We start from the raw sequence: 56,214 nt of genomic DNA, 5'->3' as shown, positions 1-56,214 counted from the left end.
TCAACCGGAACGATGAGTTTCCAGCTGTCCTTCATGTCCTGCAGGGAGAACTCCGGCGGCACATCCGGGGTGTTCTGGATGTAGCGCGCCATCATGTTGATCTCTTCCTTGGTGAGGATGTCGTCGTAGTTGACCATCCCGCCCTCGGTGCCATAGGCAATGATGTTCTCCAGGCGCTTGGTGCCCAGATTGAGGGTGCCGCCCTCGGTCTTCTTGCCGTCCGCATCGGTCTTGGTCCAGTGCGGTTCGAGGTTCTTGCCCGTTGCGCCCTTGCGCAGAACGCCATGGCAACCGGCGCAGCGTTCGAAATAGATCTGCTTGGCCGCCTCTTTCTCTTCGGCGGTCATCTCTGGGGCGGCAGCCTGGGCGACTGCCAGACCTAGCAGCGAAAGGCCGGCGATCACGCCAGCCAGAATAGGTTTACCGACATTGCTCATCCTTCTCTCCTATGGGAGCGCTCAGGCGCGACTCCTGCTAGTTACGGCGGTGTGGCAGTTCCCGGGGACTTCTTCTTTTTGCGATTCGGATGCTATGAGAGCGCGGAAGCGAAGGCGCTTGACGGTAATCAAGAGCCCCCCCGAGATGCCCCAGACGTGACGCCTTGTCGCGGAGATCGCCGCTACAGCTGCGACAAAGCGCCTCGTTTCGCCGCCTGTTCGTCGCAGATCTCGACGCAGACTTGACCGCAATCAAGCTTTGCCGGCGCACGGCTTGAGGGGGTCGCACGGGGCCGGTAGCGTGGCGATGGAAATAACCAACCGCTGTCGTGAGGTACTGCCTGTGAACGCGCCTGAAATCCGAATCGCCGCTGGCACGCCGGACGCGCCTTTCTATCAACCGCTGGGCAACGAGGAGCAGTTGTTCGAGCAGGCCTGGCAGCACGGCATGCCGGTGCTGATCAAGGGCCCGACCGGCTGTGGCAAGACGCGCTTCGTGCAGCACATGGCGCACCGGCTGAATCTGCCGCTGTACACCGTGGCCTGCCATGACGACCTCTCCGCCGCCGACCTGGTCGGCCGCCACCTGATCGGTGCCCAGGGCACCTGGTGGCAGGACGGCCCGCTGACCCGCGCGGTGCGCGAAGGCGGCATCTGCTACCTGGACGAGGTGGTGGAAGCGCGCCAGGACACCGCCGTGGTGCTGCATCCGTTGGCCGACGATCGCCGCGAGCTGTTCATCGAGCGCACCGGCGAGGCGCTGAAGGCGCCGCCGGGCTTCATGCTGGTGGTGTCCTACAACCCCGGTTACCAGAACCTGCTCAAGGGCATGAAGCCGAGCACCCGCCAGCGCTTCGTGGCGATGCGCTTCGACTATCCGCCGGCCGCCGAGGAAGAGCGCATCGTCGCCAACGAGGCGCAGGTCGATGCCGCGCTCGCCGCCCAGGTGGTCAAGCTTGGCCAGGCACTGCGTCGGCTGGAACAGCACGATCTGGAGGAAGTCGCCTCGACCCGCCTGCTGATCTTCACCGCACGCATGATCCGCTCCGGCATGACGCCGCGGCAGGCCTGCCTGGCCTGTCTCGCCGAACCGCTGTCAGATGATCCGCAGACCGTTGCCGCGCTGATGGATGTGGTCGATGTCCACTTCGCCTGAAGCCACCAGCCAACTGTCCGGGCGCCTGCCGGGCGATCTGGCGATGTGGTTTTTCATCCTCGCCGAGCTGACGGTGTTCGCCATTCTGATCCTGGCGTTCGCGGTCACGCAGATGTTCAACCCGCAGCTGTTCGGCGAAAGCCGCGCGGCGCTGGACAGCTCCATCGGCCTGGCACTGACCCTGAGCCTGCTGACCTCGGGCCTGTTCGCCGCACTGGCCGTCGAGCAGGTTCGTCAGGCTCGGCAGGAACGCGCCGCCTTGCTTCTGCTCGCCGCACTGGGCACCTCATGCGTCTACGTGGTGCTCAAGCTCAACGAGTATGGTCATCTGGCAGGGCTCGGCCTGGGGATGGAGCACAACACCTTCTTCACCCTGTACTGGATTCTCACCGGCTTTCATTTCCTCCACGTGCTGCTGGGCATGGTCATCCTCGCCTGGCTGGCCGAACGCTGCCGGCGTCGTGCCTACCGGCCGGACGACCACGGTGGCCTGGAATCCGGGGTGCTCTACTGGCACATGGTGGATCTGGTCTGGGTGCTGCTGTTTCCGCTGGTCTACGTGCTGAACTGACGAGGCAAACATGTCCGCTTCCAAGGTCCTGGTCGCCTGCTGGCTCGGTCTGGCGGTGCTGTCGATATCCACCGTCGTGCTGGGCAATGCCGGTGCCACCCTCGCGCTGGCAGGCGGCGTGCTGCTCGCTGCGTTCGGCAAGGCCTGGCTGATCACCGATGGCTTCATGGAGCTGCGCCACGCACCCTGGCCGTGGCGCCTGCTGCTGCTCGGCTGGCCGCTGGTCATCGCAGTCGGCGTGCTGCTGACTCTGCTCTGACCGGCGGCCCGGGCCGGCCGTGCTGGGCACCAAGGCCGCGCGACTTTTATTGTTTCCGATCAAGGCCAGGCCTATCCCACTCGGTGATCCTGCTGCTCAACCAAGGGGCGGCCAGCACGGCGCGCCCGCTGTGACACGCTGCCGAAGCGGAGCCGCCCATGTTGAGAATCAGCCATTACCTGCGCGCCCTGGCCCAGCCGACCACGCCGGTGCTCGGCGCCCGCAGTGTCAGCGGCAAGCGCCCACCCGTGGTGATATGGAACCTGCTCAGGCGCTGCAACCTGACCTGCAGGCACTGCTATGCAACCTCCGCCGACAGCGAATTCCGCGACGAGCTGGACACCGCCGAGGCGCTCCGAGTGATCGACGATCTGCACGAAGCCGGCGTGCGCGTGCTGATCCTCTCCGGTGGCGAACCGCTGCTGCGCGGCGACATCTTCCAGCTGGCCGATTACGCTCGCGACAAGGGCTTCTTCGTCGCCCTGTCGACCAACGGCACGCTGATCGACGAAGGCAACATCGCGCGCATCGCCGCGGCCCGGTTCGATTACGTCGGCATCAGCATCGATGGCCTGGAAGCGGTGCATGACGACTGGCGCCAGCTCAAGGGCAGCTTCGCCGCCTCCATGCATGCCATCGACCTGTGTCGCCAGCACGACATCCGCGTCGGCCTGCGCACCACCCTGACACAGAACAACTACCCGCAGCTGCCCGCCCTGCTGGCACTGATGCGTGAGCACGACGTACAGAAGTTCTACCTCTCGCACCTCAACTACAGCGGCCGTGGCAAGCGCAGCCGCAAGGCCGACGCCCATCACCAGATGACCCGCGATGCCATGCGCCAGCTCTTCGAGCAGGCCTGGGACGACGTGCAGCACGGCCGCGAGACCGACTTCGTCAGCGGCAACAACGACGCCGACGCCATCCTCCTGCTGCAGTGGGTCGAGCAGCACCTGCCCGAGCATCGCGAGCGCCTGGAAGGCATGTTGCGGGCCTGGGGCGGCAACGCCTCGGGCAGCGGCATCGCCAACATCGACAACATCGGCGACGTGCACCCGGACACCTACTGGTGGCAGCACACCGTGGGCAACGTGCGCCGCCAGCGTTTCAGCGACATCTGGCTGCACGAGCCGGCCCCACTGCTGCAGGAGCTGCGCCAGCATCCGCGAGCGGTGAATGGCCGCTGTGCCGAATGCCGCTGGCTGTCGATCTGCAACGGCAACACCCGTACCCGCGCCTGGGCGCAGGGCGACCTCTGGGCCGAGGACCCGGGTTGCTACCTCTCCGACGAGGAGATCGGTCTGCCGACACCCGAGCGCATTCCCAGCATCGCCATTTGATCGAAGCGGCCGCCAAGCGCCGCCCGCACACCGTAGTCCGATGAGCATTCAGGAGCACCGCATGGACCAGCCACTCACACTTCCCGCTTCGCTGAGCGCCGCGTTCGCCCCCGGCGAAGTCGCTCTGGTCGGCGCCGGCCCGGGTGATCCCGGCCTGCTCACCCTGCGTGCCTGGAGCCTGCTGCAACAGGCCGATGCGGTGGTCTACGACCGACTGGTCAGCGATGCCCTGATGGACCTGCTGCCCGCCGCCTGCAGCCGCCACTATGTCGGCAAGACCAGCGGTTATCACAGCCTGCCGCAACCGGAAATCAATCAGTTGCTCGCCGACCTGGCAAAGCAGAACAAGCGCGTGGTGCGGCTCAAGGGCGGCGACCCGTTCATCTTCGGTCGCGGCGCCGAAGAGCTGGAGTTCCTTCTGCAGCGCGGCATCGACTGCCAGGTGGTGCCGGGCATCACCGCCGCAGCCGGTTGCAGCGCCTATGCCGGCATCCCGCTGACCCATCGCGACCTGGCGCATTCCTGTCAGTTCATCACCGGCCACCTGCAGACCAACGGCGAACTGCACCTGCCGTGGGACTCACTGGCCCAGGGCGGCCAGACCCTGGTGTTCTACATGGGGCTGGCCAGCCTCGGCGAGATCTCGCGCAACCTGATCGCCGCCGGCCTGCCGGTGGATACCCCGGCCGCACTGATCGGCAACGGCACCCGGCCGGACCAGCAGGTGGTGCGCTGCACGCTACGGCAACTGCCGAACATGGCCGACGAGCAGCACCTCACCCCACCGACTCTCACCGTAATCGGCAAGGTGGTGGGCCTGTTCGCCGAGCGCCAGGTCCGCCACCCGGCGCGCCTGCACGGCGACCCCACCCCGCAAACGGAGGCCTTATGCAACTGATACCCGCCCTGCTGCTGGCCGCCGCGCTGCCGGCCGCCACCTTCGTCGCCCTCGACATGGCCAGTGCCGCCACGCCGGACGACAGCCAGGCCCTCTATGAACAGCACTGCCAGGCCTGCCACGGCGTCAACCGCCTCGGTGGCGCCGGGCCGGCGCTGCTGCCGGAAAGCCTCAGCCGCATCAAACCGGCCGAGGCCCAGGCGGTGATCCGCGACGGCCGCCCGGCGAGCCAGATGGCCGCCTATTCCCACGTGCTGAATGACGCGCAGATCACCGGCCTGGTCGATTACCTGTATCAGCCCTCGGCCGTGCCGCCGACCTGGAGCGATGCCGATATCCGGGCCAGCCACCGCATCCTCACCGACGTCGCCACCCTGCCGACGACTCCGCAGCACGGCGCCGATCCACGCAACCTGTTCGTCGTGGTCGAGGCTGGCAATCATCACGTGCGGGTGCTGGATGGTGATCGTTTCGAGGAACTGGCCAACTTCCAGTCGCACTTCGCCCTGCACGGCGGGCCGAAGTTCTCGCCCGATGGCCGCTTCGTCTATTTCGCCTCCCGCGATGGCTGGGTCAGCGTTTACGACCTGCACAACCTGACCATGCTCGCCGAGGTCCGCGCCGGGCTGAACACCCGCAACCTGGCGGTCAGCAACGACGGCCGCTGGGTGCTGGTGGGCAACTACCTGCCGGGCAACCTGGTGCTGCTCGATGCCCGCGACCTGTCGCTGGTCAAGCACATCCCCGCCGTCGGCCAGGACGGCACGCCGTCACGGGTCAGCGCCGTGTACACCGCGCCGCCGCGCGACAGCTTCGTGGTCGCGCTGAAGGACGTGAAAGAGGCCTGGGAGCTCTCCTATGCCGGCGAGCCGACCTTCGAACCGCGGCGCATCGAGGCCGCCGACTTCCTCGATGACTTCTCCTTCACGCCGGACTACCGCTACCTGCTGGCTACCTCGCGCAAGGCCCACGGTGGCCAGGTGATCGATCTCGACAACGGCCAGGCAGTCACCGACATTCCGCTGCCGGGCATGCCGCACCTGGGCTCGGGCATCTACTGGAAGCGCGACGGCAAATGGGTGTTCGCCACCCCCAACGTCAGCAAGGGACTAATCTCGGTGCTGGATCTGGACACCTGGAAGCTGATCAAGGAGATCCCCACCGAAGGCCCGGGCTTCTTCATGCGCAGCCAGGCCAACTCGTCCTACGCCTGGACCGACGTGTTCTTCGGCCCGAACAACGACGCCGTGCACCTGATCGACAAGCAGACCCTGGAAGTCGCCCACACGCTGCGGCCGATGCCGGGCAAGAACGCCGCCCACGTCGAATTCACCAACGACGGCCGCTACGCCCTGCTCAGCGTCTGGGACACCGACGGTGCACTGATCGTCTACGACGCCAAGACGCTGGAGGAGGTCAAACGCATCCCGATGAACAAGCCATCGGGCAAGTACAACGTCGGCAACAAGATCGAGTTCGCCGAAGGCACCTCGCATTAGCACCTTGCGGGTCGCCCGCAGAGAACAGCGGGCGACCTATCATCCGCAAGCCAATACAATCCGTGGTTCCAGCACTTTCATTGCACTGAAGGCCGACCATGGACATCGATCTCGCCCGCACCTTTCTCGAGATCATTCGCAGCGGCAGTTTCATCGCCACCGCCGAACGCCTGCACATCACCCAGACGGCGGTGACCGCACGGGTGCACAACCTCGAGGAGCAGCTGGGTTGCCGGCTGTTCGTACGCAATCGGGCCGGGGCGCGGCTGACCGATGACGGTCAGCGCTTCGTCGCCTATGCCACTCAGCTGGTGCAGACCTGGGAAGCCGCGCGGCGCGACCTGCCGTTGTCGCAGAGCGGTGACAAGCTGCTGACCCTCGGCTCCGAGGTGAGCCTGTGCAACCCGCTGATGCTGGCCTGGGCCCAGCGCCTGCGACAGGGGTTGGCCAGCCATGCGATACGGCTGGAAGTGGCCAGTGGCGAGGAGCTGCAGAAGAAGCTCGACCTGGGCGTGCTGGACGCCGCGCTGGTGCACCAGCCGGAGTATTGGCCGAGCCTGCAGGTCGAGCAGCTGCTGGAAGAAAAGCTGATCCAGGTGGTGCAGACGCAGAACCCGGCGCCCTACCTGTACGTGGACTGGGGGCCGGCGTTTCGCAAGCAGCACAACCAGGCGCTGCCCGAATGCAGTCGCGCGGCGCTGTCGTTCAGTCTCGGGCCGCTGGCCCTGCAATACCTGGTGCAGTGCGGCGGGCGTGGCTATTTCCGCACCCGCGTCGTGCAGCGCTATCTGGACGAGGGAATTCTCAAGCGGGTGGAACAGGCGCCGGAGTTTTCCTACCCGATCTATCTGGTCCATGCCCGAGCCAGCGAGTCGCCGGCCCTGACCAAGGCCATCGAGCTGCTGCGCGAGATCGCCCTGGACGACTACGACTGGTCGCGCTGGTACTACGCGGAGCTATGAGGCGGGACGCGCGCTGGCGTGGATCGAGCGTTCCGGCAGCGCTCAGTCCGGCAACTGTTTGAGCCAGTTGCGGTACAGCGCGGCGATCAGGTCGGTCTGGGTGATCATGCCCACCAGGCGCTGCTGCGCGTCGACCACCGGCAGGCAATGCAGGCCGCGATCGGAGAGCAGGTAGACCAGCTCGACCATGTGCGTATCCGGCGTCACCGAAACCACCGGCGAACTCATGATGGCGCGCAGCTTGGTGCCGCGCAGGAAGTTCAGCTGACCGAAGCTGAGCCGCCCCGGGCGTGGGTGGAAGTGCTTGAGCAGGTCCACCTGGGTGACGATGCCCACCAGGCGGTGGTCGTCGCCCTGCACCACTGGCAGAGAGCGCAGCCGATGCGCCTGCAGCGTCTGCCAGGCCTGTTCGATGAAGGTATCCGGCGTGTGCCAATAGAGGTCGCGCGACATCACGTGCGCCGCGGTGACCTCGCCCATGCTGCGACGCAGGGCATGCTTCTCGGTCTGCTTGATCAGCCGTTCCAGGTCATCACGGGTGACGTCGACATACTCGCCGAACTCCAGCAGTGCACGATCCACGTCGTCATGGGTGAAGCTCATGCGCTCGCCCGGCGGCAGGTCGCGGGTGTGATGACTGTTCTCGCGGCTCAGCCGCGGCTTCGGATAGGGATGCCCGGTTAGGTTGTTGTAGACCAACGCCACCGCCACCAGGAGCGCCGAATAGAACAGCACGGGCCCGACCAGCATGAAACCGAGGTGATGCAGCTCCGGACTGCCGACCGCCGCCACCAGCGCCAGCGCGATGCTCGGCGGGTGCAGGCAGCGCAGGTAGAACAGGCACAGCAGCGACAGGCACGCCGCCAGCGCCAGCGAAGCCACGCTCGGCAGTCCGCTCATACCCAGACTGATGCCGATCAGCGCGGCCAGCAGATTGCCGGCAAGCACCGCCCAGGGCTGGGCGAACGGGCTGGACGAGGCGACGAATATCAACACCGCCGAGGCGCCGGCCGGGCCCATGATCTGCAGGGTCAGCGAACTGCCGACCAGCAGATAGCCGCTGCAGAACACCAGCGGCATGACGATGGCGACGCCGAGGGCGGCGCGCAGCCACTCCTTCGGCGAGGCATTCAACGGGGCGGGGATGAACGAGCGAATCCAGAGGGCAAAAGAGTCGTGCATTGGTCCTGCTTGTGTCGAAATCGGGAGAGGCCGCCAGCGGGCGGTGGAGCGGTCCGTCCCTGGACCGGTTTTGAGCGAGATCGCTGTTCGGGCGTTCAGCCGGCCAGCAGCGGCGAAGCCTGGGGTGCGCGCTCGTCACGACGACGGCGCACGGTCAGCCAGGTGTTCAACGCCATCAGCAGCATGCCGCTGGCGAAGATGCCGCCGCCGGCCATGCGCACGACGTAGCCGGGGTGGCTGGCCTGCAGCGCCTCGACGAAGGAATAGGTCAGCGTGCCGTCTTCGTTGATTGCGCGCCACATCAGCCCCTGGGTGATGCCGTTGCCCCACATCGAGGCGATGTAGAGCACGGTACCGATGGTGGCCAGCCAGAAGGCGCGTTGATCAGGCCGAAGCTGTGCATCTGCTCGCGCCCCCGCAGCCGCGGAGTCAGGGTGAACTGACGCACCACGCGGTAGTTGTAGGCAGTGGGTTCGGGGCTGTTGTGCAGTTCGCTCATACTGCTGGGCGGGCGACGCGGGCGCCAGTGAGCGACCGCGAAATTCACCAGCGCTGCGCTGGCGAGAGTCGACGGACCGGCACGCCGCATCCACTCGCCGCTCCTCCTGATTCGTTGAGTCAGGCGCGGCAGATTGCCGCGCGGACGGGATGCGGGCGGCATTGTCGACAGTAACTTCAATAATCTCTAACGAATGTTATTGCTGGTTTGATGCAATTATTTTGAACCAAGCGCATCGATGCCGCTCGGCTGGCCCTCAGGCGAGATGGCTAGCCCCCGGCGCCGCAGTGCTGGATCACCTCTCCGACAATGCGCATCACCTCGAGATTCGCCTCCTCCATCTGCCCGAGATGCTCCAACGCCCGTTCCAGTGCGTCCTTGCCGAATGCCTCCAGTGCGGCCTGGCCCTGATCGTGGACCTGGGTGTGCGGGCGTTCGATCCGGCGGAAATGCTCCAGGCCCTGCAGCTCACGGTTGCCCTGGCCGTAGTACCAGCGCCCGAAGCGGCAGTCACGCTCGCCGGGAAGCTGCGGCGGGTTGTGCCGCTCGTTGCCCAGCAGGTGGTTGTAGACGACGAACTTGAGCGAAAGCTCATCGAGGTTGGCCAGTTCCACCCCGGCGCGCAACGCCGAGGCCGCGGTGCTCTCGCGCATCACCCCGGCCAGCTGGTGCAGTGTGCCCATGGCCTGTACGGCCTGCTGGGTGGTCTGACTGAAGCCCGGGCCTGGCTGCCCTGCTGGCGGATGTAGTCGTGCACGTTGGCGATCTCGGCCTGCACCTCGTCGATCTTGCGCACGATATCGCCGGTGGCCAGGGCGGTCTTTTCCGCCAGGCTGCGAATCTCCCCGGCAACCACGGCGAAGCCGCGGCCCGCCTCGCCGGCGCGTGCCGCCTCGATCGCCGCATTGAGCGCCAGCAGATTCGTCTGGCTGGCGATACCGCTGATGAGATCTACGATGCCGTTGATCTCCCGCGAACGCTCGGCCAGGGTGTCGACCTTGTTCGAGGCCTGCTCCAGGCCGCTTTCCATCTCAGCGGAACGGCCCTGCAGTTCACCGAAGTGACGCTGGTTTTCCAGCGCCGCCGTCGCGACCCGCTCGGCGCGGGCGCGGTTTTCTTCCAGTTGTCCGCTGAGGTGCTCGAAGGAGTCCCCGAGATGGGCCACCGAGTGGCTGAAGCGGATCAGGTTGGCCGATACGCCGCGGTAATAAGCCAGCTGGCGCTGACTGCAGCGATTGGCCTCCTCGGCCGCGGCCAGCGACAGCTCCAGTGCGGCGATGCGCGCCGCCTGGGCATCGCACCGGGCATGCAGCGCAGCGAGTTCGTCACGCTGGCGTAGCGCGCGCTTGCTTTCGAACCACATCGGTCACCTCCGTCAGCTGATGGTGTAACCGTTGTCCACCACCCAGTCCTGGCCGAACACACCGCGCGCACCCTGGGACAGCTGGAACAGAATCACGTTGGCCACCGCCGCCGATTCGAGGAAATGCCCCGGCAGCAGGCGCTTGGTGACGCCATCGGCGACCGCTTCGAGCTGGTCGTCGCTGAGCCCCAGCGTGCCCCAGATCGCCGTGGCGGTCGGCCCCGGCGACACCATGTTCAGGCGCACATCCAGTGGTGCGAATTCCGCCGCCAGGGTGCGCATCTGCGCGGCCAGCGCCGCCTTGCTGGCGATATAGGCGCCAAGGCCGGGGAATGCCGAGCGGATCAGGAAGGTGCCGATGAATACCACCGAGGCGGGCTTGGCCAGCTCGTTGCGCAACGCGGCGAAGGTGTTCAGCGCGCCGGCGCCGTTGACCGCCCACTGCCGGTCGAAGGCAGCCATGTCCAGCCCGTCGGCGAGTTCGGCGATGCCGGCGTTGGGTACCAGGTAGTGCACCGTTCCCAGTTGCGCAGCACGGCGGGCCAGCCGCGCCAGGTCGTCGGCAGACGTCACGTCGCCTTGCAGCCACTGCAGCTGTTCGGCATGGGTTTCCAGCATGGTCTCGAGCCCGCCGAGGCTGCGCGACATCGCCAGCACCCGCGCGCCCCGCTGCAGCAAGGCTGCGCACAGGGCCAGACCGATTCCGGAACTGGCACCGGTGACCACGGCCAGGCGATCCTGAAACTCGCTTTTCATCATCATCTCCGAGCTCGACGCACGCCGAGTCACAGGCTGCCTCGCGGAGGCAGCGGGTTTTGGGTTGGCTGTTGGACGGGCAGATGCGCGGCACCTGCTCCGGTTTCAGGTGCCGCTGTTCAGCCCGGGTGGCCATCCACGCGCGGGGCCAGCAGCATCGGCGCGTAGCGCCAGACATAGAGGGCAAAGGCCAGCGACCAGCAGATCGCCGCCAGCCACAGACCGGTCACCGGCCAGGCGACCGAGAGAAACACCCGCGACGCCGTGCCCAGGTTGAACAGGACGAAGGCCCCGACGATCCCCGCCGGCAGCTGCAAAGGCCGGCCGGTATGGCCGAGGGTCACCCGGGCGATCATCGCCAGGATCAGTCCGCTCATGGAGCCGACCGTCAGTGCGTGCAGCGCCGGGCTGGACTGCGCCAGCAGGCCGAAATGCCAGAGCGCCAGGCCGAAGGTCGCGACCACCATCCAGAGCATCGCCACGTGCAACGACCAGAGCAGGCCGACCTTCCAGATGCCCTTGTCGTACCAGCGCGCCAGGCGCAGCAGGTGGCCGACACCGATGGCGGCAAACAGCAGCCCCAGCAAAGGTTGCGGGCGCATGGCTAGGCCGAAGGCGTGCAGCAGAGCGATCACACCGGTGCCTACCAGCAGGGCGACGTCCAGCCAGACCCAGGGCTTGACCGCCTCGAGCTTGCCCAGCCCACGCTGGGTGAAGAACGGGATCACGCGGCCGCCGATCAGTGCCATCAGCGCTGCGACCAACCACAGACCGGCCAGCACACCCTGGCGCTGCAGGGCATCGCTGCCTTGCAGCAGGCCGGTCAGCACCAGCAGATCGGCACCGAACATCAGCGCCAGCACCACCACGATCGGGTAGTTGCGCTTCTGCCGCACGGCCCAGAGCATGCGCGCCATCATCCAGGCCAGGGCCAGCAGGAACAGCAAATCCAGCGGGGCCAGCCACTCGGCCGGCAGGCCGAACAACCAGCCCAGGCGTGCCGCCAGCCAGAGCAGCGCCAACCCCATCAGGCGATTGCCGGACGGCGCGATCTGCCCGGTCCACGTCTGCACGGCGGTGAGCAGAAAACCGGCGACGATGGCCATGGCGAAGCCGAACAGCATCTCGTGGCGGTGCCAGGCCAGCCAGCCGCCGGTGGGCTGGAAGCCAGGCCAATGGCCAGTCCAGGTCGCCACCCAGAGCGGGATCGCCAGCAACGCGTAAACGCTGCCGGCGAGAAAGAACGGGCGAAATGCGAGCCGCCAGATGGGCGCGATACTCAGGGCTTTTCGCCGATCGATAACTTGCACGGAAGGGCCTCCAGACGTTCTGCGCCCGGCTGCGACAACCGCGACGCGCCGGACTCGATGACCGCTCCCGAATCCGGGAGCCAGGATTACTTTCTACAGGGTAGGTGCCCTCGGCAGACTTGATTGCAATCAGCTTTTTTCCGAGGGGGCGGGAAAGTGACGATCGGCGGGCAAGGGCCGCAGCCAGGCGCACCATGGCGGTGCGAAGCGACGCAGCTGATCGTGCGGAGGCAGGTGGCGGCGGGCACGAGGTGCCCGAGGTAGCCCGTCCAGATGCCGTGGCGCGGCCGGACGGGCTGCTTCGGAGATGACGGCTACTTGAGTTCCTGCTTCACCGTTTCGGTATGGGCGGCGGTCTCGCCTTCGCTCACCGATTTGCGGAACCCGCTGATCGCGCTGCCCAGATCGGAGCCCAGGCCACGCAGGCGCTTGGTGCCGAACAGCATGACCACGATCAGAAGAATGATCAGAAGTTGCCAGACGCTGATACCCATCATTGTGTTACCTCGCAAGTGTCGGAAGACTGGTCGTCACTGTCCGGGGCTCAGTGCCCCGCATGCGCGCCGTGTGCATCGTCGGACAGGTGCCCGTGCATGCCGCCATGTTGCATGCTCGCCGCTTCCTGCAGCAGCGCCTGATCGATCTCTTCGAAGCGCAGCACACGGCCGCCGTGCATGCTCGCCAAGGCCTGGGCGTCCTGCTCCTGGGCGAAGCTGGCGAGCGACGCGCCCATGGCGCCCTTGAGCGTCGTGCCGACCACATAGTAGGCGCTGGTTGCGTCGATCAGATGACCGTCGTCCGGATGTTCCCAGACGCTGCGGCCCATGTCGTGCACATACAGCCGGGCCTCGAGCAGGCGGTTCTCCGGCTGCAGCCACCAGCCCAGCATCTCGGCGGTGGAACAGAACTTCTTCACCCCGCCCTTCTCCACCGCCTGACCCTTGGGCCCGGGGAAGTCGCTGATGATCATGCCGCAGACATGGCACTCGTCGCTGGCATGGAAGGCCACCGGCTCGAGCGATTGCCGGACCTCCTCCTGCTCGCCGCAGCCGGCCAGGCCGAGGCCCAGCAGCAGGGCGAAGACGGCGCCGGCGCCGATGCGATGCAAAGTGTTCATGGCGTTCTCCTCGATTCGTGAAAGGTCAGGCCAGGCGCCGGCGGAAGATGCCGTAGGCCAGCAGCAGCGAGACACCGACCCAGGCCAGCAGGCACAGCCAGAGCATGGCCGCCGGCACCGGCAGGTCCGCCCCAAGCGACAGCACGCCCATGGCGCTGCCGCTGCCCTCGAAGCCGGACAGGTTGATCAGCCGGTAGATGTCGGTGGGGTTGAGCAGGAGCAGCCAGGGCAGCAGCTCCGGATTGAACTTGCCTTCGCTGAGCACCAGCAGCGCCAGCAGCACCAGGTCGAAGACCAGCACGAAGAGGAACCAGACGCCCAGCGCAAGGCCCGCGGCGCTGGACTTCTCGTTGACCTTGCCGCTGAGCACGTAGGCAAAGGCGAGGAACACCCAGCCGAGCAGCGTAGAGGAGATCATGAAGCGACCGAACGCCCAGAGCAGCAGGCCCAGCTCGACGCCGTCCACCAGCAGGGCGATGGCCAGCGCGGCACAGCCGAAGCCGATCAGCACCGCCAGAGCCAGGATCAGCCCGTGGCCGACGAACTTGCCCAGCAGGATCTGCCCGCGGCCCAGCGGGTAGGTCAGCAGCAGCATCAGGGTGCCGCCTTCGTCCTCGCCGACGATGGCGTCATAGGCCAGCAGCAGCGCGATCAGCGGCATCAGAAAGGTGGCCAGGCTGGCCAGGCTGGCGATGGTCGCCGGGATCGAGGTGAAGCCCAGCTGCCCGGAGGCCGCGGCGCCGAGCCAGGCGATGCCCACTGCGAGCACGGCGAACAGCAGGCTGATGGCGAGCAACCAGCGGTTGCGCAGGCCGTCGCTGAGTTCCTTGCGCGCGATGTTCCAGACCTGGTTCATGGCCGACCCTCCTGGGCGCGCACGTCGCCGGCGCGCTCCATGTAGTAACGATAAAGATCCTCCAGCGACGGCTGGTGGATCTCGATGTCCTCCGGCTCCCCCTCGCCCAGCAGCTGACGCAGCAGCACCAGTTTGTGGCCGTTGACCGCCACCACCTCCAGGCTCGACTCGCTGAGGCCGCGGGCGCTGTGCCCGGCAGCGGCCCAGCGCTGCAGCCAGCTGTCACGCTCGCTGATGCCGCTGGCACGGATGCGCACCGGCAGACCGGCCTCGGCACGCAGGTGCGCCAGGCTGCCTGCGGCCTGCAGGCGGCCCTTGGCCAGGATCGCCGCACGATTGATGTGGGCCTCGACACCCGGCAGCACATGAGAGCAGAGGATGATGCTGGTGCCGCGCTGGCGCAGGCGGTCGATCAGCAGGTACAGATCCTGAGTGGCGATCGGGTCGAGGCCGACGGTGGGCTCGTCGAGCAGCAACAGCTTCGGTTCGCCGAGCAGCGCCTGGGCCAGGCCGAGACGCTGGCGCATGCCCTTGGAATAGGTCTTCACCCGACGGTCGGCAGCATGGGCCAGGCCGACCTGCTCGAGCAGCTCATCCACCTGGCTTAGCGCCGCGCCCTTGAGGCGAGCAAAGTGGCGCAGGGTTTCGCGGCCGCTGAGCTGCGGATAGAAGGTGACGTTCTCCGGCAGATAGCCGAGCTGGCGGCGCACCTGCGGATCGTTCGGCGCGCGGCCAAGCACCTTAACCTGCCCTTCGCTGGGCGCGAGCAGGCCGAGGATCAGTTTCATGCTGGTGGTCTTGCCGGCGCCGTTGTGGCCGAACAGCCCCAGCACCTCGCCTTCGGCAAGGGTCAGGTTCAGATCGTGCAGCACGGTCATGCTGCCGTAACGCTGGCTTACGCCCTGGATCTCGACGGCGTTCATGACGTTGGTTCCTGCTTGGCGGATAGGAGTTTTTCGGTGGGCAGGCGCATCAGTGGATGGCTGTCCTGGACACCCGGCGACTTGATCACCGGGAAGGCGCGCTGCACCCAGCGCAGCACCTCGATGCTCGGGCTGTTCATCAGCAGACGTACCTGCGGATACAGCCAGAGCAGACGGTCCACGTTGTCGTTGGGCTCGTAGGCGACGTCGCCCAGGCCATCGTCGTTGCGATCCCAGCCCAGGTAGTCGCTCCAGTAGTTGCCGCGGCCGTCCACCGACCATTCCTGGGTGCGGCTGGCGACGTACTTGACCTGCTGGCGGTTGTCGACGAAGGCATTGCCGCTGATGCGGTTGTCCTCGGAGCCGGCGGTGAGGTGGATGCCCAGCGCGCTCTTCTCGAAATGGTTGTTCTCGATGCTGTTGAACAGCGAGTTGTAGATGAACAGCGCCTTGCCCTCGCCACCGCTGATCATGCTGTCGCCGGTCGACCCGCTGCGCACGTCGCTGACGAAGTTGTCGCGAATGGTCGAGTAGGTGATGTAGTTGAGCAGCATGCCGTAGTTCTGGTCCTGCTCGGAGCGGTTGCCGGTGACGATCAGCTTGCGGCTCTGCATCAGCGCGTAGCCGGTACGGGTGCGACGGGTGATGTTGTCGATGAGGCTGTTTTCGTTGGCGAACATGTAGTGCACGCCGTAGCGGACATCCTCGATGAGGTTGCCCTCCATGTGGTTGCCATGAGAGGTATCGATGTAGATGCCATCGCGCACGTCGCGGACCTGGTTGCCGAGGATGCGCGCGCCCTTCACCGCGAACAGGTGAATGCCGTTGCCGCGATCCTGCGAGCGCACGCTGGCGTCGCCGTCGATGCGGTTGCCGCTCACCTCGGCCTGCACGGCGCGATCGAGAAACACGCCGAAGCCCGGGCCCTGCATGCGGTTGTTGCGGATGGCTGCACGCTCGGCCTCCGGCAGGATGAACACGGCCGAGTCCATGGCGGTGAGGTCGCGTCCCCAGTTGCGCAGCGTGCAGCCTTCGACCTGCACATCACTGGCGGCGATGGTCAGCACGTTGCCCTGGCCCTGGGCATCGAGCACCGCGCCTGGCTCGCAGATGAGCTGCAGCGACTCGTCGATGCGGAACTGTCCGGCATATTCACCGGCAGGCAAACGCCAGCGCTGTTCGCCCATGGCCTGCAGCGGCAGGTCGCGGATCGGCTGCGGTGCCGCCTGGGCGAGCCCGGCCAGCAGGGCCAGCGCGCATCCGGCGATCAGCTGAAACGAATGAGGCGCCTGATTTCTGAGCACGACGTTTACCTTCTTCAGCGTTCAGGCAGAAATTCTGGACGGGCCCTACCGCAAGGCCGGGCCCGTGACCGTTACAGCGAACCGGCCCCTGGTCAGCGGGGCCGGCCCCGGCATCAGGCCGGTTCGACCAGCATGCGGCCGACCATCTCCATGTGCAGCGCGTGGCAGAACCAGCTGCAGTAGTACCAGTGCAGGCCCGGCTTGTCCGCGACGAAGGTGATCGAGGAGGTCTGCTGCGGGCTGATCTCCATGCTCACGCCGTGGTTGACCATGACGAAGCCGTGGGACACGTCCTCGATCTGGTCGAGGTTTGTGATGGTCACGGTGACCTCGTCGCCCTGCTTGACGGTGAACTCCTGAACACCATAGCTCGGCGCCATGGAGGTCATGTAGACGCGGACCTTGTTGCCGTCGCGGATGACCTTGTTGTCGGTTTCCAGGTTGATGCCGTCCTTCTTCGCCATTTCCACGGTGGGGGCGAAGAACGGGTCGTTGCGGTCCCAGATCTTCTTGGTCTTGATCTGGTCGCGACGGGCCATGATGCAGTCGTGCGGCTCGGCGTAGGTCGGGCCGTCGTGCACCAGCTTCATCTCGTCGCCGGAGATATCGATCAGCTGGTCGTTCTCGGGGTGCAGCGGCCCGGTGGGCAGGAAGCGGTCCTTGGAGAACTTGCACAGCGCCACCAGCCACTTGCCGTCGGCTTCGCTGGTTTCGCAGAGCGAGGCATGAATGTGGCCCGGCTGGTAGTGCACATCGAGCTTCTGCTTGATGTACTCGACCTTCTCGCCCTTGTAGGCGCGTACCGCGTCGGCCATGTTCCACTTCACCACCTGGCTGTCGATGAACAGCGTGGTGTAGGCGTTGCCGCGACCGTCGAAGGTGGTGTGCAGCGGGCCGAGGCCCAGTTCCACTTCCGCGGCGATGGTGTCGCGTGGATCCTTGATCTTGCCGGCGAACAGGTCGGGCAGCTTGGCGATCTCGATCATCGATACGGTCGGCGACAGCTTGCCGTTGGCGATGAAGTACTTGCCATCGGACGAGGTGTTGCAGCCGTGCGGGTTCTTCGGCACCGGGATGTAGCGGGTGAACTCGCTGTCCTTGTCGCCCTTCTTGCGGCCATCGAGCACCGGCACCTTGGAGTCGCCGAGATTGATGAACTTGCCGGCCTTGACCGCCTTCTCCGCCGCCTCGATGTCGAACACCACGACCCAGTCGCGCTCGTTGCGCATCATGCCGCCCAGGTCGTAGGCCTTCTCCGAGTTGTAGCAGGTGGCTGCGGTGAAGCGGCCGGTGTAATCGGCATCGGTGTTGTCGAGGTTGCCGTCGACGATGATCTGGAAAGCGACTTCCATCTTCTCGGCATCGATGACGTTGTACATGGTGTAGCTGTTTTCATCCTGCAGGTCGAAGACCTTGCCGTCGTTCGGGTGCGGGATGACGAATTCGGCGTTGGCGAACACGTACTTGGTGTAGGGCACCTTCTGCAGACGCAGACCGTGGATGGCCTGGCAGTTGGGGATGGTGATCATCTTGTCGCACTTCATGATATCCAGGCGGATACGCGCGACACGGGTGTTGGCCTTGTCGTTGATGAACACGTACTTGCCGTCGTACTTGCCGTCGGTCATGGAGATGTGCGGGTGGTGGCAGTCGCCGTTGAGGAACTTGGCGCTGTCGCCCATGATCGCGCGGCTTTCGTTGGTCAGGCCCCAACCGCTGGCGGAGTCGACGTTGAACACCGGGATGCGCATCAGCTCGCGCATGGACGGGATGCCCAACACGCGCACCTCGCCCTGGTGGCCGCCGCTCCAGAAACCGTAATAGTCATCCAGCTCGCCGGGACCGACGTGGATGTTCTGCTGCGCATCCTTGACCGCGGCGGCCCAGGATTCGCGGGTCATCACCGCGCCGCCGAAGGCGGTGGCCGCAACGGCCGCGCCGGTCACCGCACTGGCGCCGAGGAAGTTACGACGGCTGATGCCGCCCTTCTCCAGCGCCTCGGGGTTGTTCTTGCTCTTGTCGCTCATGGGGTTTTGCTCCTTTGGGACATCTGCTTCAAACACACTCGATCGAGCACCTCGCCGGGGCGATGGCTCAGGGTTCCACCACTTGCACTACGGGAATCAGCTCGGCGGATGCCGGCGCCTTCTTGTCGCGCTTCTTGCGCTTGTTCTTGTTCACCAGCGGCGGGCACTTGTGCTCGTTGTGGTAGGTCATCTGGCAATCGAGGCAGTAGTGGCACTCGTTGGCATTGATATGGCCGTCGGGATGGATCGCCTGGATCTCGCATTCCTTGGCGCAGAGCTGGCAGGGGCTGCCACACTCCTTGCGGCGCTTGAGCCAGTCGAACAGGCGCAGCTTGGTCGGGATCGCCAGCGCCGCGCCCAGCGGGCAGACGTAACGGCAGTACACCTTGCGGGTGAAGATGTTGATGACCAGGAGGAACACCGCGTAGGCGACGAACCACCACTGGCGGTCGAACTTGAGGGTGATGGCGGTCTTGAACGGCTCAACCTCGGCGGCCTTCTCGGCCATCATCATCGACTCGAGGGAGATGCCGAACAGCACCAGCAGGACGATGTACTTGATGGCCCAAAGCCGCTCGTGCACCGCGAAGGGCAGCTCGTACTGCGGAATCTTCAGCTTGCGTGCGGCTTCGTTGATCAGCTCCTGCAGCGCGCCGAACGGACACAGCCAGCCGCAGAACACACCGCGGCCCCAGAGCAGGATGGTGGCGGCGGTGAAGGTCCAGATGATGAAGATCACCGGGTCGGAGAGGAACAGCTCCCAGCGGAAGTCCTGGAACAGCGCGTGGACGAAGGTCAGCACGTTGACCACAGACAGCTGCCCCAGCGCATACCAGCCGATGAACACCACGGTGAACACCAGGTAGCCGCGGCGCAGCCAGTGCAGGAAGCGCGGCCGCTGGGTGAAGGTGTCCTGCAGGAAGAGGATCACCGTGAGCAGGCCGAGGGCGGCGAGGATGACGCCGATCTGGAAGCTCTTCTGGTACCAGATGTTGACCCACATCGGCCGATTGGCTTCCTCAATGGCAGCCAGTTCCTCGGCGGTGGGCTGCGGCCGCTCGATGTAGTCCTCGAGCATCTGGTAGGGCAGTTCGAAGCTGGTGAACACGCCGCTCACCGGGCCGGTCTGGCGGCGCACCAGCAACTCCAGCACCCAGGGCGAGCCCGGATCGAAGCGGGCAGCCTCGCGGACGATGAAGATCGCCATCTCGCTGAAGCGCGGCGCGCCGTCGAGGTAGATATCGTTCAGACGCTGGAAGTCGAGGTCGCGGAAGCTGATGATGTCGCCGAACTGGCGCAGCTGGACCCGATCGAAGATGCCGCCGCGCACGTAGCCCGAGCCCTTGAACGAATACTCGCCGCTGCCCAGCACGGCGATGGCGTGCTCGCCCGGCTTGAGCTCTTCCATCAGGAAGCGGTACTGATTGTCGCCCAGCAGGTTGCGGCCGATGGTCGGCGGGTTCAGCTCCGCGGCGTAGAGGTCGATGAAGGTCTCGTCGGCGGTCTGTGCGGTGGCCTCGTCGATGCCTTCGGCCTCGGTGCCCTTGAAGGCTTCGTCGATCTGCCCGCGAGTCAGGTGCAGACGCCGGATCGCGCCACTGCCGGTCAGCTCGGTCCAGTTGGCCGGCTGGTAGACGTCCTGGCGCACGCTGGCGATCTTCGGCCGCGCGTTGCCGCCCCCCTCGATCAGGCCCAGCGAGACGGCCACCTCATGGGCGGCGCGCATGACGATCTCGTTGACCACCATCACGGTCACGGTGGCGCCGGTCACGGCATCGATGGTCACAGCATTGCTGTCGCTGGAGCGACCGACCACCACGCGCTGGTCGGCCCGGATGCCCTGGTACTTGGCGTTGAAGTCGTGCAGTTTCTGTTCGGGAATGCCGATCAGCAGGATCGGTTCATGGTGCTCAAGCACATAGGCATCGACGATCACACCCTGCGGATCGAGCAGCACCTGCATGTTGATGGGTTTGCCGGAATAGGCGGGAATGTCCACCACATTGATGGACTGAAAGGCGTAGCCGAGTACCTCGTCACCCTTGGTGATCGTGCGGACCTGATAGTCGCCCTCGGCTGACGAGAGACTGGCACCGGGGAAGAACTTGTCGAGGCGCTGCTGCTCGGCTTCATATTCCCTGGCCTGCAGCGACGATGCGCAGACGCTCAGGATCAGCAGAATGACAAAGCCCTTGACCCAGGTACTGAACGTACCGGCCAGCGACCAGATTTCACGGGAAGCCATCGAATTACCTGCTTGTACGGTTGGCGTAAGCGGATGGTAGGTGAGCGTCTACATCCCTCCCCTTGATTGCAATCAAGGACTCCCCCGGCGACTGGTTTCGTTGTCCCATGTCAAAGAACACCATGACCGTGAACAAAGACGTTGTTATGACTAGCCTAGGCCAGTAGGAGAGAGACGCAAGCTAGCGCACAGGACGGAGCATGCGCGCGAACGGAGATAGGCCGCGCGCCTTGGCGTCGCGCGGCCAGCAGCAGTCACGATCAGTGACGACCCGGCGGGGTTAGATAAGCCGCCGTGGCACCGCGGCTGGCTTCACTGGCCTTGATTTCCATTTTCGCGATGCTGCGCAGATGCACCTGATCCGGGCCATCGGCGAAGCGCAGCGCGCGGCCGCCGGTCCACATGTCGGCCAGCGGCGTGTCCGGCGTCAGGCCCATCGCGCCGTAGACCTGGATCGCGCGGTCGACCACGCTGGTGTGCATGCGCGGCACCAGCGCCTTGATCATCGAGATTTCCTTGCGCGCGGCCTTGGCGCCGACCTCGTCGATCATCCAGGCGGTCTTGAGTACCAGCAGGCGCGCCTGCTCGATCTCGATGCGCGACTCGGCGATCCAGTCGGCGACATTGGAATACTGCTGCAGGTACTTGCCGAACGCCTTGCGCTCCTGGCAGCGCTCGACCATCAGCTCCAGGGCCAGCTCGGCCATGCCGATCGAGCGCATGCAGTGGTGGATGCGCCCAGGCCCGAGGCGCGCCTGGGCCATCATGAAGCCGTCGCCTTCCCTGCCGAGCAGGTTGCTCGCCGGCACGCGCACGTTGCGCAGCAGCAGTTCGCTGTGGCCTTCCGGGGCGATGTGGTTCATCACCGGAATGTTGCGCACCAGCTCGACACCGGGCGTGTCGAACGGCACCAGGATCATGCTCTGCTGCTGATGAGTCTCGGCGTCCGGATCGGTCTTGCCCATGACGATCAGGAGCCTGCAGTTGGGATGCGAGGCGTTGGTGATGAACCACTTGCGTCCGTTGATCACGTAGTCGTCGCCGTCGCGGCGGATCAGCGTCTGGATGTTGGTGGCGTCGGAAGACGGCACGTCCGGCTCGGTCATGGCGAAGGCCGAGCGGATCTCGCCGTTCAGCAGCGGCTCGAGCCAGCGCTGGCGCTGCTCAGGCGTGGCGAACAGGTGCAGCAGCTCCATGTTGCCGGTGTCCGGCGCGTTGCAGTTGAACACTTCGGAAGCCCAGTGCACGCGCCCCATGATCTCCGCCAGCGGCGCGTATTCAAGGTTGCTCAGCCCGGTGCCCGGCTCGTCTTCGCCAAGCGATGGCAGGAACAGGTTCCACAGTCCCTCCTCCCGCGCCAGCGCCTTCAGGTCCTCCATGAACGACACGGGGTACTGGCCGGCAGCGACTTCCGCGTGCCAGGCGCCGATGCGCGGCACGATGTGGTCGTCCATGAAGGCCTGCAGCTGCTGCCGCAGGGCCTCCACACGCGGGCTGTAGGCGAAGTTCATGGCAGACCTCTGCTGACTGGAATGGATGCAGCCACCTTAGTCGCCGATACGGCGAACGCAACGAGACTGCAGCCACTGAATCGGCCCCGATAAGCACCACGAAAAGCGCCGGCAAACTTGACCGGAATCATCACCCCGCGCGGCGGACCTGCTAAGGCGCCGGACGGATGAAGGCGGCGTCGACTACCAGTGCAGGTAGAACATGCCCTTGGCCAGCAGCACGATGCCGATCATCTGCAGGAAGATGGCCCAGTGCAGCGTCCGGTAGCGTGCCGGCGTCATCCGCCCCTTGCGCAGCAGCACGGCCACCAGGCCGAAGGTGAGAAACACGCCGACCGCCAGCACGATCTTCAGCGTCAGTTGTGTGGCGAAGCTGCTGGCGAACGGATTGGCCAGCGCCTGGCGGTGATACCAGGCCAGGCCGATACCGGCGCCGTAGACGAACAGGACCACCCAGTGCAGCACTACCCGCGAGCGCGCACCTACGGCGCGCTCCACCAGCGGCATGGTCTGCTCGCCGATCTGCTGACGGATACGGCCGAGGATCATCACCTCGAAGAACAGCGTGCCGATGAAAAAGATCGCGGCCAGCAGATGCACCACATGCAGAACGGAATAACTCATCAGTGCCTCCTCGATGACGGTCAGCCGCGATCATCCCCCATCCGACGGCCGGCGGACCAGCCGCCGTGCATCAGCGGGTCGACGCGGTGACCCGCGCGCCATCGCGCTCGATGTGCTGGCCCTGCAGAAAGCGGTCATCCGAAGTGCGGATGCGGGCGATGCTGCCATCCTCGCGCTTGACCACATACAGCGTCTGCTCCAGCCCGGCGGCCTGCTGCGTGCCCTGCCCCATCAGATAACCGACCCCGCCACAGATCAGCGCCCCGATCGGGCCGCCCGCTGCGGCCCCGATCATGAAGCCGCTGAGCCCACCGAAGCCGCCACCGACGGCGCGGTCCTTGTGCACTTCCAGAATCTCGTCCGCACTGGCCAGTCCGCTTGCCAGGATTGCCGCTGCCGCCACCAGAACCTTTGCGCTTTTCATGTAATGCTCCTGTCGTAATTGATTTGCCGCCAAGGCTTCACTTCAGAAAGCGTGCCGCTTTTTAGTCCTTTGAAATCATAAAGATACGTATTAAATGGTTATAGAAACCCAATCGCATAGGGTTTGATTGACCCTTTCACCAGTAAAATAAACCACACCTCAGCGAACGAGCGGTCTAGGCTGGATTACCGATAACGAGGAGGTCTGGTGATGATTCAGTGCAAACGCGCCTATGCACCCGCCAAGGCCACGGACGGCCGCCGGATACTGGTCGACCGGCTATGGCCGCGGGGCTGCGATCGTCAAGGATTGGCGCTGGAAGCCTGGCTGGCGGATCTGGCGCCATCGACCGAGCTGCGCAGGGCGTTCAAGAACGGCACGCTGAACTTCGCCGAGTTCCGCCGGCGCTACCGCAGCGAGCTGGCGGCGCATCCGGAGCACTGGTGGCCACTGCTGGAGATGGCCGAAGGGGGCACCCTGACGCTGGTCTACGCGGCTCGGGATGAGCACGAGAACAACGCACGGGTACTGGCCGAATGGCTGGAGCAGGAGGGTGAGCGGCTGAACCGCCCGAGCTCGCCGGCCTGCATGGCCGGCGAGTTCGATCGCGGCCTCAGCGGCGACGATTGACCGTCATCGCGGCGCGAATCAGGTCCGCACCGATTTCGGCCTCGTAGGTTTTCCATACCGGCAGCATCTGCTCGCGCCAGGCCTGGCGTTCTTCCGGCGTGAGGGTGATCAGCTGGCTGCTGCCGCTGGCCAGGATGCGATCGCGGTCGCGCCGATTGACCGCCGCAGCCTCACGATTCACCGCCTGGGTGACCTCGAGAATGATGCCCTCCAGCTCCGAACGCACGGCGAACGGCATGCTCAGCCAGAATTCGTTGTTGGTGATCAGCATGTAGTCGAGCACACCGTGGTTGGTTTCGGTGATGTACGGCTGAACGCTGTGCATGTTCTGGCTGAGGATGTTCGACCAGGGGTTCTCGGCCCCCTGCACCACGCCGCCCTTGAGCGACTCGTAGACCTTGGCGAACGGCAGCACCACCGACTTGGCACCGACCGCCGCGAACTGCGCCTCAAGCACCGGCGAGGGTTGGATACGGAAGGCCAGACCCGCCGCATCGCTCGGCTTGCGCAGCGGCGCCGTGGCCGAGAGCTGCTTCAGGCCGTTGTTCCAGTAGGCCAGGCCGTAGACGCCGTGATCGGCCATGGAGCGCAGCAGCTGGCGCGCGGCCTCGCGCTTCTGGAAACGCTGCAGCGCCTCGGCGTCATCGAACAGGAACGGCAGATCGAATACTTGCAGTTTCTTGGTGTAGGGCGCGAACTTCGACATCGACGGCGCCAGCAGCTGCACCTTGTTGTCGAACAGCGCCTGCATCTCGTCGGCGTCGCCCACCAGCGTCGAGTTCGGATAGACCTCGACCTTCACCTTGCCGGCCATACGCTCCTCGACCAGCTGCTTGAGCAACAACGCCCCCTTGCCCTTGGGGGTGTCGTCCGCCACAACGTGGGCGAACTTGATGACGATCGGCCCGCCTTCGGCAGCCATCACGGGAGCACTCAACCAATACAGGGCTGCGACCAGCGCAGCGACACAAGACTTGTACATCCAACCCCCAATGGGAAAAGCCCGAAGGCGCCTCGTGAGCACCGTCCGAGTGGTTAGTCGATATGGATTGAAAAGGCCCGCTGACGCGCAACGCCAAGGGTCTTTTGCTGAGGTGGCCCGATCGACACGCGTGCCGCGGTCGTCGCTGGCCTTTCTTGGAATGCCGCTGCGGTGAATGCGGCGAGAGCCATCCGCAGCTATACGAAAGTCTTAGGGAACGCCGCAGATGGCACAAGGCCAGAAAGTGCGACCAGCTCTCAAAATGGCGTTTTGCTGGCGCATGAAAGCCCGGCGACGAGCCCGATCAGGCTCATCGCAGCGCTCTGGGCTGGGCGGCTCCGGCCGGTGAACCGGAGCCGTGGAGCTCAACGGCGGTTGACGGTCAGCGCGGCGCGCATGATGTCCGCGCCGATCTGGCTTTCGAACGACTTCCACACCGGCTGCATCTTCGTGCGCCAGGCCTGGCGCTGTTCCGGCGTCAGGGTGACCAGTGTGGCACTGCCGCTGGCGATCAGCTGTTCGCGTTCGCGCTGGTTGATCGCCGCCGCCTCGGCGTTCACCGTCTGGGTGACTTCAAGAACGATGTTCTCCAGCTCCGAGCGCAGCGCGAAGGGAATGCTGGTCCAGAACTCGGAGTTGGCCACCAGCATGTAGTTGAGCACCCCGTGATTGGTCTCGGTAACGTAGCTCGGCTTGCCGGCGGCGCTCTGCCCGCGCAGGTTCGACCAGGGCCCTTCGGTTCCCTGCACCGTGCCGCTCTGCATGGCCTTGGACACCTCGGAGAACGGCAGGCGCACGGCCTTGGCGTCGACCGCGGCGAACTGCGCCTCGAGCAGCGGCGAGGGCTGGATACGGAAGGCCAGACCCGCGGCATCGGCCGGGTTGCGCAGCGGCTGGCTGGCGGTCATCTGCTTCAGGCCGTTGTTCCAGTAGGCCAGGCCGTAGATGCCGCGCCCGGCCATCGAACGCAGCAGCTCACGGCTGGCCTCGCGCTTCTGGAAGCGCGCAACCGCGGCGTCGTCATCGAACAGGAAGGGCAGGTCGAATACCTCCAGCTTCGGCGAATACTCGATGAGCTTGGAGAGCGATGGCGCCAGCATCTGCACCTTGTTGTCCAGCAGCGGCCTGCATCTCGTCGGCATCGCCGACCAGCGTCGAGTTCGGGTACACCTCGACATCCACCTGACCGGCCAGGCGCTGGCGCACCAGCTTCTGGAAAAGCAGTGCGCCCTTGCCCTTGGGCGTGTCGTCCGCCACCACATGGGCGAACTTGATGACGATGGGCTCGGCGGCTTTCGCGGCCATTGGCGAAAGCAGGAGCAACAGCGCCGCACAGGGCGCAACAACCAGAGACTTGAACACGATCTACCCCCACGGGAAATAAGCCCGACACGGCGCCTCGTGAGCACCGTTCGAGTGGTGTTTGCAATTCGATATGGTTCAGCCGGCGCCGGGTGTGGCGAGGCTGGGATACAGCGAGGGGACCAGTGCACCGCGAGCGGAGCCGCAGGCTGGTCTTTATTGGAATGGCGGTGACCGATCGGTACGGGTTGGACCCTACGGTCACCGAGCCGCGCAGTTTTGGCCATCGACGGCTCTGGCACAAGGGTTGAAGCTCCAACCAGCTCTCAAAACCGCACATTGCATCCATCGGCCGGACCGAACTTTCTCGTCACGCCCCCCTTCTACTGGCAACCACCCGCCACCGGCCAACGCCATGCCCCCCGAGCAAGCGAACCCGCAAACTGCCGTGACCGACTGCCTGATCGTCGGCGGCGGTCCCGCCGGCCTCACCGCCGCGCTGTACCTGGCGCGCTTCCGACGCAGCTGTCTGGTGGTCGATGCTGGCAGCAGCCGCGCCGCGTGGATACCGCGGTCGCGCAACTACCCGGGCTTTCCACCGGGCATCAGCGGCAATGACCTGCTGGCCAGGCTGCGCGAACAGGCCGCTGGCTACGGCGCACGCCTGGAGCACGGCCAGGTCGAGCACATCGAGCCGCATGTCGAGGGCTTCAGCGTGCGTTACGGCGAGCGCAGCTGCATCACCCGGCGGATCATCCTCGCCACCGGTATCGAGGACCGGCTGCCGGACATGCCCGACATCGAGCCGGCCATTCACGCCGGCAAGGTGCGGCTGTGCGCGATCTGCGATGGCTATGAGGTCGACGGCGACAACGTCGCCGTGTATGGCGAAGCGGAAAGCGCCATCACCCACGCAGTGTTCCTTCGCACCTTCACCGACCGGGTCACCGTGGTGGTGCACGGCGACCAGGCGGCATGCGAACAGGCCATCGCCCTGGCCGAGCACTACGCCATCCGCGTGATCGGCGACCGGGTCGAATCCATGCAGCCCTGCGAGAACGGCATCGACCTGCTGACCTGCCGCGGCGACCGGCACAATTTCGACATCATCTACCCCAGCCTGGGCGCACGCTTTCGCTCGGAGCTGGCGCTGCAGCTGGGTCTGGACTGCGACGAATGCGGCGGTGTGAAGGTGGACCAACACCTGCAGACCTCGCTGCGCGGCCTCTATGCCATCGGTGACGTGACCCTGGGCCTGAAGCAGATCAGCGTCGCCATCGGCCAGGCCGCGCAGGCCGCGACCGCGGTGCACAACAGCCTGGAGGCCAACCCCTGGGGCGGCTCGCGCCAGGCCGCGGACCAGCCCGGCGCCGCGACCGCCCAGAACGACAACGAAAGCCTTCCCGATCAACCTTGACGGGCGGCCGAGGGTCTAGGCTTATACAAGCCTCGCCTGGAGCCTCCCAATGTCCCTCAGTGTCTTCGACCTGTTCAAGATCGGTATCGGCCCGTCCAGTTCGCACACGGTGGGCCCGATGCGCGCCGCCCTGCGCTTTGCCGAAGGCCTGCGCCGTGACGGGCAGCTGACAGCGACCCGCGCCATCAAGGTCGAGCTGTACGGCTCGCTCGGCGCTACCGGCAAGGGCCACGGCAGCGACAAGGCCGTGCTGCTCGGGCTGGAGGGCGAACATCCCGAATCGGTGGATACCGACAGCATCCCGGCGCGCCTGGCGACGATCCGCGAGCGTGGCGAACTGCGCCTGCTCGGCGAGCACCCGATCCCGTTCGACAGCCGGGCGCAGCTGGCCTTCATCCGCCGGCCGCTGCCCTTCCACCCCAACGGTCTGATCTTCCGCGCCTTCGACGCCGCCGGCCTGCAGCTCTGTAGCCGCGAGTACTACTCGGTGGGTGGCGGATTCGTGGTCGACGAGCAGGCCGCCGGCAGCGATCGCATCGTCGAGGACGCCACCGCACTGGCCTACCCCTTTCGCAGCGCTGCCGAGCTGCTCGATCACTGCGCTGCCCATGGGCTGTCCATCAGCCAGCTGATGCTCGCCAACGAGGCCGCCTGGCGGCCGGAAGCAGAGACCCGCAGTGGCCTGCTGCGCATCTGGCAGGTCATGCAGGATTGCGTCGAGGCCGGCTGCCGTACCGAAGGCGTGATGCCCGGCGGCCTCAAGGTGCGTCGCCGCGCGGCGGGCCTGTATCGCCAGCTCAGCGAACACCCCGAGGCCAACCTGCGCGATGCGCTCAACGTTCTCGACTGGGTCGATCTCTATGCGCTGGCGGTCAACGAGGAAAACGCCAGCGGCGGGCGCGTGGTCACGGCGCCCACCAATGGCGCGGCGGGCATCATTCCGGCGCTGCTGCATTACTACATGCGCTTCGTCCCGGGTGCGGACGAGGACGGCGTGGTGCGCTTCCTGCTCACCGCCGCCGCCATCGGCATCCTCTACAAGGAGAACGCTTCGATTTCCGGCGCCGAGGTGGGCTGCCAGGGCGAGGTAGGCGTGGCCTGTTCGATGGCTGCCGGCGCCCTGTGCGAAGTGCTCGGCGGCACGCCACAACAGGTCGAGAACGCCGCCGAAATCGGCATGGAACACAACCTCGGGCTGACCTGCGACCCGGTCGGCGGGCTGGTGCAGGTGCCCTGCATCGAGCGCAACGCCATGGGCGCGGTGAAGGCGATCAACGCCGCGCGCATGGCCTTGCGCGGCGATGGCCGACACTTCATCTCGCTGGACAAGGTGATCCGCACCATGCGCCAGACCGGCGCCGACATGAAGAGCAAGTACAAGGAAACCGCCCGCGGCGGTCTGGCGGTGAACATCATCGAGTGCTGAGGACATGGGCCGCGCCACGCGAGCCGGCCGCACAGTAATCGCGTGCGCAAAGCCGTATCATCCGTTCGGCAGCACTGCTCGGCAGCGATGGACTCCCTGCTTCGTTCTGCTGTCTGCCCTTTAATGCCCGGAAGTCCCAATGCACCCGAGGATTCGATGAGTACCAGCCCTGAGCCGTCCGTGCCGAAGAACAGCAACCTGACCCGCAGCACGCTGCAGTTTCCCGTGGTCGGTATCGGCGCCTCGGCAGGCGGCCTCAAGGCGCTTATCACGCTGTTCGAAAGCATGCCGGCCGATTGCGGCATGGCCTTCGTGGTGATCATGCACCTCTCGCCCAAACACGAGAGCAAGGCCGACCAGATCCTGCAGAAGGCGACCCGCATGCCGGTGCTGCAGGTCACCCAGCCGACGCCCATCGAGCGCAACCACATCTACGTGATTCCCCCGGCGCTGGACCTGTCGATGAACGACGGCTACCTGCGCCTGACCGAGCCGCAGCGCGAGCGTGGCGTGCAGGTGGCCATCGACCTGTTCTTCCGCACGCTGGCCGACACCCACCACACCCACGCCATCGGCATCGTGCTTTCCGGCAGCGGTGCCGACGGTTCGGTGGGGCTGTCGCGCATCAAGGAACAGGGCGGCATCACCCTGGCGCAGGAACCCGGCGATGCGGAGTTCGAGTCGATGCCGCGCAGCGCCATCGAAACCGGCATGGTCGACATCGTTCTGCCGGTGGCCGACATCGCGCAGAAGCTGGTCGAACTGCACCGCAACATGCAGACGCTGCTCGAGCAGTTCCGCCCGGTGCCGGCGCCCGAGGACGGCGAGCACCCCGCGGTCGAGCCGGGCGAGATGGACTACATCCAGGCGCAACCCCAGACCAAGCCCAACGAGCTGGCGCTGCGCGAGATCCTCGCCGCGCTGCGCACCCGCACCGGCCACGATTTCCGCCATTACAAGCTGGCCACGGTACTGCGCCGCATCGAACGGCGCATGCAGGTCAATGCCCTGCCCGACATGCCCAGTTACGCCCGGTACCTGCAGGGCAACCCGGAGGAAACCCCGGCACTGCTGGCCGACATGCTGATCGGCGTGACCAACTTCTTCCGCGACCGCGAGGCCTTCGAGGCGCTGGAACGCGACATCATCCCCGTGCTGTTCGAGCAGAAGCTCGCCACCGATGACCGCGCTCTGCGGGTCTGGGCCGCGGCCTGCTCCACCGGCGAGGAAGCCTATTCGCTGGCCATGCTGCTCACCGACCAGGCCGCCCACAGCGGGGTCGACATCCAGACCCAGCTGTTCGCCACCGACATCGACGATCGCGCCCTGGAAACCGCGCGCGCCGGCGTCTACCCCGAGGCCATCGTCACCGACGTCACCCCGGCCCGACTGCGCCAGTACTTCGTCAAGGATCAGAACCAGCTGCGCCTGCAGAAGGAGCTGCGCGAGCGAATCCTCTTCGCCCGTCACAACATCCTGCGCGACCCGCCATTCTCGCGGCTCGACCTGATCTCCTGCCGCAACCTGATGATCTACCTGGACCGCGACATCCAGATCGAAGTGCTGCGCATGTTCCACTTCGCCCTCAACCCCGGTGGCTACCTGTTTCTCGGCAGCTCCGAAACCGCCGACGTCTGCAGCCAGCTGTTCACCGCGGTGGACAAGAAGAACCGCATCTACCTCGCCAAGGAAGTGGGCTCCTCGCTGCGCCGCGCGCCCCTCGGCCCGGTGCACGGCTTCACCCTCAGCACGCCGCCGCGCCCGCCGTTCAGCGAGCCGCACCGGCGCCACCGCAAGTTCTCCTTCGCCGACGTGCACCAGCGCGCGCTCGAGCAGTACGCGCCGCCCAGCGTCATCGTCAACCAGGAGGCGGAGATCGTGCACATGTCCGACCGCGCCGGGAACTTCCTGCGCTATGTCGGTGGCGAGCCCTCATTGAACCTGACCACCCTGGTGCATCCCCAGTTGCGCCTCGAACTGCGCACCGCGCTGTACCAGGCCGCCCACACCGGCAAGAGCGTCGAGGCTCGGCGCGTGCGTCTGGAGCGCGACGGCCGCAGCTACTATGTGAACATGGTGGTGCGCCCGTTCCGCGACAACGAGGCAGGCAGCGACTACATGCTGGTGCTGTTCGACGAAGTGGAAGCCTGCATGGACAGCAGCACACTGGAGGATCCGGACACCAAGGACAGCGTGCTGACCCAGCTCGAGGCGGAACTGCAGCACACCAAGGAGCGCCTGCAGATCACCATGGAGCACTCGGAAACCTCCACCGAGGAACTGCGCGCCTCCAACGAGGAGCTGCAGGCGATCAACGAGGAATTGCGCTCGGCCACCGAGGAGCTGGAAACCAGCAAGGAAGAGCTGCAGTCGATCAACGAAGAACTCACCACCGTCAACTACGAGCTCAAGAGCAAGGTCGACGAGACCAGCAAGATCAACGACGACCTGCAGAACCTGATCTCCTCCACCGACATCGCCACGGTCTTCGTCGACCGCAAGATGCGCATCAAGTGGTTCACCCCGCGTGCCAGGGACATCTTCAACGTGATCGGCAACGATGCCGGCCGTTCGCTGTTCGACATCACCCATCGGCTGGACTACCCGCTGCTGGCCAAGGACGCCGCCGAAGCCTTCGAAGAGCTGCACCTGGTCGAGCGCGAGGTGCGCGACCGCGAGGGCCAGCACTGGTACCTGGCGCGCTTCCTGCCCTATCGCACGCTGGACGACCGCATCGAAGGCGCCGTGCTGACCTTCATCGACATCAGCGACCGCCGCCGGGCCGAGGAAGAGCTACGCGCCGGCGAAGCCCACCTCAAGCTGCTGGCGCAGAGCACCAAGGGCTACGCCATCATCACCCTGGACTGTGACGGCCTGATCACCACCTGGAACTGCGGTGCCGAGCTGATCCTGGGTTACCGCGAAACCGAAGTGCTCGGCCAGACGGTGGACATCATCTACACCGAGCAGGATCGCCAGGCCGGTGTTCCGGAAGCCGAACGCCAGCGCGCACTGCAACATGGCCAGGCCACGGACGAGCGCTGGCACGCCCGCCGCGATGGCAGTCGGTGCTTCCTCAGCGGCCTGCTCAATCCACTGGTGGATGGTACGGGCAAGGTCATCGGCTTCGCCAAGATCGCCCGCGACCTCACCGAGGAACGCCAGCGCAGCTCCGAACAGCAGAACGAACTGGAGAGTGTGCAAGCGGCCAACCTGCAGAAGGACCAGTTCTTCGCCGTACTCTCCCACGAGCTGAAGCACCCGTTGAACCTCATCCAGCTCAACACCGACCTGGTCGCCCGCTCTCAGGCGGTGAAGAACAACCCGAGCCTGCACAAGGCGACGCAGTCGATCCAGAACGCGGTGCGCAGCCAGTCGAGGATCATCGACGACCTGATGGATGTCTCGCGCATCCGCACCGGCAAGCTCAAGCTGCACTTCGCCACGCTGCGCTATCAGGACGTGCTGCGCGGCATCGAAGCGGTGTTCGCGCCGCTGGCACAGAGCGAGAACATCAGCTTCGAGAGCTTCAAGCCGGACGCCCCCATCTACATCCAGGCCGACCCGACACGCCTGGACCAGATCATCTGGAACCTGCTGAACAACGCCTGGAAGTTCTCCAAGGGTGGCGAACGCATCTGCATGCAACTCGAGCGCGAGGGCGACCAGGCCCGGCTCGACGTCATCGACACCGGCGAAGGCATCAGCGCCGACTTTCTGCCCAAGGTCTTCGATATGTTTGGCCAGGCCGAGATGCAGCATGCGCAGCGTGCCAAGCACGGGCTGGGCATTGGCCTGGCGCTGGTCAAGCAGCTGGTCGAGGCGCACAACGGGCGCATCGAGGCCTATTCGGAAGGCATCGGCCGCGGCGCGCGCTTCAGCGTCTGGCTGCCGGTGCATCTGCAGACCGAACTCGAACTCAGCGACCTGGCCAATGCCGATGACGCCGGTGGGCTCAGGGGCATCCGCATCCTGCTGGTGGACGACTCGCCGGACATCCTCGAAACCATGTGCGAGCTGCTGCAAAGCGAGGGCGCCGAGGTCACCACTGCCGACGGCGGTGCGCGGGCCATCGAGCTGGCCGAGCAGACGCCGTTCGATGTGATCGTCTCCGACATCGGCATGCCGGAGATCGACGGCCACAAGATGATGGCCATCATCCGCCAGCAGGGCGCCAATCGGGACACCCCGAGCATCGCCCTGACCGGCTACGGCACCTTGCGCGACGTGGAAAAGGCCATGGCCGCGGGCTTCACCCTGCACCTGCGCAAACCCATCGACCTTCAGGCGCTGATCGACGCGGTGAGCCAGGCGGTGCACTGACTGCCACGCTCGGTAGCAGGTTGATGGCTCGCGGACGTTCATGCTCCCGCCGAGCATGAAGCGCTCTGCGCGGCCGCCAGCAGGCCTCAGCCGTCGGCCCTGCCCACGCCATGCTCGCGCAGCTTGTTGGCGATGGTGGTATGCGACACGCCAAGGCGCTTGCCCAGCTGACGGCTGCTCGGAAACTGCTTGTACAGCCCCTCCAGCACGGCCTTCTCGAAGCGCCCGACGATGCTGGCCAGGTCGCCCTCCAGCGAAAAATCACCCAGTGGCTGCGCCGCGCCGTAGCCCGGCAGACGGATGTGCTCGGGCTTGATGATGCCGCCCTCGCACAGCGAAACCGCCTGGAACAGGGTGTTCTCCAGCTGCCGCACGTTGCCCGGCCAGTGATAGCCGGCCAGGCGCTCCAGCGCCTGCGGCGAGAGCGTCGGCAGCGCACAGCCGATCTGCCGGCTGGCCTGATCGATGAAGTGCAGCGCCAGCGGCTGCAGTCCGTCCAGACAATCGCGCAGCGGCGGAATGTGCAGCGACAACACGTTGAGCCGGTGATACAGGTCCTGGCGAAATTCACCCTTGGCGCAGAGCTCGGACAGGTCCACCTGGGTCGCGCAGATCACCCGCACATCCAGATAGACCTCTTCGTCGCTGCCGACCCGGCGGAAGCCGCCGTCCTGCAGGAAGCGCAGCAGCTTGGCCTGCAGCCGCGGGCTCATCTCGCCGACGCCATCGAGAAACAGCGTACCGCCTGCGGTCAGCTCCAGCAGGCCGAGCTTGCCTTCCGGCCGCGCGCCCTCGAAGGCGCCGGGGCCGTAGCCGAACAGCTCGGTCTCGGCCATCGACTCCGGCAGGCCGGCGCAGTTGAGCGCCATGAAGGGTGACTGCCCACGCGGGCTCGACAGGTGACAGGCGCGCGCCAGCAGTTCCTTGCCGGTGCCGGTCTCGCCCTCGATCAGCAGCGGCGCATCCAGCGGTGCCATGCGCCGCGCCTCGCGCACCACCGCGGCCATCACTTTCGAGCTCTGGAAGATGCTGTCGAAGCCGCGCAGCTCCTGCTTGCGCACCTGGTAGATGCGTTCACCGACCCGGTCGGCGCGATGCAGGGTCAGCACCGCGCCGGCCAGCGCCTCGCTGTCGTCGTGTTCGGATTGCAGCGGGGCGATGTCGGCGAGGAACACATCGCCCTTGATTTTCACCCGCAGCCCGTTGATCCGCGCCTTGTTGGCGCGCACCAGTTCCGGCAGGTCGAAGTCCTCGGCGTAGCGCGACAGGCTCATGCCCGGGACCTCGTCGACGCGCACGCCGAGCAGCTGCGCAGCGGCACGGTTGGCGGCAACGATGGCACCGCTCATGTCGATGGAGAGGACGGGGAATTCCAGCGCGCCGAGCAGTGCATTGAGTTCCAGGGAATGCCGCTCGCTGGGCATCAGGCTGACCTTGCGCAGCTCGAACACGCCGGGCAGCGCCTCGATCTTCGGCCGTAGCGCCTGCAACTGCAGGTTCATCAGGTTGGGGCAGTGCAGGTAGACGGCATTGCCCTGCTCGCCGCCCACCTCGCCGCGGGCCACGTTGATGCCGTAATCCACCAGCAGGTTGAGCATGTCGCGCAGAATGCCGACGCGGTTCTGGCAGAGAATCTTGATACGCATGGCGGAGCCCTGTTGTCTTGTTGTGGGGCCGGCGCTGCAGTGCAGCGCAAATTATCGTCAAGATTATTTGACAGTTTGCTCGATTGGCAACGCCGCCGATCCAGCTGCCGACCTCTCTGTCATGGATTTCTTACAGCGCAACACCACGCACATGCGACATTGCGCCACAGCGCCTCTCCCCTGCGGCACGCCTTCGCGTTCGAATGAGGGCAACAACAAGATGCCCAAGCGGCCCAGGAGAAGCGATGAAGACCACCCACTACGTAGCCCGCGAACCGGACGCGCAGGGGCATATTCATTACCCCGACGCCGAGCACGCGGTGTGGCAGACGCTGGTCGAGCGTCAGCTGAAACTGCTCGACGGGCGCGCCTGCCAGGAATACCTCGACGGCCTCGACCAGCTCGCCCTGCCCCACGAGCGCATCCCGCAGCTCGGCGAGATCAACCGCGTGCTGGCCGCCACCACGGGATGGCAAGTGGAGCGCGTACCGGCGCTGATCCCCTTCCAACGCTTTTTCGAACTGCTGGCAAGCAAGCGTTTTCCCGTCGCGACCTTTATCCGCACCCCGGAAGAGCTGGACTACCTGCAGGAGCCGGACATCTTCCACGAGATCTTCGGTCACTGCCCGCTGCTGACCAACCCCTGGTTCGCCGAATTCACCCACACCTACGGCCAGCTCGGCCTCGAGGCCAGCAAGGAGGAGCGGGTGTTCCTTGCCCGCCTGTACTGGATGACCGTCGAGTTCGGCCTGGTGGATACGCCCGCCGGCCGGCGCATCTATGGCGGCGGCATCCTTTCCTCGCCGAAGGAAACGCTCTACAGCCTGTCCGCCGAACCCGAGCACCAGCCGTTCGACCCGCTGGAGGCGATGCGCACGCCCTATCGCATCGACATCCTGCAGCCGCTGTACTTCGTCCTGCCGGACCTCAAGCAGCTGTTCGACCTCGCCCAGCAGGACATCATGGCGATGGTGCGCGAGGCCATGCGCATGGGCCTGCACCAGCCGAAGTTCCCGCCGAAGGCGGCGTAGCGTGGACAACGCCGCAGGCTTGTCCACGCGTTTCGCTGGTCGAAGCCGACGCGTGGAAAACGCTTCGCGGTTTTCCACCCTACGCTGATCTAAACCCTGCGGAAGGAACCTGGCCGCAAAGCCTCCTACTTTGTAGGGTGGATAACGCCGAAGGCTTATCCACGCGGCCAGTAAGCCCCGGCCAATTCACCTACCCTTTCCAATCTGCAAACAAAGGACCTACACCATGACCGCCCTCGCCCAAGCCCAATGCGAAGCCTGCCGCGCCGATGCACCCAAGGTGTCCGATGAAGAACTGGCCGAGCTGATCCGCGAGATCCCCGACTGGAACATCGAAGTGCGCGGCGACCACATGGAGCTGGAACGTGTCTTCCTGTTCCGCAACTTCCGCCACGCCCTGGCCTTTACCAACGCAGTCGGCGCCATTGCCGAGGAAGTCGGCCACCATCCCGCCCTGCTCACCGAGTGGGGCAAGGTCACCGTCACCTGGTGGAGCCACGAGATGCGCGGCCTGCACCGCAACGACTTCATCATGGCCGCCCGCACCGACCAGCTCGCCGCCAGCGCGGAGGGCCGCAAGTAATGCACTTCGGCCAGATTCCCCGCGTGCCCGGCGACCCGATCCTCGGCCTGATGGACCTGTATCGCGCCGACACCAACCCGGCCAAGCTCGACCTGGGCGTCGGCGTCTACAAGGACGCCCATGGCCTGACGCCGATCCCGCGCGCGGTGAAGCTGGCCGAGCAGCGCCTGCTGGACAGTGAGCAGACCAAGAGCTACATCGGCGGCCACGGCGACGCCCAGTTCGGTGCCCTCTTGCTGCGTCAGGTGCTTGGCAGCCGCGCCATTGCCCTCGGCGAGCAGCGTGCCGGCTGCACCCAGGCGCCGGGCGGCACCGGTGCGCTGCGCCTGGCCGGCGAGTTCATCGCCAAATGCCTGCCAGGGCGCAGCATCTGGCTGAGCGATCCGACCTGGCCGATCCACGAAACCCTGTTCGCCGCCGCCGGCCTGCGCGTGCAGCACTACCCCTACGTCGGTGCCGACAACCGCCTCGATGTCGACGGCATGCTCGCCACGCTGCAACAGGTGCCGCCTGGCGACGTGGTGCTGCTGCACGCCTGCTGCCACAACCCCACCGGCTTCGACCTGAATCACGACGACTGGCTGCGGGTGCTGGACGTGGTGCGCGCGCGCGAATTGCTGCCGCTGTTCGACTTCGCCTACCAAGGCTTCGGCGACGGACTGGAAGAGGACGCCTGGGCCGTACGGCTGTTCGCCGAAACGCTGCCGGAGATGCTCATCACCAGTTCCTGCTCGAAGAACTTCGGCCTCTACCGCGAGCGTACCGGCGCGCTGATCGCCGTCACCAGCGATGCCGAGCGCCTGCTCGACGTGCGCAGCCAGCTCGCGTCGCTGGCCCGCAACCTCTGGTCGACGCCACCGGCCCACGGCGCCGCGGTGGTGGCGACGATCCTGGCCGATGAGCCGCTGCGGCAGATCTGGCAGGACGAGGTGGAGCGCATGCGCCGGCGCATCGCCAACCTGCGTCAGGGGCTGGTCGAGGCGCTGACGCCCTATGGGCTGGCCGAGCGCTTCGCGCACATCGCCCGGCAGCGGGGGATGTTCTCCTATACCGGCCTGACCGCCGAGCAGGTACGCCGGCTGCGCGCCGAAGATTCGGTGTATCTGGTGGAAAGCGGTCGCGCCAACGTCGCCGGGCTGGATGCCGAGCGCCTGGACGATCTGGCCAGGGCCATTGCACGGGTGGTGCAGGCCTGAACGATGTGAAGGTGCGCGCCGGTGACGCCGCTTCTGGCGACGCCGCCGGGTGCGCCGGAGCGAGAGAGCAGAGGCGCGGCTCGTGACCACGCGACTGGCTGCCGCAGCAGCGCCGGCACAGTAGCGCCGCAAGCTTTCAACCGGCTTTCAACGCGCAGCCGAGCTGCCTATGCTGGAGTCTGGCGCTCTACCCGGCCGATGCCATGACCGACTCCGTCACCCTTCGGCAACAGCTCGCCGCCCTGCATCAGCAAGGCTTCGTGCTGTTGCCTGCCGTACTCGATCCCGCGGGCATCGCGGCGCTGCGCGAAGCCATCGATGGCCTCGAACCCATCCACTGGGATTACCAGGGCCTGGTCGACGACCACTACAAGTGCGTCTTCAATCGCTCGCCGTTCTGGCTGCGCTTTCTTGATCTGCCCGGGGTGATCGAACTGGCCGAGGCGGCACTCGGGACGGACTGCCATATCATCGGCCAGACCGCCTGGCGCAGCCGCCCGGGCTTTATCGGCGGCGAGCTGCATGCCGACTACCTGGCCATGGAGCTGCCGGAAAGCCTGCTGGCCGATCCCGCCTTCGAACTGCCGATGCAGATCTGCACCGCACACCTGTATCTGGATGACATCGACGCCGACCTCTGCCCGACGCTGGTGATCCCCGGCAGCCACCGCGCCGGGCGCAAACCGCAGCCGGGTCAAACCCAGTGGCACGGCCGCTCGGCCGAGCCCGTGCTGTGCAAGGCCGGCGACATGCTGCTGTTTCGCAGCGACCTCTGGCACGCGGGCAGCCGCAACCGCAGCGCCGAGCGCAGCCGCTACCTGCTGCAGATCCACTATGGTCGGCGCATGGTGGCGCAGAAGTTCTCGCCCTACCTGCACTTCCGTTTCAATCCCGAGGTGCTGGCCGCCGCCACACCGCGCCAGCGCCGCCTGCTCGGTGAGCACGAGGCGGCCGAGTACGACTGAACCCCCTGGCACCGAACCTGCATCGACCGAGGCCCGCCGCGCCCGCGCGGCCATTGACTCGCATTCGCCAGATGAGGATTCGCCATGATCAGCAGTCGTGAACAGGTCACCCAGATGATCGTCGCCGCCAAGGTGCGCAAGGGCCTGAAGTGGGCGCATGTCGCCGAAAGCATCGGTATGTCCAAGGAGTGGACCACCGCCGGTTGCCTCGGCCAGATGGCCTTCGACAAGGCCCAGGCCGAGACCCTGGGGCAGCTGTTCGAGCTCTCCGACGAAGCCGTCGCCTGGCTGCAGATCGTCCCCTACAAGGGCTCCCTGCCCACCGCGGTGCCGACCGATCCGCTGATCTACCGCTGGTACGAGCTGGTCAACGTCTACGGCACCACCATCAAGGAACTGATCCACGAGGAGTTCGGTGACGGCATCATGAGCGCCATCGACTTCTCCATGGATATCCAGCGCCAGAGCGACCCCAAGGGCGATCGCGTCAACGTGGTGCTGTCCGGCAAGTTCCTGCCCTACAAGAGCTACTGACGGATCAGCGGGTGCGGATCTCCCCGCGCGCCAGGCTTTCCACGCTGTTGCCCAACGGGTCCGCCGCATTGAGGTCCGCACCACGCTCGCGCAGCGCCTGGAGCAATGCCTCGCGCTGGAACAGCGCGGCGTACATCGCCGGCGTCTGCCCGGCGTTGTTGCGTTGGTTGGGATCGCACTCGGTGGCCAGCAGACGCTTGGCGATGCCGAGCTCACCCTTGAAGATGGCCCCGAGCAGGGCGGTGTTGCCGCGCTTGTCCTCGGCGCAGGCATCGGCCCCGGCGGCGAGCAGGCGCTCCACGGTCTCGCCATGGCCGTTGTAGGCCGCCAGGATCAGGGCGGTATAGCCCTTGTCGTCGGCGCTGTTCAGGTCGTACCCGGCCCGGATGAATTCGTCGAGGACCTCGTTATCGCCGAAGCGCGCGGCATTGAAGAAGTAGTCGCGCAACTGCTGCCGGACCGCCTCGGGCGTGTCCACAGCATCCGTCAGCGGGCCATCGGCGGCCAGGGCGGCCCCGCTGCCCAACAGCAGCGCTGCCATCAGCAAAAGACCTTGCATATAGCCTCCACAAAAAAAGACCCGGGCCATCGCCCGACCCGGGTCGAAACAACCGACGCCCATGCAGCGCAAAGGAGCCTCCACTGCATGCCGGGCGCCGGTCCGGGGACCTTAGTCCTTGAGCTCGGCGGCCAGCGCCTTGACCCGCTTGAGGTCGGCCTTGGCGACCTTGGTCAGGCCCTCGCCGTAGTTGGCGTCGGCCTTGTAGAAGAACGACAGCAGGATGTGCCTGGCCTCGTCGTCCGCCTTGGCCAGCTCGCCGCCCAGGGTGTTGATCAGGTCGGTCTGCTCCTTCTTGCTGAACGAGCGATACAGATCGCCGGCCTGCTTGAAGTTCTGCTGACGCTGGATCGGCGCCTGCTGGGTGGTCCCGCTCAGCGGCAGCTTGGAGTAGACGGCGCGTGGCGTTTCCTCACGGTTCTCGCGGCGGCTCGGCTGGTAGTTGACGCTGCTGGTGGTGTGGCCGGCGTTCAGCTGGCCGTCCTGGTTACCGTTGTTGACCGGCACCTTCGGGCGGTTGATCGGCAGGCTCATGCCATTGGCACCGACGCGGTACATCTGGGTATCGGCGTAGGAGAACAGACGGCCCTGCAGCAGGCGGTCCTCGGACGGCTCGATGCCCGGCACCAGGTTGGCCGGCGCCATGGCGACCTGCTCGGTTTCCTGGAAGATATTGTCCGGGTTCTTGTTCAGCACCATCTGGCCGATCTTGCGCTCGGGCACGTCAGGCCAGATCTTGGTGGCGTCCAGCGGATCGAAGTCGAACCTGGCCAGGTCCTCCGGCTTGAGCACCTGGATCATCAGGTCCCACTTGGGATAGTCGCCGCTGTCGATGGCGGTGATCAGGTCACGGGACAGGTGGCTGTAGTCCTTGCCCTGCATCGCCTCGTTCTCTTTCGGGTCGAGGTTCTTCAGGCCCTGCAGGCTCTTCCAGCGGAACTTCACATAGTGGGTTTCACCCTGCTCGTTGACGAACTTGTAGGCGTGCACGCCGTTGCCATCCATCATCCGGTAGCTGGCCGGAGTGCCCTGGTTGGAGTACAGCAGGGTCAGGGTGCGGGTGGCTTCCGGGTGGTGCGAGAGGAAGTCGAAGCGGCGGCTGTCGTCATCCAGGTTAGTGCGCGGGTCCGGCTTGAAGGAGTGGACCATGTCCGGGAACTTGACCGCGTCGCGGATGAAGAAGGTCGGGAAGTTGTTGCCGACCAGGTCCCAGTTGCCATCGGCGGTGTAGAACTTGGTGGCGAAGCCGCGCGGGTCGCGCAGAGTTTCCGGCGAGTGCAGACCGTGCACCACGGTGGAGAAGCGCACGAACACCGGCGTGGTGCTGCCCTTCTCGAAGACCTTGGCCAGGGTCAGGTCGGAGATGTCTTCAGTGGCGGTGAACTCGCCATGGGCACCGGTACCACGGGCGTGCACGACGCGCTCGGGGACGCGCTCGCGACCGAAACGCTGCAGCTTCTGCAGCAGCTGCACGTCCTGCAGCAGGGTCGGGCCGTTGGGTCCGGCGGTCTGGGAATTCTGGTTGTTGCCGACCGGCGCGCCATTGTCGCGGGTCAGCGGGGCAGCGTGGGCAGGCAACGCAAGGAGGCTCGCGGAAAGGACGCCCAGCGCAAGGCGCGCTGGCGTGGAGCCAAAGGTCATACGGGACATGGGTGATTCCTCTTCGATTTTCTGATGCGCTTATGGCGCGTCCGAAAGCCTAAGAGGGGGGCCGAAGATGCCCCAATTGAATAAGCCGAACAGCGCGATAGAGAAAATGTCGCGCCGCGTGGAGGAACTTCGCGCCAGGCGCCATGGCGGTGCGAGGCGACAGGCCGCTGCACCGCGATGAGACATTCGCCGCCGTCATCCGACGCGACAGCCCCGCTTGGCCGATCGGTCAGCTATGGCATGGCATCTGCACTCCCAGCGCATTCAACCGGCGCTTGCGGAGCAACCACCATGATACAGCCCGTCGATACCGACTACCCCCTGAGCGAAGTGCCCGCCGGCGCGCGCAAGGGGCTGTGGTCCACCTCCATCCTGCTGTTCGGCTTCACCTTCTTCACCGCCACCATGTTCGCCGGCGGCAAGATCGGCCTGGCCTTCGACTTCAAGACCATGCTCTGGGCCGCGGTGATCGGCAACCTGCTGCTCGGCCTCTATGCCGCCGCGCTCGGGCTGATCGCCTGCCGCAGCGGGTTGAACTCGGTGCTGATGGGGCGCTTCTGCTTCGGCGAGGTCGGCAGCCGGCTGTCCGACTTCCTGCTCGGCTTCACCCAGATCGGCTGGTACGCCTGGGGCACGGCGACCATCGCCATCGTCCTGGTGCGCCTGCTGGCGTTACCGGAAAGCTGGACGATGCCGTTGATGGTGCTGTTCGGCTTCGGCTTCTGCCTGACCGCCTTCGTCGGCTACAAGGGCCTCGACCTGCTCTCGCGCATCGCGGTGCCGGCGATGCTGATCCTGTTGATCGCTTCGCTGTGGACCGCGACCCGCGACATTGGTGGGCTGGACGGCCTGCTGGCGGTGCAGCCTGGCGACAGCCTGACCCTCGGCATGGCCATCACCATGATCTTCGGCACCTTCGTCAGCGGCGCGACCCAGGCCACCAACTGGACGCGCTTCGCCCGCAGCAGCAAGGTCGCGGTATGGGCCAGTCTGATCGGCTTCTTCATCGGCAACGGCCTGATGATCGTCGCCGGCGCCTACGGGGCCATCGTCTACCAGCAGCCGGACATCGTCGAAGTGCTGGTGCTGCAGGGCCTGTCGATGGCCGCGGTGGTGATGCTCTTTCTCAACCTCTGGACCACCCAGGACAACACCATCTACAACTTCGCCGCGGCCGGCTGCAACCTGCTGCGCACCGAGCGCCGCCGCCTGGTAACCTTGGGCGGAGCCTTCGTCGGCACGCTGCTGGCACTCGGCGGCATGTACGAGTTGCTGATCCCCTTTCTGATCCTGCTCGGCTCGATCATCCCGCCCATCGGCGGCGTGATCATGGCCGACTATTTCTACCGCCATCGCGGACAGTACCCGAAGCTGGCCGAAGCGCACCTGCCCAGGTACAACAGCCTGGGCCTGGCGGCCTATGTGCTGGGTGCCGCCTGCGCCTACTTCTCGCCCTGGGTGGCGCCCATCGTCGGCATACTGGTGGCCGCCGCAGCCTATATTGTGCTGTACGAGGGCCAGCGCCTGGCCCTGTCGCGCACGGTGCTGACGCAAACCGACGCACGCTGATCAAGGAGCCACCATGAACATCCTCAACGCCCGCCTGCGCGGCCGCAGCGGCCTGTACCGCATCGAACTGGACGGCGCGCGCATCGCCGCCATCAGCGCGCAGCAGGCGCCGGCCGAAGCCAGCGAGGGCGATATCGACGCCGCCAGCAATCTGGTGGTGCCGCCATTCATCGAACCGCACATCCACCTGGACGCCACCCTTACCGCCGGCGAGCCGGCCTGGAACATGAGCGGCACGCTGTTCGAAGGCATCGAACGCTGGGGCGAGCGCAAGGCGCTGGTGACCCACGAAGACACCAAGGCGCGGGCGAAGAAAACCATCGACATGCTGGTCGACCACGGCATCCAGCATGTGCGCACCCATGTCGACGTCACCGATCCGACGCTGTCGGCGCTCAAATCCATGCTCGAGGTGCGCGAGGAAACCCGCCACCTGATCGACCTGCAGATCGTCGCCTTTCCGCAGGAGGGCATCGAGTCGTTCAAGGGCGGTCGCGAGCTGATGACCGAGGCGATCGCCATGGGCGCCGATGTGGTCGGCGGCATTCCGCACTTCGAGAACACCCGCGACCAGGGCGTCAGCTCGATCAAGTTCCTCATGGACTTGGCCGAGCGCACCGGCTGTCTGGTGGACGTGCACTGCGACGAAACCGACGACCCGCAGTCGCGCTTTCTCGAAGTGCTCGCCGAAGAGGCACGGGTACGCGAGATGGGCGAGCGGGTCACCGCCAGCCACACCACGGCGATGGGCTCCTATGACAACGCCTACTGCTCCAAGCTGTTCCGCCTGCTGAAGCTGTCGCAGATCAACTTCGTCTCCTGCCCGACCGAGAGCATCCACCTGCAGGGCCGCTTCGACACCTACCCCAAGCGCCGGGGCCTGACCCGCGTGGCCGAGATCGACCGCGCCGGGATGAACGTCTGCTTCGGCCAGGATTCCATCGTCGACCCCTGGTACCCGCTGGGCAACGGCAACATCCTGCGCATCCTCGAAGCTGGGCTGCACATCTGCCACATGCTCGGCTACGAGGACCTGCAGCGCTGCCTGGACCTGATCACCGACAACAGCGCACGCACCCTGAACCTGGGCGAGCGCTACGGACTGGAAGTGGGGCGTCCGGCGAACCTGCTGGTGCTGTCGGCAGCGGACGACTACGAGATGCTGCGCACCCAGGGCCATGCCCTGCTCTCGGTGCGCAACGGTGAGGTGCTGATGCGCCGCACGCCGGCGCAGATTCAGCGTTACTGAGCGGCGGCGGTGGTCTTGCGCAGGCGGTCGATGTTGGCCGTTTCCTCGGCAGCCGTCAGCTTCAGCTGCGACAGGTAGGCCGCCAGCGCCTCGACATCCGCTGCGGACAGATGGCTGGCGACGCCGATCATCACCGAGCCGGCTCGGCTCGGGTCGTTCTCGCGGAAGCGCGTCAGCGCCTTGCGGATGTACTCGTCGGGCTGCCCGGCCAGACGCGGCATGGTCTCCATGCCTTCGGCATGAGCCCCGTGGCAACCGGTGCAGGTGGTCTGGAAGATCTTCTCGCCGGTCTTGCGCAATGCCGGGGCGGCTCCACCCTCGGGTGGGTTGACCTTCTGCTGGCTGAAGAACACCGCGATGTTCACCCGCTCCTCCATGCTCAGGTTCTGCGCCAGCTTGGACATGACGAAATCGACGCGCTCGCCGCTGGCGAACTTCTCGAACGAATGAAACAGGTATTGCGGGTTCTGCCCGGCCAGATTGGGAATGTGCTTGCGCTTGCTGTTGCCCTTCTCGCCATGGCAATAGGCACAGAACACCGCGCGCTCCTGGCCGGCCAGGGTGGCCTGCTCGCGCCGCTGCTCGTCGGCCATGACGTAGTTGAACCGTTCGATGACCTCATCGCTGGCATGGGCGAGCGGAACGAAGCAGGCAAGCAGAGCGAGAACGAGCTTACGCATGGGAGGCATCCGTTACTGAAGTAGCCGGTGGGTGTTTTTTTTAGGCGCCCGACTATAGGAAGCCTGTGCCCGGCGAAACCCGGCACAGGTCAACAAAAGTGCCCGAGAGCGACGCATCGCCCGCCTTTCGTGATCCAGATCACACTCGAACGATTACCCCCAAGAAATAACAGGCCATTCACGCCTTAGCTGATCGTATTTCCGCCAAAACCGACGTGTGCGCGCCTTTGCCGCATTGACGATAGAAAAAATCGATGAAGCGTTTCGCCAGATAGGCCAGACAGACGGGAGGTATTCGACTAAAGTAGCAACCCTTCACCACCGAGGAGCCGTAACCCCCATGCTAGATGGACATGCAGAGCTGACCATGACCGTGCTGATGACGCCGGACAAAGCCAATTTTTCCGGCAACGTACATGGCGGCACGCTGCTCAAGTATCTCGACGAAGTCGCCTATGCCTGCGCCAGCCGTTACGCCGGGCAGTACGTCGTCACCCTCTCGGTGGACCAGGTAGTGTTCCGTCAGCCAGTGCACGTGGGCGAGCTGGTCACGTTCCTCGCCTCGGTCAACTACACCGGCACCACGTCGATGGAGATCGGCATCAAGGTCGTGACCGAAGACATCCGCTCGAAGACGGTACGTCACACGAACAGCTGCTTCTTCACCATGGTCGCCCTCGGCGAGGACGGCAAACCGGTGCCGGTGCCGCCGCTGAATCCAAAAACCCCCGAGCAGCAGCGCCGCTTCGCCCAGGCCTACCAGCGCCGCGAGATCCGTCGTGAGCTGGAACACCGCTACAGCGAGCTGCGTGCCGGTAACGAGCGCCTCGCCGCCGTGCAGTAAGCTGCATCCCGGAATCGACGTGGTCTTGGCCGGCCTGGTGGCCACGTCGCCCGCTTTGTAACAAAACCTTATACAATGCACGGCTTTCCGCACATTCCATTCAAGGACCTGCCGTGAGCGCGCTGCCCCCCTGCCCCAAATGCAACTCCGAATACACCTATGAAGACGGCCAGATGCTGGTCTGTCCCGAATGCGCCCATGAGTGGTCCGCCAGCGACAGCGCCGCCGCCACGGGCGATCAAGACAAGGTGATCAAGGACGCGGTGGGCAATACCCTGCAGGACGGCGACACCGTCACGGTGATCAAGGACCTCAAGGTCAAGGGCTCGTCGCTGGTGGTCAAGGTCGGGACCAAGGTGAAGAACATCCGCCTGGTCGACGGCGATCACGACATCGATTGCAAGATCGACGGCATCGGCGCGATGAAGCTGAAGTCCGAGTTCGTCAAGAAGGTCTGAGCCGCGATGCTCGCCCGAAAGCCCGGCATTCGCCGGGCTTTTGCGTCTCAGAGCAGCCGCAGCAGCCAGTCCAGGCGCTCGCGGGTAAAGCCGCTGCCGATGAACAGCAGGTCGATCCAGAACGCCTGGTGCAGCACCACGATCAGCCAGAACAGCAGCTGGTAGCCGAGCTTGCGCGTCTTGTGACGGAAAACCTGCTGCGCCAGCAACGCACCCGGCCAGCCACCTGCGAGCTCGAAGAGATGCAGCGTGGTTTCCGGCGTGCGCCAGCGGTCCTTCAACGCGCTGTGCTTGTCGCGCCAGTAAAGAAAGAAGGTCAGCAGGCTGGCAACGGCATAGAGCGCCAGCGGCAACGCCGAGCCCAGCCGATGCAGGCTGCCCAGCAGCGGTAGCAGACAGAGCAGGGCGAACAGCGCCAGCTTGAGCGGGAGCTGCTGGACATTGCCCGCCACCAGCCGCCGCGCAGGCCTGCCCCGCCCCGACTCGCGCTTGCCAGTCGAGTGCGAGCGGGCCGGCCGCTGACGAATCGCCGGCTGATCCAGCGTCAGCGGGGCATCCAGCCGCACATGCTCGGCTCGCAGACGGCCCTGCGCATCGCGCCCCGCCACGAAGAGCACCCGGTCGCCCACCAGCGGCCGGCGCTCACCATGCACCGCCGAGATATGCACGAACAGCTCTTCGCCGCCCTGCTCCGGACGAATGAAGCCGAAGCCCTTGTCGTCGTTCCAGCTTTTCAGCGTACCCCGTCGTTCCATGCCCCAGCCCGAGAATGCAAAGCGCGCATGCTAACCGAGCAGGCGACGCTCGGCATCCGCGCGGCAGGTCGCTATGGCCACGGCATGGCGGTCGGCGTTATGGTCGGGTGATCATCAGCCCAGGGATGAACCATGGCCAGCAAGCCCAGCAGTGCGAACAAGCAGAAACACCTCGCGGTTCTGATCGACGCCGACAACGCGCCGGCGGCCATCGTCGAGGGCCTGTTCGAGGAGATTGCCAAGTACGGCGTCGCCAGCGTCAAGCGCATCTATGGCGACTGGACCAAACCCAACCTCGGCAGCTGGAAGAAGGTGCTGCTCGATCACTCGATCCAGCCGATTCAGCAGTTCGCCTACACCTCCGGCAAGAACGCCACTGACAGTTCGCTGATCATCGACGCCATGGACCTGCTCTACACCCGGCGCTTCGACGGCTTCTGCCTGGTTTCCAGCGACAGCGACTTCACCCGCCTGGCCGCACGCATCCGCGAGGAAGGCCTGACGGTGTATGGCTTCGGCGAACAGAAGACGCCCTCGCCATTCGTCTCGGCGTGCGACAAGTTCATCTATACCGAGATCCTGCGCGCCGACGCGGCCAAGGCCAGCGTCGAGCCTCCGACGCCGGAGAAACTCGCCGCAGCCGCCGCGCAGGTCGAGGAAGGCGCAGCCAGGCCGGCACGCACCAGCGACAAGGGCGAGGCGATCAAGTGCCAGCAGGTGCCGGTGGACTTCATCGCCAAGATTCTCGACGACCTGACCGAGGAGGACGACTGGATCCAGCTCGGCACGCTCGGGCAGAACATCAGCAAGCTGCGCCCGGCCTTCGATCCGCGCCTGTACGGCTGCAGGAAGCTCAGCGACCTGATCGCCGGCCAGCCCAAGCGCTTCGACCTGGAGTCACGCGGCAGTAGTGCCACCGGCGGCAAGGACCTTTACGTGCGCTTGCGCAAGCCCGCCAAGCACTAGCGCGCTTCAGCTCGGCTGCGCGTCGGCCGCCAGCCAGCAGACACGGTCGCGGCCTTCATGCTTGGCCCGGTACAGCGCGGCGTCGGCGCGGCGCAGCAGGCTGTCCGGCGTGTCGCTCGGGCTCAGCTCGGCGACACCGGCGCTGAGGGTCTGACTGACGCCGGTGGCGAAGGGAAATGCCCGCGCCTGCTCACACAGACGTTCGGCGAACTGCACCGCCTGCGGGCCGCTGGTTTCCGGGCAGAGAATCAGAAACTCCTCACCGCCCCAGCGCCCCACCGCATCGCTGCCGCGCAGGCAGTCGTCCAGCAGCGCGGCGAAGTCTCGAAGCACGCGGTCACCCATCTGGTGGCCAAAGTCGTCATTGATGCGCTTGAAGTGATCGATATCCAGCATGACGATCGACAACGGTCGGCGATAGCGCCGCGCCTGCTCCAGCGCCGTGGCGAAGCGCCGATCCAGCGCCGCGCGGTTGGCCAGCCCGGTAAGCGAGTCGGTCTGCGACTTGATGCGCAGCTGATCGTTGAGCCGGCGCAGGCGCCTGATCCAGAACAGACTCGTCAGCAGCATCGCCGAGAAGACCACCACCACCTGCATGAGCAACCGGTAGTCGGTGCCGGACTCGACGAGGATGGGCGCATGGCGGTTGGCGATCTGATGCAGCTCTACCGGTGTGATGGTGGCAATCGCCTTGTTCAGGATATCGCGCAGCACCGGCTCGCTCTTCAGCACGCCGATCCGAAACTGGTTGTCGAGGCTGGCCACTTGCCCGGCGATCTTCAGGTTGAACCAGCCTTCGCGGCGAATGGTGTAGGCGGCCACGGTCAGCGAGCGCACCGTCAGGTCGGCCTTGCGCTCGTTCACCAGCGCCAGTGCCTGGGCATCCGTCTCGGTGCTGATGACGTGCAACCGGGGGAAATCGCGCCGCACGCTTTCCTCGATGAACGTGCCGGACGGCAGCGCCACTGTTGCGTTTTCCAGGGCGGACAGATCGGCCACGTACGGGTGGTCCTCCCGGGCGATCACCACGTTGGCGTCAGTGAACAGCGGCTGGGTGAAGATCAGCCAGGCATCACGCACGGGCGTCTGGTTGAGAAAGCTGAGCAGCTGGCACCGACCAGCCTGGGAAAAGGCGACCGACTGGCCCCAGTCACTGGTCGGCACGATATCCAGCTGCAGGCCTGACCGCTGCGCAACGAGCCGCAGCAGATCGGCCGCGATTCCCTCGTGCTCGCCGCGCGCATTGAGCATTTCGAACGGCAGCCAGTCGGGGTCGACACAGATGCTGACCGAACGATTGGCAGCCAGCCATTCGCGTTCGGCCGCGTTGAGATCGAGCGCCACATCAGCCGTTGCCGCTGCACCACCTGCAAATGCCAGCAACGCCAGAAGCAGATACCTAGTCACTTCAGCCACCCTCGGAGGAGCGCACGTAACATTGGCGACGGATACAGTTCAACACGACGCTAATGACACGGCAAGGAAAGTCATGGCAATGAGCTATCACATATCGTGCCAAACGGTTTTTTGACGCTAGAAAATCATTTGCAATCATTCCTTGGCGCAACGATCGAACCGAGGGCGGATGCGCTCTTCTAAAGGGGACCGATTAATGGAGGTTTCCATGAGCAAGCAGCTACTACTCGCCTGCGGCCTGGCGATTTGCGTGCCGGCAGCGCTGGCGCAGACGCCGCAGCCAGAGATCATCACCCACCTCAACGGCCTGGACGTCGAGATCAGCCCAATGGGTGTGCCAGCCAAGTCCGAGGGTGTGGAGGGCGAACTGCTCGGCGTACGCGCGGTGAAGGTGATGAACCGTACCGGCGGCCAGATTTCCTGCGAATTCCACGTTCCGGCCGAAGCGCGCTCGGATACCTCGGCCTCGCCGGTGTTCACCGTCGCGCCAAATACCCAGCGTACCGAACGCGTGCCAGGCGACTATTCGCCCGATCAACCCTACGCGGAGATCACCTGCCGTTCCAGCGACCAGAGCCAGAACCAGGCGCAGTAAGCCGTATGGCTTTCAGCGGCGCTCCTCGCGGATAAAGGGAATGCCCAGCGCGCCCGGCTGGTTGCCGGTGGCGTACTTGCCGCTGGCAACCCAGATCATCACCGCCAGGGTCACCGCATAGGGCGTCATCAGCACGAAGTACTGCGGCAGGCGCACGCCAGCGGCGGCCAGCTGCGGGATCAGCGCCTCGATGCAGCCGAACAGCAGCGCTCCGGCCAGCGCCTTCCAGGGTGACCAGCGGGCGAAGATCACCAGCGCCACGGCGATCCAGCCGCGGCCGCCGGTCATGTCGGCGATCCACAGTTTGGTGCTGAGCAGCGAGATATAGCCTCCTGCCAGACCGATCAGCGCGGCACCGGCGAGGATCGCTGCCAGCCGGTATCCGAGCACGGAAATGCCCGCGGCATCCGCCGCCTGCGGGTTCTCCCCCACCGCGCGCAGGCGCAGGCCCGTGGTGGTGCGGGTGAGAAACCAGACCACGACGAGCACGATCAGCGGCGTCATGAACACCAGCGGGTTCTGCACGAAGAGCTTGCCCAGCAGTGGCAGCTCGGACAGCGGCCAGAGCTCGACGGCAGCCAGCCCCTTGACCGGCTTGTTGGTCCAGTCCAGCAACGTGCCGAGCAAGCCGGTCAGCCCCTGGCAGAAAAACACCAGCGCCAGGCCGGCGATGACCTGATTGATGCGCAGCACCAGCACCATCAGCGCGAACAGCAGCGACACCACCGCCGCCGCCCCCATCGCCAGCAGCAGCGAAACGCCGTGACTGCCATAGGCCAGCTGCGCGCCGATGGCGGCCAGCGCACCGACCAGCATCAGGCCCTCGGCACCGAGGGCCAGCACGCCAGCACGTTCGGTGAGGATCAAGCCCAGCGCCGCGAGGGCGAAAGGCACGGCGAAGTCCGGCGTGTTGCCGAGCCAGTTGGCGATCATGTCCATCAGCTTTCGCCTCCCTGAACGCGGCGGATGCGGTGGCGGATAAAGAAATCCGAGGAGGCGACGCAGATCACCAGGATCGCCTGGATCAGCTGCACCATGGAAAAGGGGATCTGGTAGAACACCTGCAGGCTGCGCCCGGCAACGAACAGCATCGCCATCAGCAGCGCCACCACCAGTGCCGCCACCGGGTTGTTGCGGGCGAGAAATGCGATGAGGATGCCGGAGAAGCCGTAGCCCTGATAGAACGACTGCGTCAGCCGCCCCTCCTGCCCCGCGGTGACGAGGAAGCCGGCGATCCCGGCAATGGCGCCGGAAATCAGCACCGTGCCGATGATCATCTTCTGCACCGGCACGCCCACCGCGCCGGCCACCCGCGGGTTGGCATCGACAAAGCGCAGGTACAGCCCGGCGCGGGAGATGCCGAGAAACCACAGCGCCAGCAGCGCGACGACCACCGCCAGTGGCACCGCCGCGCTGATGCCATCGAACAGTTCGGGCAAGCGTTCGAACGGCTGGAACTGCGGCGAATAGGGGAACGAGCTCCTCGGGTCTTTCCAGCTGCCGTACAGCAGGTGCAGCAGGAAATTGATCGCCAGGTAGTTGAGCATCAGTGTCGAGATGATCTCATTGACCTTAAGCCGCAGCTTGAGCACCACCGGCGCCAGCGCCCAGGCGAGGCCACAGCCAATTGCCGCGGCGAGCATCAGCGGCAGGCGCAGCGCCGGCGGGCCGACCTCGAACAGCGAGATCGCCGTGGCACCGATGGCGCCCAGGATCATCTGCCCCTCGAGGCCCAGGTTCCAGAACTTGGCGCGAAACGCCATGCAGCCGGCCAGGCCGACAAGGATCATCGGCGAGGCCTGGAACAGCACGGCCTTCAGGCTCTGCGCATCGAATACCGTGAGAACGACGAACTCATTGAGCAGCTCGCCTGCCGGTACGCCAGCGGCGACGAGGATCGCGGCGGAAATGCCCAGCCCCAGCAACAGCGCGAGGCCGATGATCACAGCCTGCCAATGCCAGGCCAGTTGCTGGCGGATCTCCAGAGCGTAGCGTCGCGACAAAAGCGGTGGCTTGGGCTGTTTCGCGGCCTGCGAGACCTGCTCGAGCATCACCGGGTGTACCTGTTCATTCATGGCTTGCCCCTTCAGCTACTGGTTCTGCGTGGCCCGGTTCGTCGTGGCTGACCATGGCGCTGCCGATCGCCTGGCGATCCGCTGGCCGGTCGAATTCGGCGACGATGCGTCCGCCGCTCATCACGCCGATGCGATCGGCCAGGGCCAGCACCTCATCGAGGTCTTCGCTGATCACCAGCACCGCTGCGCCGGCCTCGCGGGCGGCGCGCAGGCGGGCATGTACCGCGGCGGTGGCGCGCACGTCGAGGCCGCGGCTGGGGCTGTGCACCAGCACCAGCAGCGGGTCGCGGGAGAACTCCCGGGCGATCACCAGCTTCTGCGCGTTACCGCCGGAAAGCAGCGCGGCCTTCTGTTTCAGCGAGCGCACGCCCTGCACATCGAAACCCGCGACTGCCTCGGCAGCCTCCGCCTCCAGGCGCTTGCGGCGCAATCGGAAGAAGGAACCGTAGCGGCCGCTGTGGACCTGGCCGACGCCGAAGTTCTCGGCCACCGAAAGCTCCCCCGCCAGCGCGGCGCCGTAGCGATCCGCCGGGATTGCGGCGATGCGCAGCTCGCGGCGTTGCTCGGCGCTGGCCCGGCGCAGATCGCCGAAGCCGGTCAACTCCAGCGTGCCATCGCAGGGCTCGGGCAGCCCCATCAGCACGTTGGCCAGTTCGCTCTGGCCGTTGCCGCCGACGCCGGCGATGCCGTAGATCTCGCCGGCTCGCAGGCTCAGGTTCACGCCGTTGAGCACGCCCTGGCCGCCCGCGCCAGTCGACCTGAGGTCACGCACCTGCAACCGCACCTCGCCCGGTATCGCCGGCTGGTACTCGCTGGCCGGCGCCGACTCACCCACGGTGAGGCGCACCAGCTCGGGCACCGAGACCGTCTGCGGGTCGAGGGTTTGGATGGTGCGACCGCCCCGCATCACGGTGACGCGGTCGGCGAAGCGTTTCACATCGCTCATCTTGTGGGTGACCAGGATCACCGCCGCGCCCTGGCGGGCGAACGCGCGCACCGTTTCCAGCAGGCGTTCGGCTTCCCCGTCGGTCAGTACCGCCGTCGGCTCGTCGAGGATCAGGATGCGCGCACCGGCCAGCAGCACCTTGAGAATCTCCACCCGCTGCTGCTCGGCCACCGAAAGCGACTCGGTGATCTTGCGCGGGTCGATGCTGAAACCCAGTTCGGCCGCCTTGTCGCTGATCCGCTGCTCCAAATCCGCCAGGCGCTGGCGATGGCTGCCCGAGAAGGCGTGGTTGCCCGGCCCCTCGGGCAGCGCCAGCTGGATGTTCTCGGCCACGGTGAAGGGCTTCACCAGCTTGAAGTGCTGATGAACCATGCCGATGTGGTAGCGGCTGGCATCCCGCGGGCCGCTGAGCCGCACCGCATTGTCGTTGATCAACAGCGATCCGCTCTCCGGTGCGTAGAGGCCGGCGGCGATGTTCATCAGCGACGACTTGCCCGCGCCGTTCTCGCCGAGCAGCGCATGGACCTCGCCCCACCTGGCGGTAAAGTCCGCCTGGGACAGGGCCATGAAGCCGTCGAACGACTTGCTGACCCCGGAAAGCTGGATCGCGTTGAGGTTGCTCATTGCTGGGTGGTCACTCCCTTGACGAACCAGTCCATCTGCCACAGCGCTGGGTCGGCCATCACCTCACCGGCGGCGATGCGCTCGGTGCCGTCACGGTCGAGCATCGGGCCGGCGTAGATCTGCATCTCGCCTTTGAGCAGCGCTTCGCGGGCGGCCATGATCTTCGCCTTGTCCGCTTCGGAGACCGCCGGGCCACAGCAGGCTGCATCGGTACCGCCTTCGGCCATGGACAGCAGCGCGCCGTTCTCCGGCGGCGTCCAGTTGCCGGCGCTGATCTTCTTCAGCTCCGGCGCGAGGAACCTGTCCCACACCCAGACCGACGAGCAGACGGTGGCGTCCGGGGCAAATTCGCGCATGTCGCGGTGGTGACCGGTGCCGTGCACGCCGCGCTCCTGGGCGACGATCTGCGGCGTCGGGCTGTCGACGTGCTGGCCGAGCACGTCGGCGCCGGCATCGATCAGCGCCATCGCCGCGGCGCGCTCCTTGACCGGATCGTTCCAGGCGCCGGTGTAGACCACGGTGACGGTGGCGTCGGGGTTGATTGCCTGGGCGCCGAGGGCGAAGGCGTTGACCGTCCAGTTCACCTGACCGAAGGGGTTGGCCGCGACGAAGCCGAGCTTGCCGGTCTTCGACGCCGCGCCGGCGGCCATGCCGCACAGGTACTGGCTCTCGTAGGTGCGGCCGTAGAAGGATTCGAGGTTGGCGCTGTTGGTGGTGCCCGAGCCGTTGAGGAAGGCCACGTCCGGATACTTGGCGGCCAGCTCCTTGAAGGTGTCGGAATAACCGAAGGCGGTGCCGATGATGACGTTGGCGCCGCGCTGGATCAGCCGGTCCACTGCCGGGCGGATCGACGAAGCGTTCTCCGGCACGCTTTCGACGTACTGGATCTTGGTATCCAGCTCGGCTTCGAGCTTCTGCCGCGCCTCGTCGAAGGCCTGGGTCCAGCCACCGTCATTGCGCGGGCTGATGTAGAGCATGGCGATCTTCGCCGGTTTATCGAGGGTCAGCCCTTCCTGCGCCGAGGCGACGCCAAGGGTGGTCGCCAGGCCGAAAGCCACCGCCGCACACAAGGTCCGTTTCATCTGTTTGAGCATTTTGGGTCTTCCTGAGGGTTGGCACGTCAAAGCATGTGGTTGATGCGAAACACGTTGTTTTCCGGGTCCAGCAGCACCGCCTGATACCAGTGGTAATAGGTCTCGTAGGGTGCCTTGATCAGCGTCGCGCCCATGGCGACGGCAACGGGCACCAGGCGATCGACCTCTTCTTTCGAGTCGACGTCGATGTTCAGCAGGAACTTGCAGCCGCGCGTGTCGGCGTACTCATCCAGCTGCAGCAGTTCGTAGGCGTCCGGCGCGTTGAAGCCGATGCAGCTCTTGCCGGTATCCAGCCCGCGAAAGATCGGTGAGGCGATCTCGGGAATGTTCCGGAAGCCGAACAGCTCGCGGTAGAAGCCGCTCAGGGCTTCGATGTCGCGGGCAAAGACGTTGACGTAGGACAGCGTGCTCATGCGACCTCCAGGCCTTTGCCGAAGGTGGTCTGCTTGACGAACTTGGAGAGCAGGTTGTCGCCGGAGGTAACCGGCGCGTGGCGAGGCGGATTGACGGCGCTACAGCAACTCGGCAGGCACTCGATCAGCGCGTCGTAGTTGGGCTGATGGAAAAACACCAGCGACTGGCGACCGTTGTCGGCGGCGCTGTCGGCCGGCGGGTTGACCACTCGATGCAGCGTGGAAATCCACTGATCATTGGTCCACTGCATCATCAGGTCGCCGATGTTCACGGCGAAGCCACCTTCCACGTACGGCACGTCCACCCATTCGCCCTGACGGTTGCGCGCCTGCAGGCCGCCGAGAGCGTTGTCCGGCTTGACGATGGTCAGGCTGCCGTAATCGGTGTGGGCACCGGCGCGCATCTGCCCCGGCTCCACCGCGCCCTTCAGGTCCGGGTAGCTGAGGCTGCGGAACATGCTGATGTGCTTGTCGATCTTGTCGTCGAAGAAGGTCTCCGGCAGGTCCAGCGCCAGGGCGAAGATGCGCATCAGCGACTGCGCCAGCGTGCTCATGGCGGCGAAGTATTCGCGATAGGCCTGCTCGAAGCCCGCAATGCCGCTGGGCCAGACGTTCGGTGCGAAATGCGGGCCGGCGGCGGCGCAGCGGTAGTAGGGCTCGTCCGGTACGTCACTGGGGCCGATGGAAAAGGACTCCTTCAGGTCACCCGGGGCCGCCTCTTCGAGCGAATAGGACAGGCTCTCCTCGGCCACCGCGCTGTAGCCGCGCACCATGTCCGGGCTGGGCCGGTCGACCTTGCGCCTCTCGGCCAGCGGCAAGGCGAAGAACTGCCGTGTCAGCCGGGACACCCGCTCGACCAATTCGGTAGGAATCTGATGGTTGGTGATGACCAGAAAGCCGATGTCGCGACAGGCCTGGTCCACGGCGCGGGCAACTTGCAGCTTGCCCTCCGGCGTGCCGGCGAAATATGGCGCCAGGTCGATGATGGGAACGTATTGCAGAGTCATGGGTGACGCACTCCTC

The 56,214-nt window shown here is 65.7% G+C and carries 51 protein-coding genes and 2 pseudogenes (1 of these 53 only partly in view); 22 read left to right on the top strand and 31 right to left on the bottom strand.

What is annotated here, in order from left to right; genetic code table 11:
• A protein-coding gene (locus VF716_RS11995) for a nitrite reductase (protein WP_014597680.1) crosses the window boundary here: on the bottom strand, positions 1 to 437 show its beginning. 1,246 nt of this gene lie to the left of the window's left edge; 437 of the gene's 1,683 nt are visible here — the first part of the coding sequence; the start codon lies at positions 435 to 437; its stop codon lies beyond the left edge, outside the window.
• A gap of 307 nt (positions 438 to 744) precedes the next feature.
• Here VF716_RS11995 and VF716_RS11990 point away from each other — a divergent pair, with 307 nt between their 5' ends.
• From VF716_RS11990 to VF716_RS11960, 7 genes are all read left to right on the top strand, one after another.
• Entirely contained in the window at positions 745 to 1,593 is an 849-nt protein-coding gene (locus VF716_RS11990; protein WP_440552719.1) for a CbbQ/NirQ/NorQ/GpvN family protein, read from the top strand.
• Positions 1,577 to 2,164 carry a cytochrome c oxidase subunit 3 gene (locus VF716_RS11985; protein ID WP_440552718.1) on the top strand — a complete coding sequence of 196 codons (588 nt, stop codon included), beginning with the start codon at positions 1,577 to 1,579 and terminating at the stop codon, positions 2,162 to 2,164. Before VF716_RS11990 ends, VF716_RS11985 begins: the two co-directional genes overlap by 17 nt.
• A 10-nt stretch (positions 2,165 to 2,174) precedes the next feature.
• Positions 2,175 to 2,423 (top strand): cytochrome C oxidase subunit IV family protein, encoded by a 249-nt coding sequence (locus VF716_RS11980; RefSeq protein WP_011914558.1) that lies wholly within the window; start codon positions 2,175 to 2,177, stop codon positions 2,421 to 2,423.
• A 158-nt stretch (positions 2,424 to 2,581) separates the two neighbouring features.
• Positions 2,582 to 3,763, top strand: coding sequence for a heme d1 biosynthesis radical SAM protein NirJ (nirJ, locus tag VF716_RS11975; RefSeq protein WP_125870172.1), 1,182 nt, complete (start codon positions 2,582 to 2,584; stop codon positions 3,761 to 3,763).
• Positions 3,764 to 3,824: 61 nt separating this feature from the next.
• Positions 3,825 to 4,661: a uroporphyrinogen-III C-methyltransferase gene (gene cobA, locus VF716_RS11970; protein WP_095460767.1), complete on the top strand. Its 837-nt coding sequence runs from the start codon at positions 3,825 to 3,827 to the stop codon at positions 4,659 to 4,661.
• On the top strand, positions 4,652 to 6,160 hold the full coding sequence (locus VF716_RS11965; RefSeq protein WP_125852574.1) for a nitrite reductase: 1,509 nt from the start codon (positions 4,652 to 4,654) through the stop codon (positions 6,158 to 6,160). The genes cobA and VF716_RS11965 overlap by 10 nt, the downstream gene beginning before the upstream one ends.
• A 98-nt stretch (positions 6,161 to 6,258) precedes the next feature.
• A complete protein-coding gene (locus VF716_RS11960) occupies positions 6,259 to 7,122 on the top strand; it encodes a LysR family transcriptional regulator (protein WP_014597685.1) in 864 nt (287 codons plus the stop codon).
• 42 nt (positions 7,123 to 7,164) lie between these two features.
• Here the strand turns inward: VF716_RS11960 and VF716_RS11955 are convergent, their stop codons facing one another.
• From VF716_RS11955 to VF716_RS11880, 16 genes and pseudogenes are all read right to left on the bottom strand, one after another.
• Positions 7,165 to 8,304, bottom strand: coding sequence for an HPP family protein (locus VF716_RS11955; RefSeq protein WP_095460769.1), 1,140 nt, complete (start codon positions 8,302 to 8,304; stop codon positions 7,165 to 7,167).
• Between the two features lie 95 nt (positions 8,305 to 8,399).
• Positions 8,400 to 8,743, bottom strand: a pseudogene (locus VF716_RS11950) (cbb3-type cytochrome c oxidase subunit I); the annotation flags it as partial.
• A 329-nt stretch (positions 8,744 to 9,072) separates the two neighbouring features.
• Entirely contained in the window at positions 9,073 to 9,486 is a 414-nt protein-coding gene (locus tag VF716_RS11945) for a CZB domain-containing protein (protein WP_260468767.1), read from the bottom strand.
• Positions 9,456 to 9,833 (bottom strand): methyl-accepting chemotaxis protein, encoded by a 378-nt coding sequence (locus tag VF716_RS11940; RefSeq protein ID WP_440552739.1) that lies wholly within the window; start codon positions 9,831 to 9,833, stop codon positions 9,456 to 9,458. Before VF716_RS11940 ends, VF716_RS11945 begins: the two co-directional genes overlap by 31 nt.
• A 345-nt stretch (positions 9,834 to 10,178) precedes the next feature.
• Positions 10,179 to 10,922 carry an SDR family NAD(P)-dependent oxidoreductase gene (locus VF716_RS11935; RefSeq protein WP_011914566.1) on the bottom strand — a complete coding sequence of 248 codons (744 nt, stop codon included), beginning with the start codon at positions 10,920 to 10,922 and terminating at the stop codon, positions 10,179 to 10,181.
• A gap of 119 nt (positions 10,923 to 11,041) precedes the next feature.
• A complete protein-coding gene (locus VF716_RS11930; RefSeq protein WP_440552717.1) occupies positions 11,042 to 12,232 on the bottom strand; it encodes an NnrS family protein in 1,191 nt (396 codons plus the stop codon).
• 314 nt (positions 12,233 to 12,546) lie between these two features.
• Positions 12,547 to 12,729, bottom strand: coding sequence for a twin-arginine translocase TatA/TatE family subunit (gene tatA / locus VF716_RS11925; RefSeq protein WP_013983994.1), 183 nt, complete (start codon positions 12,727 to 12,729; stop codon positions 12,547 to 12,549).
• A gap of 47 nt (positions 12,730 to 12,776) precedes the next feature.
• The gene (locus tag VF716_RS11920; RefSeq protein WP_013983995.1) at positions 12,777 to 13,349 is read right to left on the bottom strand and encodes a nitrous oxide reductase accessory protein NosL; all 573 of its coding nucleotides are present in this window, start codon (positions 13,347 to 13,349) and stop codon (positions 12,777 to 12,779) included.
• A gap of 25 nt (positions 13,350 to 13,374) precedes the next feature.
• Positions 13,375 to 14,205: an ABC transporter permease gene (locus VF716_RS11915; protein WP_013983996.1), complete on the bottom strand. Its 831-nt coding sequence runs from the start codon at positions 14,203 to 14,205 to the stop codon at positions 13,375 to 13,377.
• On the bottom strand, positions 14,202 to 15,128 hold the full coding sequence (locus tag VF716_RS11910; protein ID WP_049340487.1) for an ABC transporter ATP-binding protein: 927 nt from the start codon (positions 15,126 to 15,128) through the stop codon (positions 14,202 to 14,204). Before VF716_RS11910 ends, VF716_RS11915 begins: the two co-directional genes overlap by 4 nt.
• On the bottom strand, positions 15,125 to 16,432 hold the full coding sequence (locus VF716_RS11905) for a nitrous oxide reductase family maturation protein NosD (RefSeq protein ID WP_014597695.1): 1,308 nt from the start codon (positions 16,430 to 16,432) through the stop codon (positions 15,125 to 15,127). Before VF716_RS11905 ends, VF716_RS11910 begins: the two co-directional genes overlap by 4 nt.
• 113 nt (positions 16,433 to 16,545) lie before the next feature.
• Complete coding sequence (nosZ, locus tag VF716_RS11900) at positions 16,546 to 18,459, bottom strand: TAT-dependent nitrous-oxide reductase (protein WP_020305981.1); 1,914 nt, start codon at positions 18,457 to 18,459, stop codon at positions 16,546 to 16,548.
• 67 nt (positions 18,460 to 18,526) lie between these two features.
• Positions 18,527 to 20,704 (bottom strand): transcriptional regulator NosR, encoded by a 2,178-nt coding sequence (gene nosR / locus VF716_RS11895; protein WP_013984000.1) that lies wholly within the window; start codon positions 20,702 to 20,704, stop codon positions 18,527 to 18,529.
• 260 nt (positions 20,705 to 20,964) lie between these two features.
• Positions 20,965 to 22,215 (bottom strand): acyl-CoA dehydrogenase family protein, encoded by a 1,251-nt coding sequence (locus VF716_RS11890; RefSeq protein WP_011914575.1) that lies wholly within the window; start codon positions 22,213 to 22,215, stop codon positions 20,965 to 20,967.
• A gap of 183 nt (positions 22,216 to 22,398) precedes the next feature.
• On the bottom strand, positions 22,399 to 22,839 hold the full coding sequence (locus tag VF716_RS11885; RefSeq protein ID WP_011914576.1) for a CopD family copper resistance protein: 441 nt from the start codon (positions 22,837 to 22,839) through the stop codon (positions 22,399 to 22,401).
• A 70-nt stretch (positions 22,840 to 22,909) separates the two neighbouring features.
• Complete coding sequence (locus VF716_RS11880) at positions 22,910 to 23,263, bottom strand: hypothetical protein (RefSeq protein WP_011914577.1); 354 nt, start codon at positions 23,261 to 23,263, stop codon at positions 22,910 to 22,912.
• Between the two features lie 210 nt (positions 23,264 to 23,473).
• Here VF716_RS11880 and VF716_RS11875 point away from each other — a divergent pair, with 210 nt between their 5' ends.
• On the top strand, positions 23,474 to 23,893 hold the full coding sequence (locus tag VF716_RS11875) for a DUF488 domain-containing protein (protein WP_011914578.1): 420 nt from the start codon (positions 23,474 to 23,476) through the stop codon (positions 23,891 to 23,893).
• On the opposite strand, the gene VF716_RS11870 is transcribed toward VF716_RS11875, so the two are convergent.
• On the bottom strand, positions 23,877 to 24,875 hold the full coding sequence (locus VF716_RS11870; RefSeq protein ID WP_011914579.1) for a TRAP transporter substrate-binding protein: 999 nt from the start codon (positions 24,873 to 24,875) through the stop codon (positions 23,877 to 23,879). The genes VF716_RS11875 and VF716_RS11870 overlap by 17 nt on opposite strands.
• 365 nt (positions 24,876 to 25,240) lie before the next feature.
• A pseudogene (locus tag VF716_RS11865) lies at positions 25,241 to 26,237 on the bottom strand (TRAP transporter substrate-binding protein).
• Between the two features lie 355 nt (positions 26,238 to 26,592).
• Between VF716_RS11865 and VF716_RS11860 the strand changes: the two are divergent.
• The 3 genes from VF716_RS11860 to VF716_RS11850 all read left to right on the top strand — a co-directional run bounded on the left by VF716_RS11860 (position 26,593) and on the right by VF716_RS11850 (position 33,343).
• Positions 26,593 to 27,594, top strand: a complete 1,002-nt coding sequence (locus VF716_RS11860) for an NAD(P)/FAD-dependent oxidoreductase (RefSeq protein ID WP_037004342.1) — start codon at positions 26,593 to 26,595, stop codon at positions 27,592 to 27,594.
• A gap of 49 nt (positions 27,595 to 27,643) precedes the next feature.
• Positions 27,644 to 29,020 carry an L-serine ammonia-lyase gene (locus VF716_RS11855; protein WP_011914582.1) on the top strand — a complete coding sequence of 459 codons (1,377 nt, stop codon included), beginning with the start codon at positions 27,644 to 27,646 and terminating at the stop codon, positions 29,018 to 29,020.
• 156 nt (positions 29,021 to 29,176) lie between these two features.
• Positions 29,177 to 33,343: a CheR family methyltransferase gene (locus VF716_RS11850; RefSeq protein ID WP_440552716.1), complete on the top strand. Its 4,167-nt coding sequence runs from the start codon at positions 29,177 to 29,179 to the stop codon at positions 33,341 to 33,343.
• An 86-nt stretch (positions 33,344 to 33,429) separates the two neighbouring features.
• Here the strand turns inward: VF716_RS11850 and VF716_RS11845 are convergent, their stop codons facing one another.
• Positions 33,430 to 34,989, bottom strand: a complete 1,560-nt coding sequence (locus tag VF716_RS11845; RefSeq protein WP_013984009.1) for a sigma-54-dependent phenylalanine hydroxylase transcriptional regulator PhhR — start codon at positions 34,987 to 34,989, stop codon at positions 33,430 to 33,432.
• A 245-nt stretch (positions 34,990 to 35,234) separates the two neighbouring features.
• Between VF716_RS11845 and phhA the strand changes: the two genes are divergently transcribed.
• The 5 genes from phhA to cynS all read left to right on the top strand — a co-directional run bounded on the left by phhA (position 35,235) and on the right by cynS (position 39,298).
• Positions 35,235 to 36,020 (top strand): phenylalanine 4-monooxygenase, encoded by a 786-nt coding sequence (gene phhA, locus VF716_RS11840; RefSeq protein WP_013984010.1) that lies wholly within the window; start codon positions 35,235 to 35,237, stop codon positions 36,018 to 36,020.
• Positions 36,021 to 36,246: 226 nt separating this feature from the next.
• Positions 36,247 to 36,603, top strand: coding sequence for a 4a-hydroxytetrahydrobiopterin dehydratase (locus tag VF716_RS11835; protein ID WP_011914586.1), 357 nt, complete (start codon positions 36,247 to 36,249; stop codon positions 36,601 to 36,603).
• Positions 36,603 to 37,799: an amino acid aminotransferase gene (locus tag VF716_RS11830; RefSeq protein WP_125886020.1), complete on the top strand. Its 1,197-nt coding sequence runs from the start codon at positions 36,603 to 36,605 to the stop codon at positions 37,797 to 37,799. Before VF716_RS11835 ends, VF716_RS11830 begins: the two co-directional genes overlap by 1 nt.
• Before the next feature lie 203 nt (positions 37,800 to 38,002).
• Positions 38,003 to 38,764, top strand: a complete 762-nt coding sequence (locus VF716_RS11825; protein ID WP_125856429.1) for a phytanoyl-CoA dioxygenase family protein — start codon at positions 38,003 to 38,005, stop codon at positions 38,762 to 38,764.
• An 84-nt stretch (positions 38,765 to 38,848) separates the two neighbouring features.
• A complete protein-coding gene (cynS, locus tag VF716_RS11820; RefSeq protein WP_011914589.1) occupies positions 38,849 to 39,298 on the top strand; it encodes a cyanase in 450 nt (149 codons plus the stop codon).
• Positions 39,299 to 39,302: 4 nt separating this feature from the next.
• Here the strand turns inward: cynS and VF716_RS11815 are convergent, their stop codons facing one another.
• Entirely contained in the window at positions 39,303 to 39,857 is a 555-nt protein-coding gene (locus tag VF716_RS11815) for an ankyrin repeat domain-containing protein (protein WP_011914590.1), read from the bottom strand.
• Between the two features lie 111 nt (positions 39,858 to 39,968).
• Complete coding sequence (locus VF716_RS11810; RefSeq protein WP_048329869.1) at positions 39,969 to 41,507, bottom strand: catalase; 1,539 nt, start codon at positions 41,505 to 41,507, stop codon at positions 39,969 to 39,971.
• A 291-nt stretch (positions 41,508 to 41,798) separates the two neighbouring features.
• Here VF716_RS11810 and codB point away from each other — a divergent pair, with 291 nt between their 5' ends.
• Together codB and codA are read left to right on the top strand one after the other, a co-directional pair.
• Complete coding sequence (gene codB, locus VF716_RS11805) at positions 41,799 to 43,076, top strand: cytosine permease (protein ID WP_125886021.1); 1,278 nt, start codon at positions 41,799 to 41,801, stop codon at positions 43,074 to 43,076.
• Between the two features lie 13 nt (positions 43,077 to 43,089).
• Positions 43,090 to 44,325: a cytosine deaminase gene (gene codA / locus VF716_RS11800; protein ID WP_014597708.1), complete on the top strand. Its 1,236-nt coding sequence runs from the start codon at positions 43,090 to 43,092 to the stop codon at positions 44,323 to 44,325.
• Here the strand turns inward: codA and VF716_RS11795 are convergent.
• Positions 44,319 to 45,005: a c-type cytochrome gene (locus VF716_RS11795; protein ID WP_279642810.1), complete on the bottom strand. Its 687-nt coding sequence runs from the start codon at positions 45,003 to 45,005 to the stop codon at positions 44,319 to 44,321. The two genes, codA and VF716_RS11795, sit on opposite strands and share 7 nt — an antisense overlap.
• Positions 45,006 to 45,345: 340 nt before the next feature.
• On the opposite strand from VF716_RS11795, the gene VF716_RS11790 reads away from it, so the two are divergent.
• Complete coding sequence (locus VF716_RS11790; RefSeq protein WP_013984019.1) at positions 45,346 to 45,849, top strand: acyl-CoA thioesterase; 504 nt, start codon at positions 45,346 to 45,348, stop codon at positions 45,847 to 45,849.
• 113 nt (positions 45,850 to 45,962) lie between these two features.
• Positions 45,963 to 46,307, top strand: a complete 345-nt coding sequence (locus VF716_RS11785) for a zinc ribbon domain-containing protein YjdM (RefSeq protein ID WP_011914597.1) — start codon at positions 45,963 to 45,965, stop codon at positions 46,305 to 46,307.
• Positions 46,308 to 46,354: 47 nt separating this feature from the next.
• Here VF716_RS11785 and VF716_RS11780 read toward each other — a convergent pair whose 3' ends face one another.
• A complete protein-coding gene (locus VF716_RS11780; protein WP_045159666.1) occupies positions 46,355 to 47,062 on the bottom strand; it encodes a DUF1294 domain-containing protein in 708 nt (235 codons plus the stop codon).
• Positions 47,063 to 47,194: 132 nt separating this feature from the next.
• On the opposite strand from VF716_RS11780, the gene VF716_RS11775 reads away from it, so the two are divergent.
• Positions 47,195 to 48,028 carry an NYN domain-containing protein gene (locus VF716_RS11775; protein ID WP_013984021.1) on the top strand — a complete coding sequence of 278 codons (834 nt, stop codon included), beginning with the start codon at positions 47,195 to 47,197 and terminating at the stop codon, positions 48,026 to 48,028.
• Between the two features lie 6 nt (positions 48,029 to 48,034).
• Here the strand turns inward: VF716_RS11775 and VF716_RS11770 are convergent, their stop codons facing one another.
• Positions 48,035 to 49,435 (bottom strand): diguanylate cyclase, encoded by a 1,401-nt coding sequence (locus VF716_RS11770; protein WP_068506206.1) that lies wholly within the window; start codon positions 49,433 to 49,435, stop codon positions 48,035 to 48,037.
• A 217-nt stretch (positions 49,436 to 49,652) separates the two neighbouring features.
• On the opposite strand from VF716_RS11770, the gene VF716_RS11765 reads away from it, so the two are divergent.
• Positions 49,653 to 50,039: a hypothetical protein gene (locus tag VF716_RS11765; protein ID WP_013984023.1), complete on the top strand. Its 387-nt coding sequence runs from the start codon at positions 49,653 to 49,655 to the stop codon at positions 50,037 to 50,039.
• Between the two features lie 12 nt (positions 50,040 to 50,051).
• Here VF716_RS11765 and VF716_RS11760 read toward each other — a convergent pair whose 3' ends face one another.
• Genes VF716_RS11760 through VF716_RS11735 form a run of 6 tightly spaced genes read right to left on the bottom strand, consistent with a single transcriptional unit; the run spans position 50,052 to position 56,198 of the window.
• On the bottom strand, positions 50,052 to 50,978 hold the full coding sequence (locus tag VF716_RS11760; RefSeq protein ID WP_125460361.1) for an ABC transporter permease: 927 nt from the start codon (positions 50,976 to 50,978) through the stop codon (positions 50,052 to 50,054).
• Positions 50,978 to 52,114 carry an ABC transporter permease gene (locus VF716_RS11755; RefSeq protein WP_440552715.1) on the bottom strand — a complete coding sequence of 379 codons (1,137 nt, stop codon included), beginning with the start codon at positions 52,112 to 52,114 and terminating at the stop codon, positions 50,978 to 50,980. Before VF716_RS11755 ends, VF716_RS11760 begins: the two co-directional genes overlap by 1 nt.
• Positions 52,107 to 53,684: an ABC transporter ATP-binding protein gene (locus VF716_RS11750; RefSeq protein ID WP_256517883.1), complete on the bottom strand. Its 1,578-nt coding sequence runs from the start codon at positions 53,682 to 53,684 to the stop codon at positions 52,107 to 52,109. Before VF716_RS11750 ends, VF716_RS11755 begins: the two co-directional genes overlap by 8 nt.
• A complete protein-coding gene (locus VF716_RS11745) occupies positions 53,681 to 54,778 on the bottom strand; it encodes a BMP family ABC transporter substrate-binding protein (RefSeq protein WP_013984027.1) in 1,098 nt (365 codons plus the stop codon). Before VF716_RS11745 ends, VF716_RS11750 begins: the two co-directional genes overlap by 4 nt.
• Before the next feature lie 26 nt (positions 54,779 to 54,804).
• Positions 54,805 to 55,191 (bottom strand): VOC family protein, encoded by a 387-nt coding sequence (locus tag VF716_RS11740; RefSeq protein ID WP_125876103.1) that lies wholly within the window; start codon positions 55,189 to 55,191, stop codon positions 54,805 to 54,807.
• On the bottom strand, positions 55,188 to 56,198 hold the full coding sequence (locus tag VF716_RS11735; RefSeq protein ID WP_440552714.1) for an isopenicillin N synthase family dioxygenase: 1,011 nt from the start codon (positions 56,196 to 56,198) through the stop codon (positions 55,188 to 55,190). The genes VF716_RS11740 and VF716_RS11735 overlap by 4 nt, the downstream gene beginning before the upstream one ends.
• Positions 56,199 to 56,214 lie beyond the last annotated feature (16 nt).

Origin of the sequence: Stutzerimonas sp. Brlt_14, assembly GCF_051948915.1 — a bacterium.
GTDB lineage: Bacteria > Pseudomonadota > Gammaproteobacteria > Pseudomonadales > Pseudomonadaceae > Stutzerimonas > Stutzerimonas stutzeri.
This window is presented reverse-complemented; position numbering and strand designations above follow the sequence as displayed.

Excerpts from the sequence above, each read along its gene's own strand:
- VF716_RS11990 (WP_440552719.1), top strand. The coding sequence starts at position 745 with ATGGAAATAACCAACCGCTGTCGTGAGGTACTGCCTGTGAACGCGCCT.
- VF716_RS11985 (WP_440552718.1), top strand. The coding sequence starts at position 1,577 with ATGTCCACTTCGCCTGAAGCCACCAGCCAACTGTCCGGGCGCCTGCCG.
- VF716_RS11980 (WP_011914558.1), top strand. The coding sequence starts at position 2,175 with ATGTCCGCTTCCAAGGTCCTGGTCGCCTGCTGGCTCGGTCTGGCGGTG.
- nirJ (WP_125870172.1), top strand. The coding sequence starts at position 2,582 with ATGTTGAGAATCAGCCATTACCTGCGCGCCCTGGCCCAGCCGACCACG.
- cobA (WP_095460767.1), top strand. The coding sequence starts at position 3,825 with ATGGACCAGCCACTCACACTTCCCGCTTCGCTGAGCGCCGCGTTCGCC.
- VF716_RS11965 (WP_125852574.1), top strand. The coding sequence starts at position 4,652 with ATGCAACTGATACCCGCCCTGCTGCTGGCCGCCGCGCTGCCGGCCGCC.
- VF716_RS11960 (WP_014597685.1), top strand. The coding sequence starts at position 6,259 with ATGGACATCGATCTCGCCCGCACCTTTCTCGAGATCATTCGCAGCGGC.
- VF716_RS11955 (WP_095460769.1), bottom strand. The coding sequence starts at position 8,304 with ATGCACGACTCTTTTGCCCTCTGGATTCGCTCGTTCATCCCCGCCCCG.
- VF716_RS11945 (WP_260468767.1), bottom strand. The coding sequence starts at position 9,486 with ATGGGCACACTGCACCAGCTGGCCGGGGTGATGCGCGAGAGCACCGCG.
- VF716_RS11940 (WP_440552739.1), bottom strand. The coding sequence starts at position 9,833 with ATGGAAAGCGGCCTGGAGCAGGCCTCGAACAAGGTCGACACCCTGGCC.
- VF716_RS11935 (WP_011914566.1), bottom strand. The coding sequence starts at position 10,922 with ATGAAAAGCGAGTTTCAGGATCGCCTGGCCGTGGTCACCGGTGCCAGT.
- tatA (WP_013983994.1), bottom strand. The coding sequence starts at position 12,729 with ATGATGGGTATCAGCGTCTGGCAACTTCTGATCATTCTTCTGATCGTG.
- VF716_RS11920 (WP_013983995.1), bottom strand. The coding sequence starts at position 13,349 with ATGAACACTTTGCATCGCATCGGCGCCGGCGCCGTCTTCGCCCTGCTG.
- VF716_RS11915 (WP_013983996.1), bottom strand. The coding sequence starts at position 14,205 with ATGAACCAGGTCTGGAACATCGCGCGCAAGGAACTCAGCGACGGCCTG.
- VF716_RS11910 (WP_049340487.1), bottom strand. The coding sequence starts at position 15,128 with ATGAACGCCGTCGAGATCCAGGGCGTAAGCCAGCGTTACGGCAGCATG.
- nosZ (WP_020305981.1), bottom strand. The coding sequence starts at position 18,459 with ATGAGCGACAAGAGCAAGAACAACCCCGAGGCGCTGGAGAAGGGCGGC.
- nosR (WP_013984000.1), bottom strand. The coding sequence starts at position 20,704 with ATGGCTTCCCGTGAAATCTGGTCGCTGGCCGGTACGTTCAGTACCTGG.
- VF716_RS11890 (WP_011914575.1), bottom strand. The coding sequence starts at position 22,215 with ATGAACTTCGCCTACAGCCCGCGTGTGGAGGCCCTGCGGCAGCAGCTG.
- VF716_RS11885 (WP_011914576.1), bottom strand. The coding sequence starts at position 22,839 with ATGAGTTATTCCGTTCTGCATGTGGTGCATCTGCTGGCCGCGATCTTT.
- VF716_RS11880 (WP_011914577.1), bottom strand. The coding sequence starts at position 23,263 with ATGAAAAGCGCAAAGGTTCTGGTGGCGGCAGCGGCAATCCTGGCAAGC.
- VF716_RS11875 (WP_011914578.1), top strand. The coding sequence starts at position 23,474 with ATGATTCAGTGCAAACGCGCCTATGCACCCGCCAAGGCCACGGACGGC.
- VF716_RS11870 (WP_011914579.1), bottom strand. The coding sequence starts at position 24,875 with ATGTACAAGTCTTGTGTCGCTGCGCTGGTCGCAGCCCTGTATTGGTTG.
- VF716_RS11860 (WP_037004342.1), top strand. The coding sequence starts at position 26,593 with ATGCCCCCCGAGCAAGCGAACCCGCAAACTGCCGTGACCGACTGCCTG.
- VF716_RS11855 (WP_011914582.1), top strand. The coding sequence starts at position 27,644 with ATGTCCCTCAGTGTCTTCGACCTGTTCAAGATCGGTATCGGCCCGTCC.
- VF716_RS11850 (WP_440552716.1), top strand. The coding sequence starts at position 29,177 with ATGAGTACCAGCCCTGAGCCGTCCGTGCCGAAGAACAGCAACCTGACC.
- VF716_RS11845 (WP_013984009.1), bottom strand. The coding sequence starts at position 34,989 with ATGCGTATCAAGATTCTCTGCCAGAACCGCGTCGGCATTCTGCGCGAC.
- phhA (WP_013984010.1), top strand. The coding sequence starts at position 35,235 with ATGAAGACCACCCACTACGTAGCCCGCGAACCGGACGCGCAGGGGCAT.
- VF716_RS11835 (WP_011914586.1), top strand. The coding sequence starts at position 36,247 with ATGACCGCCCTCGCCCAAGCCCAATGCGAAGCCTGCCGCGCCGATGCA.
- VF716_RS11830 (WP_125886020.1), top strand. The coding sequence starts at position 36,603 with ATGCACTTCGGCCAGATTCCCCGCGTGCCCGGCGACCCGATCCTCGGC.
- VF716_RS11825 (WP_125856429.1), top strand. The coding sequence starts at position 38,003 with ATGACCGACTCCGTCACCCTTCGGCAACAGCTCGCCGCCCTGCATCAG.
- cynS (WP_011914589.1), top strand. The coding sequence starts at position 38,849 with ATGATCAGCAGTCGTGAACAGGTCACCCAGATGATCGTCGCCGCCAAG.
- VF716_RS11815 (WP_011914590.1), bottom strand. The coding sequence starts at position 39,857 with ATGCAAGGTCTTTTGCTGATGGCAGCGCTGCTGTTGGGCAGCGGGGCC.
- VF716_RS11810 (WP_048329869.1), bottom strand. The coding sequence starts at position 41,507 with ATGTCCCGTATGACCTTTGGCTCCACGCCAGCGCGCCTTGCGCTGGGC.
- codB (WP_125886021.1), top strand. The coding sequence starts at position 41,799 with ATGATACAGCCCGTCGATACCGACTACCCCCTGAGCGAAGTGCCCGCC.
- codA (WP_014597708.1), top strand. The coding sequence starts at position 43,090 with ATGAACATCCTCAACGCCCGCCTGCGCGGCCGCAGCGGCCTGTACCGC.
- VF716_RS11795 (WP_279642810.1), bottom strand. The coding sequence starts at position 45,005 with ATGCGTAAGCTCGTTCTCGCTCTGCTTGCCTGCTTCGTTCCGCTCGCC.
- VF716_RS11790 (WP_013984019.1), top strand. The coding sequence starts at position 45,346 with ATGCTAGATGGACATGCAGAGCTGACCATGACCGTGCTGATGACGCCG.
- VF716_RS11780 (WP_045159666.1), bottom strand. The coding sequence starts at position 47,062 with ATGGAACGACGGGGTACGCTGAAAAGCTGGAACGACGACAAGGGCTTC.
- VF716_RS11775 (WP_013984021.1), top strand. The coding sequence starts at position 47,195 with ATGGCCAGCAAGCCCAGCAGTGCGAACAAGCAGAAACACCTCGCGGTT.
- VF716_RS11765 (WP_013984023.1), top strand. The coding sequence starts at position 49,653 with ATGAGCAAGCAGCTACTACTCGCCTGCGGCCTGGCGATTTGCGTGCCG.
- VF716_RS11760 (WP_125460361.1), bottom strand. The coding sequence starts at position 50,978 with ATGGACATGATCGCCAACTGGCTCGGCAACACGCCGGACTTCGCCGTG.
- VF716_RS11755 (WP_440552715.1), bottom strand. The coding sequence starts at position 52,114 with ATGAATGAACAGGTACACCCGGTGATGCTCGAGCAGGTCTCGCAGGCC.
- VF716_RS11750 (WP_256517883.1), bottom strand. The coding sequence starts at position 53,684 with ATGAGCAACCTCAACGCGATCCAGCTTTCCGGGGTCAGCAAGTCGTTC.
- VF716_RS11745 (WP_013984027.1), bottom strand. The coding sequence starts at position 54,778 with ATGCTCAAACAGATGAAACGGACCTTGTGTGCGGCGGTGGCTTTCGGC.
- VF716_RS11740 (WP_125876103.1), bottom strand. The coding sequence starts at position 55,191 with ATGAGCACGCTGTCCTACGTCAACGTCTTTGCCCGCGACATCGAAGCC.
- VF716_RS11735 (WP_440552714.1), bottom strand. The coding sequence starts at position 56,198 with ATGACTCTGCAATACGTTCCCATCATCGACCTGGCGCCATATTTCGCC.